Here is a 42036-nt window from a genome sequence, read left to right on the forward strand (position 1 = left end):
CGCCTGTCGCAGATTGGCTTGAAGGAAGAATACCCAGGGACGACTAACCCGTTCCCATGGATGAGCGAGATCATGGACTTGAAGAAAGAGAAGAACTTCTTTGAGACCCGTGTGATCGAGTACCAGACTGGCGGCGCGCTGAGCTGGGATTAAACATGTGGGAGCGGGCTTGCCCGCGATGGCGGTGGGTCAGCATCAAGATGCGGTGACTGACAGACTGCTATCGCGGGCAAGCCCGCTCCCACATTGGTTTTTCCTGCATCTGGTGCTGTGGTGTGTTCAGACCCTGCGCGCAAACGTATCGCTATGGCTGCCCGACACCTTGCGGCAATGCACCAGCGCATCGCGGATCATGAAGTTGACCAGGGTCGGCGACACGCCCAATTCCTTGGCGATGTCCTTTTGCGGCACGCCGTGCAGGCGGTACATCTCGAACGCATAGCGCGTGCGCTGGGGCAGCTCCGTCAGGGCGTCGGCGATGTTTTCCAGGGTGCTGAAGTTGATGTGCGAGGTTTCCGGTGAAGCGCCGTGAATAACCACATTCAAGCCTTCCTCTTCCGTGCCGGAGTATTTGAGCTCCAGGGCCTGCTTGCGATAGTGATCGATCGCCAGGTTGCGCACGATCTGGAACAGATAGCTCAATTGGGCCTTGAACGATGAGGTGATCGTCGGCGCCGATTGCAGCCGGAAGTAGGCGTCCTGCACTACGTCTTCGGCGCGGGAGCGGCACCCGGTAATACGTGCCGCGATCTTCACCAGGATCAGTCGATTATCGACAAAAGCCTGCAGAAGAGGTGAGTCGCACCTGCCTGTGGATACTTGTTCCGTCATGGAAAATCACCTTGTCGCAAAGAGGTTGGGGGAGGGCGTCCTTGCTGAGGCCTCCTACACATCGGGCAACAAATTATGCTTAATGATAATGATTGTCAAATGAGAAGGCGAACTAATCTTATGCTTTCTTGTGCGCTGTGAACCACGTCTCGCGCAAAGCCTGGGACTAATTATTTGCCCGCTCCGTCCGTTCTCTTGGGTGACAGGTCTGTTCGTGAAACGGCCAAGGAACAGCACCCGCAGGAGGGCGACATGGGTTTCTATCGTGCATACAGCGTGTTTCAGTTTGGAGTACTCGCCCGATGAGTACGCCGACGTGCCTGCGCCTGTTTTACCTGCCCTATTCGGGCGCCAGCGCCATGGTGTATGCCCGCTGGCGCCGGGCGATGCCGGCGTGGTTGCAGGTGTGCCCGCTGGAATTGCCCGGGCGCGGCATGCGCATGGACGAGCCGTTGCAGCGCGATATCAAGGCCCTGGCGGCGCAACTCGCCGACGAGATCGGCCGCGACCTCAACGGCCCTTACGCCTTGTTTGGCCACAGCCTCGGCGGCCTGCTGGCGTTCGAACTGGCCCACGCCCTGCGCGCACGCAACCTGCCGGCGCCCCTCGCGTTGTTTGCCTCTGGCACGGCGGGCCCGGCGCGGCGTGATGTCAGCGAATACGCCAGCGAAAAGACCGACGCCCAACTGCTCGCCCGCCTGCGCGAACTGCAAGGCACCGCTGAAGAAGCCCTGGCCAACCCCGAACTGATGGCGCTGATGCTGCCGATCCTGCGCGCCGACTTTTTGCTCTGCGGCAGCTTCACCTACGGCGAGCGCGCACCGTTGCGCTTGCCGATCCATGTGTTCGGCGGCAAGCAAGACAGCGTGCGCGCCGACCAGTTGCTCGACTGGCAGGACGACGCCGCCAGCGGCTTCTCCCTGGACATGTTCGACGGCCACCACTTCTTCCTCGTGCAGCACGAAAGCGCGGTGCTGCGCTGCATCCGCCGCTATGCCGACGAGCACCTGGCCCGCTGGCGCAACGACACGGCGCGGCAATTGATCGCCGGCTGAACGCACCCGACTTCCCGAATTTCCCGCAAGCCGATTTCAGGCAGGAACCCCATGATGGACGCCTTCGAACTTCCCCGCACCCTGGTCCAGTCCCTTCAACGTCGCGCCGCGCAGACCCCGGACCAGGTGGCCCTGCGCTTCCTCGCCGAATCCGCCGAGCACAGCGTCGTGCTCAGTTACCGTGACCTCGACCAACGCGCCCGCACCATCGCCGCTGCCTTGCAGGCCAACGCCGCGTTGGGCGACCGCGCGGTGCTGCTGTTCCCCAGCGGCCCGGACTATGTCGCGGCGTTTTTTGGTTGCCTGTACGCCGGGGTGATCGCGGTGCCGGCCTATCCGCCGGAGTCCACCCGTCGCCATCATCAGGAGCGCCTGCTGTCGATCATCAGCGATGCCGAGCCGCGCCTGTTGCTGACCATCGCCAGCCTCGCCGAAGGCTTGTCGCAGATCGAAAACGCACCACCGGTATTAAGCGTCGACAGCCTCGAAAATGCGGGCGACTGGATCGCCCCCGACCTGCAACCCGACGACATCGCCTTCCTGCAATACACCTCCGGTTCCACCGCCTTGCCCAAGGGCGTGCAAGTCAGCCACGGCAACCTGGTGGCCAACGAAGTGCTGATCCGCCGTGGCTTTGGCATCGACCTCAACCCCGACGACGTGATCGTCAGCTGGCTGCCGCTGTACCACGACATGGGCCTGATCGGCGGCCTGCTGCAACCGATTTTCAGCGGCGTGCCGTGCGTGCTGATGTCGCCGGCGTACTTCCTTGGCCGGCCGCTGCGCTGGCTGGAAGCGATCAGCGAGTACGGCGGCACCATCAGCGGCGGCCCGGATTTCGCCTACCGCCTGTGCAGCGAGCGGGTCAGCGAATCGGCCCTCGAACGCCTGGACTTGAGCAAATGGCGCGTGGCCTATTCCGGCTCCGAACCGATCCGCCTCGACACCCTGGAGCGCTTCGCCGAGAAGTTCGCCGTGTGTGGTTTTACCGCGGACAACTTCTTCGCCTCCTACGGGCTGGCCGAGGCGACCTTGTTTGTCGCCGGTGGCAAACGTGGCCACGGCATACCGGCGCTGCGCGTCGATGAGCAAGCGCTGGCCGCCAACCGCGCCGAGCCGGGGCAGGGCAGCGCGATCATGAGTTGCGGCACCAGCCAGCCGGAGCACGCGGTGCTGATTGCCGATCCGCACACCCTCACAGAGCTGCCGGACAGCTGCGTCGGTGAACTCTGGGCCAGCGGCCCCAGCATCGCCCACGGCTACTGGCGCAACCCCGAGGCCACGGCCAAAACCTTCGTGCAACACGCCGGCCGCACCTGGCTGCGCACTGGCGACCTGGGCTTTATCCGCTTTGGCGAGGTGTACATCACCGGGCGCCTGAAAGACCTGTTGATCGTCCGCGGGCACAACCTGTACCCCCAGGACATCGAACAAACCATCGAGCGCGAAGTGGAGGTGGTGCGCAAAGGCCGGGTCGCAGCGTTCGCGGTGAATGACGGCGGTCTGGAAGGCATCGGCATCGCCGCCGAAATCAGCCGCAGCGTGCAGAAAATCCTCACGCCCGAAGCACTGATCAAGGCGATCCGCCAAGCCGTCGCCGAGGCTTATCAAGAAGCGCCTTGCGTGGTGGTGTTGCTCAATCCCGGCGCGCTGCCGAAGACCTCCAGCGGCAAGGTACAGCGCGCAGCGTGCGGCCTGCGCCATGCCGATGGCAGCCTCGACAGCTACGCGCAATTCCCCGACCTGCAAGCGCCCGTCAATGACGCGGCGCTGGAATCCACGCTGCAAAACCAGATCGCCGCGATCTGGTGCGAACAGCTGAACCTGGCAACCGTGGCCGCCGACGATCACTTCTTCCTGCTCGGCGGCAACTCCATCACCGCCACCCAGGTGATTGCCCGTCTGCGTGAAACCCTGGGCCTGGAGCTGAACCTGCGCCTGCTGTTCGAAGCGCCGACGCTCGCGAGCTTTGCCGCCAGCGTCGCGCACTTGCAGCACGACGGCGGCGTTGCCCAAGGCGCCATCCAGCGCCTGTCGCGCCAGGAAGAGCTGCCGCAATCCCTGGCGCAAAACCGCCTGTGGATCACCTGGCAACTGGACCCCCACAGCAGCGCCTACACCATCCCCGGCGCGCTGCGCCTGCGTGGTGAGCTGGACGAAGACGCGGTGCGCCACAGCTTCCAGCAGCTGATCCAGCGCCACGAAGCCCTGCGCACGCGCTTCTACGAACGCGACGGCCAGGCCTTCCAACGGGTCGATCACACCACCGATTTCGACCTGCAAATCATCGACCTCAGCGACCTGCCCGCCGCCGAGCGCGAAGCCCGTGCGCAACAGATCCGCGAGGACGAAGCACGCACCCAGTTCGACCTGGAGCAAGGCCCGCTGCTGTGGGTGACCCTGGTACGCCTCGACGATGAAGATCATCAGTTACTGGTGACGTTGCACCACATCATTGCCGATGGCTGGTCGCTGAATATCCTCATCGATGAGTTCTCCCGCCTCTACGCCGCCGCGTGCCAAGGCGAGGCTTTGGAGCTGCCGCCACTGGCGCTGCACTACGCCGACTACGGCAGCTGGCAGCGTCAGTGGCTGGCCGAAGGTGAAGGCCAGCGCCAACTGGCGTACTGGAAAAACCAGTTGGGTGAAGAGCACCCAACGCTCAGTCTGGCGACCGACCACCCGCGCACGTCGCAGCAGATTCACAGCGCCTCGCGCCACAGCGTGCGGCTGGACGCGCGCCTCGGCGCCGCGATCCGTCAGACCGCCCAGGCCAACGAAGCCACGCCGTTCATGCTGTTGCTCGCGGCGTTCCAGACCTTGCTCTACCGCTACAGCGGCCAGCGCGATATCCGCATCGGCGTGCCCAACGCCAACCGCCCGCGCCAGGAAACCCAGGGCCTGATCGGCTTCTTCATCAACACCCAGGTCTTGCGTGCCGAGCTGGATGGACGGCTGCCGTTCAACCAATTACTGGCGGCCACCCGGGAGCGCACATTGGGCGCCCAGGCCCATCAGGACCTGCCCTTCGAACAACTGCTGGAAGCCTTCCCCCAGGCCCGCGAACAAGGCCTGTTCCAGGTCATGTTCAACCACCAGCAACGCGACCTCAGCGCCTTGCGCCGCCTGCCGGGGATGCTCGCCGACGAACTGGCGTGGCACAGCCGCGAAGCCAAGTTCGACCTGCAATTGCACAGCGAAGAAGACCGCAACGGGCGCCTGAGTTTGTCGTTCGACTACGCCGACGAACTGTTTGATACCACGACCATCGGGCGTCTGGCCGAACACTTCGTCAACCTGCTGCAAGCCGTGTGCGAGCAACCGCAGCAGGCTATCGGCGACCTGCAACTGATGCACAACGCATCGCAGCCGTGGGCCGCAGCACCGTGCACGCCAGCCCAGCAATGGCTGCCCGATTTGCTCAACGCCCAAACCTCGGACAGCACCGCGCTGGTCTGGCAGGACGGCAGCCTGAGCTTCGCCCAACTGCACACCCAGGCCAATCGCCTGGCCCACTACCTGCGCGACAAAGGTGTCGGCCCGGACGTGTGCGTGGCCATCGCCGCCGAGCGCTCGCCGCAACTGCTGATCGGCCTGCTCGCCATCATCAAGGCCGGCGGCGCCTATGTGCCGCTGGACCCGGATTACCCCGCCGAACGCCTGGCCTACATGCTCACCGACAGCGGCGTCGAACTGCTGCTGACCCAGACCTCGCTGCTGGAGCAATTGCCCGCCGCTGAAGGCGTGTGTGTGATCGCCATGGACAGCCTGCACCTCGACAGCTGGCCGACCCAGCCACCGGGCCTGCACCTGCACGGTGACAACCTCGCCTACGTGATCTACACCTCCGGCTCCACCGGCCAGCCCAAAGGCGTGGGCAATACGCATGCGGCCCTGGCTGAACGCTTGCAGTGGATGCAGGCCACTTATCAACTCAACGAAACCGACGTGCTGATGCAAAAGGCGCCGATCAGTTTCGACGTGTCGGTGTGGGAATGCTTCTGGCCGCTGATCACCGGCTGCCGCCTGGTGCTGGCCGGCCCCGGCGAGCATCGCGACCCGCACCGTATCGCGCAGTTGGTGCAGCAGCACGGCGTGACCACGCTGCACTTCGTGCCGCCGCTGTTGCAGCTGTTTATCGACGAACCGCTGGCGGCCGAATGCACCAGCCTGCGTCGCCTGTTCTCCGGTGGCGAAGCCTTGCCCGCCGAGTTGCGCAACCGTGTGTTGGCGCAGTTGCCGGCGGTGCAGTTGCACAACCGCTACGGGCCGACGGAAACCGCGATCAACGTCACCCACTGGCATTGCCACGCTGAAGACGGCGAGCGTTCGCCGATTGGCCGGCCGCTGGGCAATGTGATCTGCCGCGTACTGGATGACCACCTCAACCTGCTGCCCCTCGGCGTGCCGGGTGAACTGTGCATCGGTGGCATCGGCCTGGCGCGGGGTTATCTCGGCCGCGCCGGCTTGACCGCCGAACGTTTTATCGCGGACCCGCTGGGTGAGGCGGGCGCACGCCTGTATCGCACCGGCGACCGTGTGCGCTGGAGCGCCGACGGCGTGCTCGAATACCTCGGCCGCCTCGATCAACAGGTCAAGCTGCGCGGCTTTCGCGTGGAGCCGGAAGAAATCGAAGCGCGCCTGCTGGCCCTCGATGGCATCGCCCAAGCCGTGGTGCTGGTGCGGGATGCGCAGTTGATCGGCTACTACACCGCCCACAGCGATTTGAACGAAGAGGAGGTGAAAACCGCCCTGGCCGCCGAGCTGCCGGAGTACATGGTGCCCGCGCTGCTGATGTGCCTGGACGCGATGCCCCTGAGCCCCAGCGGCAAACTCGACCGCCGTGCCTTGCCGGAGCCCGTGTGGCAAACCCGTGAACACATCGAACCCGAAACCGCGCTGCAACAGCAGATCGCCGCGATCTGGCGCGAAGTCCTCGGCCTGCCACGTATCGGCCTGCGCGATGACTTCTTCGCCCTCGGCGGGCACTCGCTGCTGGCCACGCAAATCATCTCGCGCACCCGCCAGGCCTGCGACGTCGAGCTGCCACTGCGCACCTTGTTCGAAGCCAGCGAGCTGGGCGCGTTTGCCGAACAGGTCGGGCTGATCCAGGCCTCGGGCCAGCGCAACCAACAGACCGCCATCGCCAGGGTCGACCGCAGCCAACCGGTGCCGCTGTCCTATTCCCAGCAGCGCATGTGGTTCCTCTGGCAGATGGAGCCGGACAGCCCGGCGTACAACGTCGGCGGCATGACGCGCCTGCGTGGCGTGCTGGATGTGGGGCGCTTCGAGGCGGCGTTGCAGGCCTTGGTCATGCGTCACGAAACCCTGCGCACCACCTTCCCCAGTGTCGATGGCGTGGCCTATCAAAAGGTCGCGGCGCAAACCGGCCTGCGCATGGACTGGCAGGACTTCTCGGCGCTGGACGAAGCCACGCGCCAACAACGCCTGCAACAGCTGGCCGACCATGAGGCCCACACCCCGTTCAACCTGGAAACCGGCCCGTTGCTGCGCGCCTGCGTGGTCAAGGCCGGCGAACGCGAGCACTACCTGGTGCTGACCCTGCACCACATCGTCACCGAAGGCTGGGCCATGGACATCTTTGCCCGTGAACTCAGCGCGCTCTATGAAGCCTTCATCGACGAGCGCGCCTCGCCACTGGCGCCGCTGGCGGTGCAATACCTCGACTACAGCGTGTGGCAGCGCCAGTGGCTGGAATCCGGCGAACGCCAGCGCCAACTGGACTACTGGACCGCGCAACTGGGCCACGAACATCCGTTGCTGGAGCTGCCCGGCGACCGTCCACGCCCGCCGGTGCAAAGCCACCGGGGCGAGTTGTACCGCTTCGACTTGAGCGATGACCTGGCCGCCCGCGTGCGTGCCTTCAACGCCGAGCGCGGCCTGACCCTGTTCATGACCATGACCGCCACCCTGGCCGTATTGCTCTACCGCTACAGCGGCCAGACCGACCTGCGCATCGGCGCGCCGGTGGCCAACCGCATTCGCCCGGAAAGCGAAGGGCTGATCGGCGCGTTCCTCAACACGCAAGTGCTGCGCTGCCAGCTCAACGGGCAGATGAATGTCGGCGAATTGTTCGAGCAAGTACGCCACACCGTGATCGAAGGCCAGTCCCACCAGGACCTGCCGTTCGACCACTTGGTCGAAGCCCTGCAACCGCCGCGCAGCGCGGCGTACAACCCGCTGTTCCAGGTGATGTGCAACGTGCAGCGCTGGGAATTCCAGCAAAGCCGCGAACTGGCCGGCATGACCGTCGAGTACCTGGCCAACGATGCCCGCGCGACCAAGTTCGACCTCAACCTGGAGGTCACCGACCTTGACCATCGCCTGGGTTGCTGCCTGACCTACAGCACCGACTTGTTCGACGAGCCGCGCATTGCGCGCATGGCCGAGCATTGGCGCAACTTGCTGGAAGCGTTGATCGCCGATCCGCAACAACGTCTCAGCGAACTGCCATTGCTCAGCGCCGCCGAGCAACGCGCGTTGCAGGACAGCCTGGGCGTCGTGAGGGGCGAGCACCGCCTCGACCACTGCATCCATCAGTTGTTCAGCCAACAGGCGCTGGCCCGTGGCGATGCCCCGGCGCTGACCTTTGCCGGCGTGACCCTCAGCTATCGCGAACTGAACGAGCGCGCCAACCGCCTGGGCTGGATGCTGCGCGAGCGCGGCGTCGGCCCGCAGGTGCGCGTCGGCCTGGCGCTGCCGCGCTCCCTGGAGATGGTCATCGGCTTGCTGGCGATCCTCAAGGCCGGCGGCGCCTATGTGCCGCTGGACCCGGAATACCCGCTCGACCGCCTGCACTACATGATCGAAGACAGCGACATCGGCCTGCTGCTCAGTGATGCTTTGATGTTCGAAGCCCTCGGCGAGTTGCCGGCGACCGTGGCGTGCTGGTGCCTGGAAGATGACCTGCCGGTGCTCGCCAATTACCCGGCGGATGAGTTGCCGTTTATCAATCTGCCGCAGCATCAGGCGTACCTGATCTACACCTCGGGCTCCACCGGCAAGCCGAAAGGCGTGGTGGTGGCCCACGGTGAAATCGCCATGCATTGCCAGGCTGTGATCGAACGTTTCGGCATGCGCGCGGACGATTGCGAGCTGCACTTCTATTCGATCAACTTCGACGCCGCCACCGAGCGTCTGCTGGTGCCGCTGCTCAGCGGCGCGCAGGTGGTCTTGCGTGCCCAGGGGCAATGGGACGCGGAAGAAATCTGCGCGCTGATCCGCAACCACCGTATCAATATCCTCGGCTTCACGCCGAGCTACGGCAGCCAATTGGCGCAGTGGCTGGCGACCCAGCAGCAGACCCTGCCGGTGCGCATGTGCATCACCGGCGGCGAGGCGCTGACCGGTGAGCATTTGCAGCGTATCCGCGCGGCGTTCCAGCCCGAGGTGTTCTTCAACGCCTATGGCCCGACCGAAACCGTGGTGATGCCGCTGGCCAGCCTTGCGCCCGAGCAACTGGAAGAAGGCGCTGGCAGCGTGCCGATCGGCAGCATCATTGGTGACCGCGTAGCGTACATTCTCGACGCCGACCTGGCCTTGGTGCCGCAAGGCGCGACCGGCGAGTTGTACGTCGGCGGCGCCGGTCTGGCGCAGGGGTATCACCAGCGTCCGGGGATGACGGCGGAGCGGTTTGTCGCCGACCCGTTTGCCGGCAATGGCGGGCGCCTGTATCGCACCGGTGACCTGGTGCGCCAACGCGCCGATGGTTTGGTGGAGTACTTGGGGCGGATTGACCATCAGGTGAAGATCCGTGGTTTCCGCATCGAACTGGGCGAGATCGAAACCCGCCTGCTGGAGCACGAAGCGGTGCGCGAAGCTGTGGTGCTGGCGTTGGATTCGCCAAGCGGCAAACAGTTGGTGGCGTATCTGGTCAGCGATGCCGATCACGCTACACTGCGTGATGCGCTGAAAGCTCACCTCAAGGCGCAACTGCCGGACTACATGGTGCCTGCGCACCTGACAGTGCTGGACAGCATGCCGCTGACCGCCAACGGCAAGCTCGACCGCCGCGCCCTGCCGCAGCCGGACCCCGACGCCAATCGCCAACACTACGTAGCGCCACGCAATGAACTGGAAAGCACCTTGGCGGCGATCTGGTGCGCGGTGTTGAACGTGCAGCAAGTCGGCCTCGACGATAACTTCTTTGAACTGGGCGGCGACTCGATCCTGTCGATCCAGGTGGTCAGCCGTGCGCGCCAGGCCGGGATTCATTTCAGCCCGCGCGACCTGTTCCAGCACCAGACCGTGCAAACCCTGGCGGCCGTGGCCACGCGCTCCGAGCAGGTCACGGCGGAGCAGGGCGTGTTGAGCGGCAGCTCGGGCCTGACGCCGATCCAGCATTGGTTCTTCGACACCGAGATTGCCCAGCGTCAGCACTGGAATCAGGCGCTGCTGCTCAAGCCGCTGCAACTGCTGGATCCGCACCGCCTGGAGCAAGCGCTGCTGGCGGTGCTGGAACACCACGACGCCCTGCGCCTGAGCTTCACCCAGCGCGATGCGCAGTGGCACGCCGAGCACCTGGCCGTGCCCCAAGGCGGCGTGCTGATGCAGGCGCAAGTGCGCGACATGCAAGATTGCACCGCGCTGTTCACCGATACCCAGCGCAGCCTCGACCTGCAACACGGCCCGCTGCTGCGCGCCTTGCTGGTGGACGGCCCCGAGGGCCAGCAACGCCTGCTGATCGCGATCCATCACCTGGTGGTGGATGGCGTGTCGTGGCGCGTATTGCTGGAAGACCTGCAAAACGTCTACCGCCAGTTGAGCGACGGCCAGTCCGTCAGCCTGCCGGCCAAGACCAGCGCGCTGCGTGACTGGGCCGCGCGTTTGCAGGCGTATGCCGGCAGCGAATCCCTGCGTGAAGAACTCGGCGTGTGGCAAGAACAGTTGGCCGGGCCTGCGCTCGCGTTGCCGGCGGACCGCCCCCACGGCAGCCTGCGCAACCGCGATGCCGACACCGTCAGCGTGCGCCTGGATGCCGAGCACACGCGCCAGTTGCTGCAACAGGCGCCGAGTGCCTATCGCACCCAGGTCAACGACCTGCTGCTGACCGCCCTGGCCCGTGTGTTGTGCCGCTGGAGCGGACAGCCTTCGGCGCTGATCCAGCTGGAAGGCCATGGCCGCGAAACCCTGTTCGACGATATCGACCTGACCCGCAGCGTCGGCTGGTTCACCAGCGCTTACCCGCTGCGCCTGACGCCGCAGTTGGAGCAGGGCGCTTCGATCAAGGCGATCAAGGAGCAACTGCGCGGCGTGCCGCACAAAGGCCTGGGTTATGGCGTGTTGCGCTATCTTGCGGACGACCTGACCCAGCACACCCTGGCCGCACTGCCGAGCGCCGAGATCACCTTCAACTACCTCGGCCAGTTCGACCAGAGCTTCGGCAGCGCGGCGCTGTTCCACCCGCTGGACGAATCCGCCGGCCTCGCCCATGACCCCGACGCGCCGCTGCCCAACGCCTTGAGCGTCGACAGCCAGGTGTACGGCGGTGAACTGGTGCTGCGCTGGACCTTCAGCCGCGAACGCCACGATCAGCAGACCATTCGCGCGTTGGCCGACGCCTACCTCGCCGAACTGCACAGCCTGATCGCCCATTGCCTGCGGGACGATGCCGGTGGCCTCACGCCGTCGGACTTCCCACTGGCGCACCTGAGCCAAGCGCAGCTGGATGCGTTGCCGGTGCCGGCCAGCGCCATCGAAGACGTGTACCCGCTGACCCCGATGCAGGAAGGCCTGCTGCTGCACACCCTGCTGGAACCGGGCACCGGCCTCTACTACATGCAGGACCGCTACCGTATCAACAGCGCGCTGGACCCCGAGCGTTTCGCCCAGGCCTGGCAGGCGGTGATCGCCCGTCACGAAGCCTTGCGTGCGTCGTTCTGCTGGAACGTCGGCGCCGACATGCTGCAAGTGATCCACAAGCCGGGCAGCACACCGATCGAGTACCTGGACTGGAGCAATGATCCCGAAACCGAGCAGGAACCGCGCCTGCAAGCCTTGCTCAAGCAAGAGCGCGAAGCCGGTTTCGATCTGCTCAACCAGGCGCCGTTCCACCTGCGTTTGATTCGCGTCGGTGCCGAGCGCTACTGGTTCATGATGAGCAACCACCACATCCTGATCGATGCGTGGTGCCGTTCGCTGCTGATGAATGACTTCTTCGACATTTACATGGCCCTCGGCGAAGGCCGCGACGCGCAACTGGCCACGCCGCCGCGCTACCGCGACTACATTGCCTGGCTGCAACGCCAGGACCTGGACGAGGCGCGCCAGTGGTGGCAGCAGAACCTGCAAGGCTTTGAGCGCACCACGCCGATCCCCAGCGACCGACCCTTCATGCGCGACCACGCGGGCCACGGCGGCATGGTGGTGGGCGACTGCTACACCCGCCTCGATGCCCGCGACGGTGCGCAACTGCGTGAACTGGCCCAGGCTCACCAGCTGACCGTCAACACCTTCGCCCAAGCGGCGTGGGCCTTGGTACTGCGGCGTTTGAGCGGCGACCGCGACGTGCTGTTTGGCGTCACCGTGGCCGGTCGCCCGGTGGAAATGCCCGAGATGCAACGCACCGTCGGCCTGTTTATCAACAGCATCGCGCTGCGGGTGAAACTGCCCGAGGACGATCAAGCGTGCAGCGTGCGCCAATGGCTGAGCGGCCTGCTCGACAGCAATATGCAGCTGCGCGAGTACGAATACCTGCCGCTGGTGACAATCCAGGAGCACAGCGAACTGCCCAAGGGCCAGCCGCTGTTCGACAGCCTGTTCGTGTTCGAAAACGCGCCGGTGGAAGTCTCGGTGCTGGACCGTGCGCAAAGCCTGAATGCCACTTCGGATTCCGGGCGGACCCACACCAACTTCCCGTTGACGGCGGTGTGTTATCCGGGCGATGACCTGGGTTTGCACCTGTCCTATGACCAACGTTATTTCGACGAAAGCACCGTGCAAGGCATGCTTGGCGAGTTCAAGCGCCTGCTGCTGGCGCTGGTGCAGGGCTTCCATGGCAACATGGCCGAGCTGCCGCTGATTGGCGAGCAGGAGCGTGAATTCCTCGTAGAGGGCTGCAATCAGAGCGAGCATGACTATCCGCTGGAAAGCAGCTATGTCGCGCTGTTCGAAAGCCAGGTCGCCGCGCATCCGCAACGTATCGCCGCGAGTTGCCTGGACCAGCACTGGACCTACGATGAGCTGAACCGCCGCAGCAACGGCCTGGGCCATGCGTTGATCGAAGCGGGCGTGGGTCTGGATCAGCCGGTGGCGTTGCTGGGCGAGCGCAACCTCGACCTGCTGGGCATGATCATCGGCAGCTTCAAGGCCGGTGCCGGTTATCTGCCGCTGGACCCTGGGCTGCCGAGCCAGCGGTTGCGCAGCATCATCGACCTGAGCCGCACACCGTTGCTGGTGTGTACCGAAGCGTGCCGCGAGCAGGCCATCGAGTTGCTCGAAGGCTTCGACTGCCAGTTGCTGGTGTGGGAAGAAGTGCCGGCCCGTGGGGCGAATCCCGAGGTCTACAGCGGCCCGGACAACCTCGCCTACGTGATCTACACCTCGGGTTCCACCGGCTTGCCCAAAGGCGTGATGGTCGAACAGCGCGGCATGCTCAACAATCAGCTGAGCAAGGTGCCGTACCTGGACCTGAGCGACGCGGATGTGATCGCGCAGACCGCCTCGCAGAGCTTTGATATTTCCGTGTGGCAGTTCCTCGCCGCGCCGCTGTTTGGTGCGCGGGTGGATATCGTGCCGAACGCGCTGGCCCATGATCCGCAAGGGTTGCTTGAGCATGTCCAGGCGCAAGGCATCACGGTGCTGGAGAGCGTACCGTCACTGATCCAGGGCATGCTGGCCCAGGACCGTATCGGCCTCGATGGCCTGCGCTGGATGCTGCCGACGGGCGAAGCCATGCCGCCGGAGCTGGCGCACCAGTGGTTGCAGCGTTATCCCGGGATTGGCCTGGTGAACGCCTATGGCCCGGCGGAATGCTCCGATGACGTGGCGTTCTTCCGCGTCGATGCCGCATCGACCCGTGGCACTTACCTGCCGATTGGTACGCCGACCGACAACAACCGCTTGTACCTGCTGGACGGCGCACTGGAGCTGGTGCCGCAAGGCGCGGTCGGTGAGTTGTGCGTGGCCGGTACGGGCGTCGGCCGTGGTTACGTCAGCGACCCACTGCGCACTGCGCCGGTGTTTGTGCCGAACCCGTTTGGCGCAGCGGGCGAGCGTCTGTATCGCACCGGCGACCTTGCACGGCGGCGCAGTGATGGGGTGTTGGAGTATGTCGGGCGGATCGACCATCAGGTGAAGATTCGCGGCTACCGCATCGAACTGGGGGAAATCGAAGCGCGTCTGCATGAGCAACCGGAAGTGCGCGATGCGGCCGTCGGCGTGCAGGAAGGCGTCAACGGCAAGCACCTGGTCGGCTACCTGGTAGCGGCGGATGAAGCGCTGAACCCGAGCGAACGCCTGGACCGCATCAAGCAACGCCTGCGCGCCGAACTGCCGGAATACATGGTGCCGCTGCACTGGCTGTGGCTCGAGCGCCTGCCGCTGAATGCCAACGGCAAGCTCGACCGCAAGGCGTTGCCTACGCTCGAGATCGGCCAGCTGCAGAGCCAGGATTACCTGGCGCCGCGCAATGAACTGGAAGTCACCCTGGCCGCGATCTGGGCCGAGGTGCTGAAAGTGGAAAGGGTGGGCGTACAGGACAACTTCTTTGAACTGGGCGGGCACTCGTTGCTGGCCACGCAGATTGCCTCGCGGGTGCAGAAGACCTTGCAGCGCGATGTGCCGCTAAGGGCGATGTTCGAGTGCAGCACGGTGGCGGAGTTGGCCGGGTATATCGAGGGGTTGGCGGCGAATGAGATCAGCGCGGAGAAGGTGGATCGGTTGAGTGATTTGATGGCGGAGTTGGAAGGGATGTGAGCGGGCCTTTGGTCAGAACTGTCAGATCTGACAGTAGGCAAAGCTTCTGATCCAAGCGTTAGATAGCCGAAGTCTCTGGCCTGCAAGGCCAGCCTCGACAGTTATCTAACGCTGGACAGGAGTCTTATCGTGGCTAAAAAACCGATCCCAAAAAAAACGTTATCTCCTCAACCTGACAAAACTGCACCTCGGCCACCGAAAAAGCCCAAGGCGCAATTCCCTGTTCCTATCGTCAAGTTCGCAGCCAATAACAGCGTGCTCTACCCCATGGATGCGATCGATGGGACTGAGGCCAAGCTGACGCTACCTACGGGGGCGACGGACTGCACATTTTTCATCGCTATCAAGGATCAGGCCGAGCCTGCATTCGACCCCATCTTTGTGGATGACGGCGATGATGTCGTCCCGATTTCTCCGCAGTTACTCAGCCTGATGATCGGGCACACGGTGCTGATGCGGTACAGGGCTATTGTGGGGGGCAAAGAGGAAGAGTCCCTGGTGCTGGAGCTGGAAGTTCAGTTATTGAGGGAGGGGGATCTGGTTGGATCGAGGCCGGTGTATGAGCACTCCAAGAATGAGTGGAACACTTGGTGGCTGAGGATGCATAGCTTCACGGGTGATGAAACCGTCAAAATCGAGGCATGGCCCTTAATCTATCCGGGGCAACGGTTGTTTGCCACGGTCGCCGGTAACCAGCACATTGCGCCGTATCGCTTCATCTGGATTGCGCTGGATCATGTGGTACAGCCCCATGAGGCTCATGCGGGTTATGTCTTCAGGTTTCCTCTTTCACGCTCATGGATGTCCAGGCTGGATGACTACTCGGCGCTGACGGCCCACTTGGGGGTCATTTGGGATGGAACCAGGCCTGTATTTCCTGATCCAGGCGACCCTCTTCTTGAAAACCCGCTGCCTATCAACGCCCAGGATTTCCACTTGCGTACCACCACGCTGCTGCAGGTGGACCCGTACCAGGACTTGCCTCCTCCGCATCTGCGCCAGTCTGTGGACTACAACGGTGGGTGGCACCTTAATCCCGAGCTCACTAAAGAGGGGGGCGATGTCGACATTCCCGGCCTGGATACCTATGCGGGCGATCGCGTCTGTTTTTTTGTGGGCGGGCCGGGATTCGCGACGAAACCGCTAGGTTGCGTGGTCATTGAACACGATGGGGATCCGGCGTCGGTCAAACTATCGGCCTGTATCGTTGCCTGTTTATTCAATGAGTCGATGACGCTGACCTACACCCTTGCATTCAACGAAAGTGAACAGTCATCACCTGCACGGGACGTCAGCGTATCGGTACCCCGGTTCGTTCATCCAACTATTGAAGAAGCAACTAACGGCACAGTGGATCTCAGCACATTCCCAATGGACGCGACTGGTTTTATGCCTGTCTGGGCCTATGCCGAGTGTTCGAAATGTTGCTGGATGTGGATCACTGGTAAAGATGACGACGGTACTGCTTACCGATTCGATGTTTTGATGGATGCACCTGTTACAGACGAGTGGAAGGCGAACGGGGTTGATGCGCCCATCCTAAGAGCCGACCTGAAAAAGTTGGCCGATTGCAGCGAGTTTGAACTGCACTTTTCGGCGAGTTTTTGTGAGGCGTGTGATCTGGCGAGTGCTCATGCATTTCCTGTGCAGACGTTCAAAATCGAGCAGGAGCCTCTGACCCTGACCGCGCCCAAGGTGACGGAGGCCGTGGGCACCAACTTGACGGCTTACAATGGGCGCAACGGCGTGCATGTCGAGGTGGATTACGTGGGTAACCACGCCAAGCACACCATCAGTGTCTGCTGGAAAAAATCGAATGGCACTTGCTGGCCGTTGGCGTCGAAACCGGGCAGTTCCACAGGGGCTATCATTTTCGCCCTGCCGCCGGATGCAATGATCGAGAGCATCGGTAAAACCGTAGAAATCACTTTTACCGTGACCACCGCGTGCAAGGTACAGACTTCACCGCCTTTGAACTTGAATATCAGTATCCCTGTGCGTTTGCCAACGCCTGCGGTGACAGAGGCTACGCCACACGCCACTCAAGGCGGGACCTTGGACCTGCGTACCTTTGTCGGTGATGCTCATATCACAGTGGAAAAATGGTGGTTCATGCTGTTGGGGCAGATCGGTTGGCTCAAATGCACAGGCACCGCCGACGCGAGTGGATCCCCTTACACCATCAATGTGGCGATTGCCGAACCGATCACCACAAGTGATCTTTCCAATGGCCTGAAAAAACTACTCCCGCGTGCAGAGTTGGAGAAGCTGCGCAACAGAACCCCTCTGGTCGTCGAACACCAAGCGACGCCGGATGTTGGCGGTGTTCAGAGCAATGCGATTGCGTTCCCTGTGTTGAATCTGGAGTTCCGTAAGGCGTTCTACCACCACACAGACTTCGACCCAGCAGGCAAAGGTTGGAACGGCTGGCAAAGAGGGCCGGGTGCTTCGGACCTCAGGGATCTGATTGAAAAAACAGGTGCAGTGCCTGGGAAACCTAGCGGGTATTTCTTGTTTGACTGGGGTTACACCAACACAACCGATCCAGCCACGCAAAGTGTGAAACTGTTTCAGACATTCACTGGGCTGGAGGTGGGGCGTCAGCACAAGTTCAGTGCTTGGGTTCGTGATAACAGTGGGGTAGGCAATAAACCACGGTTGGTGCTTACGGCCGATGGGGTGGATGTTTCGCCAGTAACGTTGCCGTCTAGGACTTGGGAACTTATCCAAGGCGTCTTCACTGCGGCGTCAAGTTCGGCGTCGCTCACGTTTGAAAACCGTCAGATGGGGATAGCGCCAGGTAATGACTTTGATGTGACTCAGATGACGGTGGAGGAAATTTGATCAGCAATGGCCACTTGTAGCCAGTGCAGGGCCTCCGAGAGTTGGAGGCCTTGTATTTCGCCTGTGGGAAAACTTATTTCGGCCCCATGATCTTGCCTAGTTTCTCCGACGACGGCGCCCCTTGCTGTTGCTGCAACCCACCCTTGTCATCCAGATAGAAAATCGCCGGCGTCGCCGACAGTTCCAGCTCATCCATCGGCTTCATATTCCCATCGAGCTTGGCCTCGATATTCGCCGGGATCTTCGCCAGCGCCTGCAACTTGCTGCCCTTGACCCGCGGGCGCGCCTGCTGAACATGTTGCTGTAAGGGCAGTTGGGGTCGCTGGTTGCCTGGACCGGCAGTGGACTTATGACGAGCTGAACCGCCGCAGTAACAGCCTGGGTCACGCGTTGATCGAAGCCGGCGTGGGGCTGGATCAAGCGGTGGCGTTGCTGCGCTACCCGCAGATTGGCTTGGTCAACGCCTATGGCCCGGCGGAATGCTCCGATGACGTGGCGTTCTTCCGCGTCGATTGGTACACCGACCGACAACAATCGCTTGTACCTGCTCGATGGCGCACTGGAGTTGGTGCCGCAAGGCGCGGTCGGTGAATTGTGCGTGGCCGTTACGGGCGTCGGGCGAGCGTCTCCATCGCACCGGCAACCTCGTGCGTCGGCGCAGTGATGGTGTGCAGGAATACGTCGGGCGAATCGACCATCAGGTGAAGATACGCGGCTACCGCATCGAACTGGGGGAAATCGAAGCGCGTCTGCATGAACAGGCTGAAGTGCGCGATGTGCCGCTGCGGGCGATGTTTGAATGCAGCACGGTGGCGGAGCTGGCCGGGTATATCGAGGGGTTGGCGGCGAATGAGATCAGCGCGGAGAAGGTGGATCGGTTGAGTGATTTGATGGCGGAGTTGGAGGGCTTTTAATCTTCATGGTCTGGGCAGGCCTCATCGCGGGCAAGCCCGCTCCCACAGGTTGACCGCATTCCAATGTGGGAGCGGGCTTGCCCGCGATGGCGTCAGTCCAGGCGCCGCCATTTCCGTTGGTCAGGTATCGCCCGGGTCTGCGTCGGAACTGTCAATTCTGACAGTAGGCAGCCACACCCCAGAAGGATTAGATAATCCTGTTTATCGGCCCACAAGTGCGGGCCAGCGGGTTATCTATTCTTGAAAGGGAGCATCATCATGGCTAAACCGAAAACACCCAAAAAGCCCGCTGGGGCTGCTTCGGCACCTGCCTTGCCGCCTGTGTCCAAGGGCGCGGCGCCGGTCAAGGTCCCCGTGGTGCGTGCTCAACTCCCGCTGCCGCAGGTCCGAAACGCGACGGCCAACAGCACGTTGCCGCCGATGAGTTCCACGGCGGGTACGGATGTGATCATCACTGCCGCCATCGCCGCAGGTGCGCACATCCAGGTGTCCTGGGCGATCAAGGGCCAGGAGGCCAATCCGGTATTCACCGCGCCCGCGCAAGGCACTGGCAGCGCCGGTGTCCAGGTGCCGGTGCCGGCCTGGGTGATTGGTTTGTGCATCGGCCATACGGTGACTATTTGGTATGAAAGTGGCAATGATCAGTCGCTGAAGTTGGAGTTGACGGTCGAAGTGATCGATCCCGACAACATGCCGGCGCCCACATTCCTGGACCTGGCGTTCTTCCAGGGTTCCTGGTGGCTGGACATGGCCAAGTTTCCTGGCAATGCCCACGTGCAATTGTGCGGTTAGCCGTTCATTGCCGCCGGGCAGCGGTTGTGGGTCGAGGCCGTTGGCAACGAGCACCTGACGCCTCGGCGTTTTCATTGGGTTCTTGAAGACCATGTGGTGACCTCCGAAGAGGCACAGCAAGGCTTCTGCTTCCTGTTGGAGATTCTGCGCGAGTGGTTGGCTGCAAACGAAGATTGGTCGTCGGTAACGCTGCATTCTGGCGTCATATTCGATGGTGCGCATGGCACCGCGCCGGAAGACCCCAGCATTTCCCACATCCCGGCCAATGCCCATGAAATCCCGCGCGCTACCGCGAACCTGCGGCTGGGCGAGCCGGAACTGAAACTGTTGCAGCCCACGCTGCGTGAAGCGGCGTATGTCGAGGGGAAGGGCTGGTTAGTCAACCCGACGAATACCGTTGACGGGGCGCATATCGATGTGACGTATGACGGTATGCAACGCGGAGATCATGTGTGCGTGAAATTCAAAGGGACACCGGGCCTGGGGACGCCGGCGCCGGTCTGTCAGGACGTGAAGGATGGTGAGACCAAACTTGTATTCTCTGTGCCGGCGTCGGCGATCAGTGCCAACTTCGGCCTCCCGGTTGAAATCTCGTATACCGTCTTGCGCGGCCGGTTGTGGCCGTCGCCGACGTTGATGGTTCAAGTCCTTGAACCTGCCGGCTTGAGTGGTATCGACGTCGAGGAAAAAACCGGCGGCAAGTTGTGCCTCAACAACTTCTCGGGGCACGCCACTGCGACGGTCGCCATCTGGGATTACATTGCGCCGGGACAGACCTGCTGGATGTGGATCGTTGGCCAACGTGAGGACGGCAGCCTGGTTCACTGGGATATCCTGGTCGCCGAGCCCATCAAGCCCGAGTGGGTGAGCGGCGGGGTCAACGCGCTACTGGCGCGCGAAGAACTGGAACAGCTGGCCGACTGCGTGGTTTTCGAACTTCATTTCGCTGTGAACTTCCAAGGTTTGGCAGAACTGGCTGGTGCCATTGCGTTCCGGCCGTTGCAACTGCAAATGGTCCAGGCCGACCTGGTGCTTTTGGCTCCCCAAGTGCTTCAGGCGGTGGGGAACCACCTGACGGTATGGAACGGTCGAGAGGGCGTGACCGTACGGGTGGGATATAACGGTATGAGCCCTCATCACCGCATCGAGTTGTGTTGGGAGCAGGCGGGCGAGTGCCTGGTGCTGGAGCCAAAACCGGGGAATATCACGCCGGGGTACGTGGACTTCCGGATCCCGCGCGAGGCGGTGATTCACGGCATCGGCAAGACTGTGCCGATCCGCTACAGCGTTACCAGCCGGTGCAAGCAGCAGACTTCGGCTGATTTGGAGTTGGGGATTAGTAAGCCAGTGCGCTTGCCAACACCAGTGGTGCCTCAAGCGACACCGCCAGCGACTCAAGGTGGATTCCTGGATTTGACGACCTTTCCGGGGGACGCCACTATCACCGTCCTGTCTTGGTGGTTTGCTTTGGCAGGGCAGCGATATTGGCTGAAGTGCACGGGCACCAGGAAGGATGGAAGTGCCCACACGTTCTATGCCGCGCAAAGCCGGTCGCTCACATCTGATGAAGTCGACAACGGGTTGGCAGTGACGTTGAGCCGCGACGTGCTTGAGATGTTGAGGCATGGCTCGAGTCTGGCGGTAACCTGTATCGTGACGGCAGACGGTAGTGGGCAGGAAAGTGCAGGGATCGAATTCCCTGCGCTGAACCTGATCATCAAGCGCCCTCTGATCTGCGAGATAGAACGTTTCGAGTCACTGCCGCTGGGTACTTTTAGTGCAGGCGGCAGTTTCCAGACGTCATTGATGAAGGTCAGCTTTCAATCGGGGTCGGGGATAGCGGGTATTGTCAGGTATGCCAATAATGATTTTGTGTCAGGCAATCATTTTGGAGTATGCATCAATAATGCAGCTCAGAACCCGCCCCAACTGTTCCGGGTTGATTTCAACCATTTACTGGAGTCTTTCAAGTTCGGTTGGGGCTGGATGCATGAGCCCGCAACGGTGACCGTCTACGGCGAAGACGGTAGTGTTATTAGCGTGCTCGACTATCCTCAAGGTTTGGCAGGGGGGTTCTGGGTTGATTATCAGGCAGCGTCGGGACCGGTGATTGCCTGGATAACAATTCTTACCCAGGACTACTCATTTATCGATAACTTCAAAATATGTCATCGCGATTGAATGGTTGGTGTTGATTTAGCTTCAGTGACTGGCGATTCGTTGGTGGCCTTTAAAGAATGCCCGCTTTTGCGGGCATTCTTTTGGCAGATACGGGCACTATTTCGGTCCGAGTATCTTCACCAACTTCTCCGGCGACGGCGCCCCTTGCTGTTGCTGCAACCCACCCTTGTCATCCAGATAGAAAATCGCCGGCGTCGCCGACAACTCCAGTTCATCCATCAACTTCATATTCCCATCCAGCTTGGCCTCGATATTCGCCGGGATCTTTGCCAGCGCCTGCAACTTGCTGCCCTTGCCGGCGGCTTCGTGTTCTTCCAGGGCCTTTTGCGGGTCTTTGGCGGCGAACAGCGCGGCGGATTTGGCCGCGCTGTCTTCGCGGATGATGCCGACCATGATGTGGCGCAACTGCACCTTGCCGGCCTTGACCCATGGCCGCGCCTGTTCCCAAAACATGTTGCAGTACGGGCAGTTGGGGTCGCTGAACAGATAGACGATGCGCGGCGCGTTGACGTCGCCGTCCTGGATCCAGCTGCTTTTTTCCATCTTGGCCCAGACTTCCTTGGCCATGGGCGCGTACACCAGTTTTTCCAGGGGCGCGCTGCTCAGGTCGTTGCCTTGGGCGTCGTACAGGTTGCCGGCGAGCACGTTTTTGCCGTCGGCGGTCAGGTACAGGGCCATGCCGCGGTTCTGGTATTGCGCGGCGTAGCCGGTGAGGCCGCTGGGGGCGTCGAACTTGCCGAGGATCTTGGCGCCCTTGGCTTCGATCTGTTTGATCGGCGCCGGCCAGTCTTCGGCCTGGGCCAGGGTGGCCGCGAGCGTCAGCGGCAGCAGGGTCAGCAGGTGGCGGAGGCTTGGCATGTGGGTTTCCTTTGTGGGGCGGTGTCGAAGGGTTCCATGGCACGGGCCAGGCTGGCTTGGGACAGTTCACCGAGGTGGCTGTTGAGCAGGCGTCCGTCGGCGCTGTAGAACAGCGTAGTCGGCAAGGCCATCGAGCCCACGGCCTGGCCGAGGCGGCCGCTGGCGTCGAAGAGCACGTTGTCGAGGGTCAGGCCCTGGGTGGCGAGGTAGGTGCTGACGCTTTGCATGCTTTCGGCCTGGTTGACGAACAGGAAGGTCACGTCGGGGCGTTGGCGCTGCGCGCGTTCCAGCACCGGCATTTCCCGGCGGCACGGCGGGCACCAGGTGGCCCACAGGTTGATCACCAGCGGGCCGCCCTTGTAATCGGCCAGTTGCACCGTTTCGCCGCTGGCGTTGCGCAGGGTGATGTCCGGCAGTTGTGCGCCCTTGTCGTACAGGCTCAGGGACAAACTGGTCAGCCCCCAGAACACCAGGCCACTGATCACACCGGCGCCCAGCGGCGTGCGCAGGGCCGGACGGTGCCAGCCGTACGCCAGCGCGCCGAGGACCAGGGCGATAATGCCGGGCCAGGCGAGGAATCCACCGTCACGCAGATCCACCATCAGCAGCGGGTCGTGGCTGTAGTCGTTCCAGTACATCAGCACAAAACTGAGCCGCGCCACCAGCATGCCCAGCAGGAACAGGCTGAACAGCACCGATTCCGGGTTCTCACCGCCACGCTTGGCCACGCGCCAACCCACCAGGGTGGCGAGAATCAGCGCGCTGATCAGCAGGAGGTGATTCAGGGCGATGGCGAAGGTGCCGATGGTCAGGGTCAACATCAGAGGGCGTCTCGGGTTTGCGTCCAGCGTTGCAGGAAGGCGGCGGCATCCACTTCGCCGGTGATGCGTTGGGCGCGGCGTTCTTCACCGTCCGGGCCGATCCACACGAAGCTCGGCGGGCCGGGCACTTTGTAGCGGCCGAGCAGTTCGCGGCTGGCGGCGTTGTCGGCGGTGACGTCCAGGCGCAGCAGGCGCACGTCTTTCAGCGCGGCCATTACTTCGGGTTTGCCGAATACCTGTTTTTCCATGATCTTGCAGGACACGCACCAGTCGGCGTAGTAGTCCACCAGCACCCACTGGCCCTGGGCCTTGGCGCTGTCGAGTTGGCTTTGCAGCACGGCCGGGTCGCTGATGGTCATGAACGCGTCGTGGGCGCTGGGTGCAGCCGCCACCGGCGAGCCGCCATAGACCTTCAGCGGTTGCCACAGGTCATCGCTGCCACCGGCGGCGCCCACCACCAGCACTGTGCCCCACAGGCCCAGGACCAGGGAGCCGGCGCCGAACACCTTGGCGGCCAGGCCGTATTCGCGGGCCAGGGTCCAGCCGCAGTAGGCCATGACCAGCGCCAATGCGCCCCACAGGCCGAGCCACAGGCTGGCATCGATCACCGGGCGGATCATCAGCACGGCGCTGCCGAGGAACAGGAAGCCGAAGATGCCCTTGACCAGGTTCATCCAGCTGCCGGACTTGGGCAGCACACCGTTGCCCAGGGTGACGAGCAACAGCAGCGGTACACCAATGCCGATGCCGAGGGTGAACAGCGCGAGGCCACCGAACACCACGTCGCCGGTCTGGCCGATATACAGCAGCAGGCCCGCCAGGGGCGCCGTCATGCAGGGACCCACCACCAGGGCGGAGAGGGCGCCGAGGATGCCGGCCCCGACCATGCTGCCGCCGCTTTGCTGGCGGCTGAGGTTGTCCAGGCGATCCCGCAGGAAGGCCGGCAGTTGCAGCTCGAAGAAGCCGAACATGGGCAGCGCCAGCAATACAAACAGCGTCGCGATGGAACCAAGCACCCAGGGTTGCTGCAGCCACGCCTGCAAGTTGGCGCCGAGCAGGGCCGCCACCACGCCCAGTGCGGCATACACCAGGGCCATGCACACCACGTAGCTGCCGGCGAGGGCAAAGCCGCGTCGCGGGCTGGCACCACTGCCTACCACCAGGCCGGCAAGAATCGGCAACATGGGCAACGAGCAGGGCATGAACGCCAGGCCCAGGCCGAGCGCGAAAATAGCCAGCAAGCTCCAGAACAGGTTCCGTTCACTGAGGAATCGGGCGATTTTCTGGTCGTCGGCCGTACCGCTACTCACCGCTGGCGTGGCCGGCCCACCCAGGTCCACCGTTATCGATTGCGGCGGGTAGCACAGGCCCGCATCGGCGCAGCCTTGCCAGCCCAGCTTGACCTTGCCGGTGACACCGGCGGGAATTTTCACTTCCAGGCCCTGGCGATACACTTGCTGTTCGCCGAAGAACTCATCGCTATGGGCTTCACCTTGCGGCAGCACAGGCTTCTCGGCCAGGCCGTCGAACTTCATGCGCTGCTGGTACAGGTAGTAACCGTCGGCAATCTGCCAATACAGCTGGGTCTCACCGCTTTCCAGGCGCTCGGAGGTAAAGGTGAAGGCCTTGGCCACCGGGAGGAAGTCGGGTTTTGTCTCAAACGGATTGCCCGGCGCGGCCTGGGCGAACCCCGCGAACAACACCAGCAGAAAGATAAACAGATGCCGCATGGTCAAGCCTTAGTTCGATGCAAGTGAGGCACACAATGTGTGGCGTTGATTAACCGATGATTAACCGGCGCTATTCTAGAGTGTAGGGAATCGCTGAGCATGGATCTTTTAGCGGCATAATCTGCACTTAATCGGCTGCACGTTTAATCACGCCATCTTTCATGAAGGGTTCAGCATGCACGTACTGGTCTGCGAAGACGACGATCTGATCGCCAGCGGCATCGTGGCCGGCCTCACCGCCCAGGGTTTTACCGTGGAGCGCGTGGGCACGGCGGCGGCTGCACGGGCCATGCTCAAGGCGGCGACGTTCGACATCATGGTGCTCGACCTCGGCTTGCCGGACGAAGATGGCCTCAAGTTGTTGCAGCAACTGCGCAGCCAGGGCCTGGAGATTCCGGTGCTGATCCTTACCGCACGGGATTCCGTGACCAACCGCGTCGACGGCCTGCAAGCCGGTGCCGACGACTACCTGCTCAAGCCCTTCGACCTGCGCGAACTGGCCGCGCGCCTGCAAACATTGTTACGGCGCATGGCCGGGCGCAGCGTCAACCTGATCGAGCATGGCCGCCTGGCCTACGACCCGAGCAGCCGCGAGACCTTTCTGGGCGGCGAGCCGGTGGACCTGTCCCGCCGCGAGCAGGCGTTGCTGCAAGCCCTGCTGCACAACAAGGGCCGCGTGCTGTCCAGCGAGCAGCTCAAGGACAGCGTCTACGGCTTCAATGACGAACTGGAAAGCAACGCGTTGAACGTGCATATCCACCACCTGCGCCGCAAGTTGGGCAACGGCATCGTCGAGACCGTGCGCGGCCTCGGCTACCGCCTGGGCCCGGCGGATGGCGGAGAGGATGCGTCGTGAAAAGCCTGCGCCTGCGCCTGACGTTCAAGCTGGGCGCCGCCTTTGTGTTGATCTGGGCCCTGGCGGCGGCCTGGATGCTCAACGACCTGCGCAACCAGATGATGTTCTCCCTCGACCAGCGTCTGGTGGCCTCGGCGCGCATGGTCGCCGGGTTGATGGAAGAGATGCCGGGCTTGGCCAGTTCCAGTGTGGGCAAGCATTTTGGCGCCAAGCCGCTGAATGTGCCGGGCGGCATGGCCTGCCAGGTCAGTTCGTTGCGCGGCGAAGTCCTGGCCCGCAGCCACACGACCCCGGACGAGGGCCTGGAGTCCATGCGCAGCGGCTTTCGTGACCAGGTCATTGACGGTGCGGCGTGGCGCAGTTTCACCTTGTCCCGTGGCGATCTGTTGATCACCACCGCTGACCGCCAGGTGGAGCGCGAGGCGTTGAACCTGTCGATCCTGCTCGCCGCTTCGGTGCCGGTGGGCGTGGCGATGCTCGGTTGCCTGTGCCTGTTGTGGCTGGGCATCGGCCAGAGCCTGGTGCCGCTCAACCGCATGCGTGATGCGCTGATGCGGCGCAGTGCCGACTCCCTGGAACCGTTGCAGATCCACCCGCTGCCCAGCGAACTCAAGCCATTGCTCGATACCCAGAACCAACTGTTCCAGCGTATCGCCAAGGCCATCGAACGCGAGCGCCGCCTCACCGGCGACGCGGCCCACGAACTGCGCAGCCCGCTCACGGCCATCAAGACCCACCTGCAAGTGGCCCGCATGACCGACGGCGCGGCCCGCGACCAATCCCTGGCCCATGCCGAGGAGGGCGCCGATCGCCTGCACCGTACCTTGGAGCAACTGTTGTTGCTGGCACGGGTGGAAGGCAGCCTGTCGTTTGACGACGGTTTGCAATCCAGCGCCGAGCAAGTCGCGCGACTGGCCATCCAGGACGCCAACGCCGGCGACAACGGGCGCATCGACCTGACCCTGACGGACAACCTCGTCGACACCCCGGTGGAAATGCCGGTGGGCCTGGCGGTCGCGGCCCTGCGCAACTTGCTGGATAACGCCTTGCGCCACACACCCGCCGATACACGCGTAGAGCTGAACGTATTCACCGATGCCGAGCAGGTGGTGTTCCGCGTGCGTGACCACGGCAAGCAGATCTCCAGCGAGGACCTGCAATACCTGACCCAGCGTTTCTGGCGCAATGGCAACAGCGAAGGCTGCGGCCTGGGCCTGGCGATCGTGCAGGCGATCGTGCAGCGCTGCTCTTGCTCGTTGAAGTTCGACAGCCGGGCCGATGGCTTGCGTGTCGAATTGGGCATGCCGCTGAGGCGCTGAGCTTTTCTTTCAAGTCCCAAATAATTACCGCCCGCCTGGCATTCAACCCTTCAGGATGGCGGTAATTTTTTTGCGCTTGAACGGGCTGAATGATTCGGCCTGGACTGAAAAGGACAGCTTTCATGTTGGTGATCGATACCAGTTTTCCCTCCAAGGATTTCAATCAACGCAACGGCGAGACCGTGCGCCAACTGATCCTGCATTACACCGCCGCGCCCTTTGGCTCATCCCTGCGCACCCTGACGCGCGATGGCGTGAGCGCGCACTATCTGGTGCCCGACCCGGATGAGCCCAGCTACCGCGCCGCCGGTTATGAGGAGTTGCGCGCATTCCGCCTGGTGGACGAAGGCCAGCGCGCCTGGCATGCCGGGGTCAGCCAGTGGGGCGGTCGGGACAACCTCAACAGCCGCGCGATTGGCATCGAAATCGTCAACCTGGCGCGGGATGACGGTGGCGTGTTCACTTTTCCTGCGTACGCTGAGGAACAGATCGATGTATTGATCGCGCTGGTGCGCGACATTCTTGGCCGTTATCCGCAGATCGGCCCGAGCGACATCCTCGGGCATTCGGACGTGGCGTACTGGCGCAAAAGTGATCCCGGCCCGCGCCTGCCGTGGCAGCGCCTGCATGAGGCGGGGATCGGCGCCTGGTTCGATGAGTCGACGCGGGCAATGTACCAGCGCCGGTTTTGCCTCGGCTTGCCGCCGGAGGTCGAGGTGGAGCGGGCGTTTCAGCGTTACGGCTATAAGCCTGCGCAGAACCGGCGGGCGTTTGAACAGCGCACGCGGGCGTTCCAGATGCACTTTCGGCCGCGGGATTATGGCGGGTTCCTGGATGCGCAGACCTGCGCGATCTTGTATGCCCTGAACGAAAAGTACCGCAGCCTCTGACCGCATACACGTCGCTTGTGCCGAACCCGGTCCAAATGTGGGAGCAGGCAAGCCAGCTCCCACAGTTTGGATTTGTGTCTGCCTGGGGGATGTCATTGCCCACTCTGGCTTTTTAGCGACCACAGGCCTAAATCCTCCCCCCGCTGGTGCGTTTCCAGAACAGGAATCAGATGAGGGATCGAGTAATGTCCGTCGCTATCAGCCATATCGAAGACACCCCGCTTCACGAAACGCTCTACCAGTTCGACGATTCTCCGTTGCTGGCCCGCCAGCGCCAGCAGGAATCCAACGCCCGCAGTTACCCGCGGCGCATTCCCCTGGCGCTCAAGCGGGCCAAGGGCATCTACGTTGAAGACGTGGAAGGCCGCAGTTTCATCGACTGCCTGGCCGGCGCCGGCACCCTGGCGCTGGGGCATAACCACCCGGTGGTGATTGCGGCGATCCAGCAAGTGTTGAGCGACGAGTTGCCGTTGCACACCCTGGACCTGACCACGCCGGTCAAGGACCAGTTTGTGCAGGACCTGTTCGGCCTGCTGCCGCCAGAGCTGGCGCAGCAAGCGAAAATCCAGTTCTGCGGGCCCACCGGTACGGATGCGGTGGAAGCCGCGTTGAAGCTGGTGCGCACGGCCACCGGACGCAGCACGGTGCTGTCGTTCCAGGGCGGCTACCACGGCATGAGCCAGGGCGCCTTGAGCCTGATGGGCAGCCTGGGGCCGAAAAAGCCCTTGGGTGCGTTGCTCAGCAATGGCGTGCAATTCCTGCCATACCCTTACGACTACCGTTGTCCGTTCGGCCTGGGTGGCGCGGAGGGGGTGCGGGTCAACCTGCATTACCTGGAAAACCTGCTGAACGACCCGGAAGCCGGGGTATTGCTGCCAGCGGCGGTGATTGTCGAAGTGGTGCAGGGCGAGGGCGGCGTGATCCCGGCCGATCTCGACTGGCTGCGCGGCCTGCGCCGCATCACCGAGAGCGCCGGCGTGGCGTTGATCGTCGATGAAATCCAGAGTGGTTTTGGTCGCACCGGCAAAATGTTCGCCTTTGAACACGCCGGCATCATCCCGGATGTGGTGGTGATGTCCAAGGCCATCGGCGGCAGCCTGCCGCTGGCGGTGGTGGTGTACCGCGACTGGCTCGACACCTGGCTGCCGGGCGCGCATGCCGGGACGTTCCGGGGTAATCAGATGGCCATGGCGGCAGGTTCGGCGGTGATGCGCTACCTCAAGGAGCACGACCTGGCCGGCCATGCCGCCGCCATGGGTGAGCGCCTGGGTGAACACCTGCGCATCCTGCAACGCGACTTTCCGCAGTTGGGGGATATTCGCGGGCGTGGGCTGATGCTGGGTGTGGAGTTGGTCGACCCGCAAGGCGCCGTCGATAGCCAGGGCCACCCGCCGGTGCATCGCCAACTGGCACCGCTGGTGCAACGCGAATGCCTCAAGCGCGGCCTGATCCTGGAGCTGGGCGGGCGCCATGGCAGTGTGGTGCGCTTCCTGCCGCCACTGGTGATCACCGCTGTTGAAGTGGACCGGGTGGCCGAAATCTTCGGCCGCGCCTTGGGCGCAGCGGTCACCAGCCTCTAATTTTTCTGCGGCTCTGTACGTTTCTACAGATATCAGCGCTGCGCGTGGTGCGCAGCCAGCCTTTTAGCGATGGAGAACAGCAATGACCTCAGTATTTGACCGCGACGACATCCTGTTTCAGGTAGTGGTCAACCATGAAGAGCAGTATTCCATCTGGCCCGATTACAAAGCCGTGCCGGAAGGCTGGCGCACCGTGGGCAAGAGCGGCTTGAAGAAAGAGTGCCTGGCCTATATCGAAGAGACTTGGACCGATATGCGCCCGTTGAGCCTGCGCCAGAAAATGGATGGTGCTGCGATCGCAGGCTGAGTGACGCCGCAGATCAAATGTGGGAGCTGGCTTGCCTGCGATAGCGGTGGGCCAGCCCCACATTTCTTACTGATAGACCGCTATCGCAGGCAAGCCAGCTCCCACATTAAGATTGCGTTGCCTGTTAGGTATTTTTCTCTTTCTCCAGCCCGCCCGACGCCCCCGTCACCACCTGCACACTCAAGCGCGGCGTAGCCAGATCCAACCCCGCTTCATCCAGATGCCGCTTCAGCGACAGGTTGAACGCCCGCGACACTTCCCACTGCTTGATCGGCGCCGTCTTGAACCGTGCGCGCAGGATCGCGCTGCCCGACTCAAAACTCTCCACCCCCTGAATCTCCAATGGCGACCAGATATTGCGGCGTTGCAGCGGGTCGTTGCGCATCTTCTGGCCGACATCGCGCATCAGCTTGATCGCGTCGTCGATTTCCATGTTGTACGGGATCGCCACCCGGAAGATCGCGTAGCCGAACTCCCGCGAGTAGTTCTTGATGCTCTTGATTTCGCTGAACGGAATGGTGTGCACGATGCCGTCGATATCGCGCAGGCGCACGGTGCGGATGGTCAGGCCCTCGACGGTGCCGAGGTGGCCGCCGACGTCCACGTAGTCGTCGATGGCCAGGGAGTCTTCGATGATGATGAACAGGCCGGTGATCAAGTCCGCCACCAGCGACTGGGCGCCAAAGCCGATGGCCAGGCCGATCACACCGGCACCGGCCAGCAGCGGCGTGACGTTCATGCCCATGTTCGCCAGGGCGACGATGGCGGCGATGATGAAGATGGTCACGAACAGCACGTTGCGGATCAGCGGCATCATGGTCTGCGCGCGCGCATTCGCCAGGCCTTTGCGCGAGCGGGTGAGGGCGTGGTGGATCGCGGTGTCGCTGAGGATCCAGATCAGCCACGCAAACAGCAACGTGCCGGCCAGGCCGAACAGCTTGACGCTGATTTCATGGCCGTCGCCTTCGGTAAAGCGAATCAGCGACAGGCCCCACACCCGCAGGCCCAGTTCGATAAACACCAGCCACACCACCAAGTGGGCCAGGGTGTAGACAAAGCTTTTCAGGCGTTCGGAATACAGCGCATGACGCTTGTGCCCGCGTTGAGGCTTGAGCGCGTGACGCCGGACCAGCCCGTTGATCACCATGCACAACACCAGCAACACCGTGCACAACAGCGATTGGCGCAACGCGGTGCTGGTGTCGCCGGCGGAGACAAAGGTGGCGAACAGCGAGATGCCCACCAGCAGCAAGGCCGGGATGTACCAGAAGGAACCGATGATCTCGATGGTGTCGCTCAGGGCGCGGCGCGTAAGGCGGCGCGACAGCGGCTGGTTGCGGATCAGGTGGGCAATCGGCCGGCGGAAACGCAGGATAAACACGCCGGTGGACAACGCCGCCATCACATTGGCAACGGTGGCCGCCGTGTGGGACAGGTGCTGGCCCAGGGCCTGGACCAGCCGTGGGTCGCTCAAGGCTTCGCCGAAGGCGGCAAAGCTGCCGATCCACCACAACGGGCGGAAGGCCTGGTGGCGCAGGATATACAGGGCACGATGGCGGTGCGGGCCGTCGAGTACCGAAAACGCAATCACGCAGATCGCCGAGAAACAGGTGCCGACCACCAGCGCATAGGCCAGCACCATCGCCAGGGATTTGCCCAGGGACGACGGCAGCACGTAGCTCAGGTACACCGTGATCACCAACGCGATCAGCCATGGCCCCAGTTTGCGCAGGGCGAAGCGCACCATGTCCCAGGTGCGTGGGTGTTGCGGCAGCTCTTCGGGCAGGCCGAAACGCTCGCGCACGCGGTGGCTGAGCCAGATCAGCGCATAGGCCAGCAGGCTCCACACCGCCAGGATCAAGGCAAAGCCGAAAATGATCGGCAGCCATTCGTTGGCCGGCAGCAGCAGGGCGCTGAATTCATCCTTGGCTTGCTCGAATTCATCGGACCAGCGCCCCAGCGGGCTGTCGGCCCCGGAAAACTGCGCTTCCAGATTGGCCAGCGTGCCGCCGATCAACCCCAGCACGCCTTCTTCGGCGGCGGGCTGGGCTTTTTGCGTGGCGGCGCGCAGTTTTTTCAGATCGCTCAGCAGCTGGGTGCGCTGCTGGTCGTTTTCCAGGGTCTTGATCACCTCGTCCAGCGACTGGCCGAGCGGCACTTCGGCCTGGGGCTGGGCTTTGTTGCCGCTGCCGAGCAAGCCGGGGAGGCCCACGGCGTGGGCAGGCGCGAGCGGCAGCAAGGTGAGCAGGGCGATGAGCAGGTAGCAGGGCAGGGCAAGCAGGCGGGAGAACACTAGGCGGTCAACCTTGAACACGACGGGTTGACCGAGTGTACGAGGGCAGGGGTCATTCGGCCAGTTTGGCGAGGATTTTGTACACCACGGTGCCGAGGATCAGCAGCATGCCGATCCACATGCCGAACACGCCAAGGGGCTTGTCGCGAAAGTTGAAGCCCACGGCCAGCATGATCATGCCGATCAGGATCGGGATAAGCATGGCGTGGAAGGAGGACATGGAGATCATGGTGCGACGGCCTTGTCGGAGTGGGAATACTGACAAGTCTAGGTCGGATTGCGGGAAATGGTGTTGATGTGTGTCAGATAGCCTTGGGGTGTTCGGGAGATCGCCATCGCAGGCAAGCCAGCTCCCACATTTGAATGTGTAAACAAATCAAATGTGGGAGCTGGCTTGCCTGCGATGGCCGCGCCGCGGTCTCAGGGCAAATCGCGACTGGCGTAGAACGCCCCCAGCACCTTCACCAGATGCGCCAGGTCATGGCTGCCGCACAGCTCGCGAATGGAGTGCATGGCAAACGTCGGCAAGCCGATATCCACGGTGCGCACGCCCAGGTGGCTGGCGGTGATCGGGCCGATGGTCGAGCCGCAGCCCATGTCGCTGCGCACCACGAAGCTCTGCACCGGCACTTCCTCAGCCATGCACAGGTGGCGGAAGAACCCGGCGGTTTCGCTGTTGGTGGCGTAGCGCTGGTTGCTGTTGACCTTGATCACAGGGCCGGCGTTGAGCTTGGGGCCGTGGTTGGCGTCGTGCTTCTCGGCGTAGTTCGGGTGCACGCCGTGGGCGTTGTCCGCAGAGACCAACAGGGATTTCTGAATGGTGCGTACGAATTCATCCCCTTCCGGCAGCAGGCGGCGCAGGGTCTGTTCCAGCATCGGACCATCGGCGCCACAGGCCGAGCAGGAGCCGACCTCTTCGTGGTCGTTGCACACCAGCACGCAGGTTTCATCGGTTTCGCTGGTGAGCAAGGCTTGCAGGCCGGCGTAGCACGACAACAGGTTGTCGAGGCGCGCGCCGGCGATGAAGTCGCCATTGAGGCCGATCACCGCCGCGCTTTGCGTGTCGTAGAAGCTCAGCTCGTAGTCGAGCACCACGTCGGCGTTCAGCCCGTGTTCCCGCGCCAACTGCTCGGTGAGCACGGCGCGGAAGTCCACGCGCTCGTCGCCGGCAAATTGCGCGAGGATCGGTGGCAGCTCGGTCTGGGCGTTGATCGCCCAACCCTGGTTGGCTTCACGGTTCAGGTGGATGGCCAGGTTGGGGATGATGGCGATGGGCAGTTTGAAGTCGATCAGCTGGCTTTCGACCTTGCCGTCGCGGCGGAAGGTCACGCGGCCGGCCAGGGACAGGTCGCGGTCAAACCACGGTGCCAGCAACGCGCCGCCGTAGACTTCGACACCCAGCTGCCAGAAACCCTGGCGTTGCAGCTCGGGCTGGGGCTTGACCCGCAGGCACGGGCTGTCGGTGTGGGCGCCGACCAGGCGGATACCGCCCTGCAACGGCGAGTGACGGCCGAGCTTGAAGGCGATGATCGAGGAGTCGTTGCGGGTCACGTAATAGCGCCCGTTGGCCTCGGTGGCCCAGGTTTCGCGCTCGTCGAGACGCTGGTAACCCGCGGCTTCCAGGCGCTGGGCCAGGGCAGCAGTGGCATGAAAAGGAGTAGGGGAGGCCTTGAGGAAGTCGATCAGGCCTTGATTCAACGCTTCGCGCATAAATAGCTCCAGACAGCAATGCGCGGAGTTTACCGTATTGGCTCGGAATTTGGCGCGAAGCTGCCTTCTCGAACACAACACAAAAACCATGGTGGGAGCTGGCTTGTGTGGGAGCTGGCTTGCCTGCGATGCAAGCGACTCGGTTTTCAGTTAGATCGAGGTGATGCTATCGCAGGCAAGCCAGCTCCCACAGTTGACCGGATTTCACTTCAAAAAGGCGCAGGGCACTCGAAGCGCAAACGCTCGCCGCTTTGCGGGTGGGTGAAGCTGAGCATGCTCGCGTGCAGGCACAGGCGCGGCCAGGCGGCCAGGGCTTGTTCGTGGGCGTACAGGCCGTCGCCCAACAGCGGGTGGCCGATGGAAAGCATGTGCACGCGCAATTGGTGCGAGCGCCCGGTAATCGGTGTCAGCTCCACGCGGCACCAGTCGCCGCAACGCTCCAGCACTTTCCAGAAGGTCAGCGCGTGTTTGCCGAATTCGTGGTCCACCACATGGCGCGGCTTGGTGGGCGGGTCGTAGCGCAGGGGCAGGTCGATGCTGCCGCTGTCCAGTTCCGGTTGGCCCCAGGCCAGGGCGGTGTAGGCTTTTTCGGTTTCACGGTCGTGAAACTGGCGGGACAGTTCGCGGTGCGTGTCGGCATCGCGGGCCAGCAGGATGATCCCTGAGGTTTCCCAGTCCAGGCGATGGACGATGCGGGCTTCGGGGTAGCCGTTTTCCTGCAGGCGGGTGATCAGGCAGTCCTTGTTGTCGTCGGCGCGGCCAGGCACCGAGAGCAGCAGGGTCGGCTTGTTCACCACCAGGACAGCGTCGTCCTGATGAATGATGTGGATATTGGACAGCGGCATTAAACAGCCTCGTAACAAACGCCAACGGCGGCTCGCCCATCCGTCGCCCAAACAGGGATCAGGATGAACGAGCCGCCGTGGCGGCCGCCTGTTCGATCAACGATCAGGCAGGGTGATATTGAGTTCCAGAATCGAGCAGCTGCCGTCGTTTTCCAGGGCGACATGCACGTCATCGTTGCCGATATTGACGTACTTGCGGATCACCTCGACCAGTTCCTTCTGCAAGGCTGGCAGGTAGTCCGGCGTACTGCGTTGGCCGCGTTCGTGCGCCACGATGATCTGTAGACGCTCTTTCGCTACCGACGCGGTACTTGGCTTTTTGTTGGCGCGAAAGAAGTCGAGAAATTTCATTGTTTAGTTGCCTCCAAAGATACGCTCGAAGAATCCCTTCTTCTTTACATCGAGGAAGCGATGTTCCACGGTCTTGCCGAGCAAGCGATCAACCGCATCGCTGTACGCCTGGCCGGCGTCGCTCTGGTCATCGAGAATCACCGGCACGCCCTGGTTGGATGCCTTCAGCACGGCCTGGGATTCCGGGATCACGCCCAGCAGGGTCACTGCGAGGATGTCCTTCACGTCTTCAACACCGAGCATTTCGCCGTTGCTGACGCGCTCAGGGTTGTAACGGGTCAGGAGCAGGTGTTCCTTGATCGGGTCTTCACCCTTTTCGGCGCGCTGGGACTTGCTGGCCAGCAGGCCGAGCATGCGGTCCGAGTCACGTACCGAGGACACTTCCGGGTTGGTCACGACGATGGCTTCATCGGCGAAGTACATCGCCAGGTGAGCACCGGTCTCGATGCCGGCCGGGGAGTCGCACACCACGTATTCGAAGGTTTCCTTCAGTTCAGCGAGGACTTTGCCTACGCCTTCCTTGGTCAACGCATCTTTGTCGCGGGTCTGGCTGGCAGCCAATACGTACAGGTTCTCAAGGCGCTTGTCCTTGATCAGGGCCTGTTGCAGGTTGGCTTCGCCGTTGACCACGTTGACGAAGTCGTACACCACGCGGCGTTCGCAGCCCATGATCAGGTCGAGGTTACGCAAACCGACGTCGAAGTCGACGATGACTGTCTTGTGGCCGCGCAGAGCGAGGCCGGTACCGATAGCGGCGCTGGTGGTGGTCTTACCCACACCACCCTTGCCGGATGTAACCACGAGAATCTTGGCCAAGGTGTTTCACCCCTAAGGAAAAAGGACTTTTCAGTCCCTGAAAAACATCTCTTGGAACTCGCCGCAGGCGGACAGCCTTTGTAGGGAAAAGACGGGTTTGCGCAGAAAAAACGCCAACCTTCAGATGTTCCTACACAAGTAATGCCAGTTTCGCTGTGCTATCAGAGTCTAGAGATGCTTGGAAAATGCGGCAGTATCCGTTAAAGACGGATGATGTTCAACACATCGCCCGACAGGCTGACTTGTACCCCGGCCCCCCACAGCGGATCACGGCGCAAATCTTCGGAAACCTTGTAACGGCCTGCGATGGACACTAGCTCAGCGGTCAATTGCTGGCAAAAAATCCGCGCCTTGGTATCACCCTTGATGCCGGCCAGGGCACGGCCACGCATCGGGCCGTATACATGGATGTTGCCATCGGCGAGAAGTTCCGCCCCTGGGCTGACCGAGGAGATCACTACAAGGTCGCTACCCTCGGCGTAAATTTGCTGCCCGCCGCGTACGGGCGAGGTGATGATCTTTGTAGGCTTGATCGTCGGTGCCGGCGGTTTTTCCGGTTTTTTCTTCTCTTCAGCGACCAATGGTTCGATTGGTCGCTCCCGCGCGCCGGACGGCGGCAGTACTGGCAGTTCAATGGCGATGGCCGCGGCAATGTCTTCGATACGGCTGGCACGAATCGCCAGGGTGCGCAGGCCATGGGAGCGGCACACGCGCATCAGGCCGGGCAGGTCGATCAGGCCCTGGCCAGCCGGGAGTTTGTCCAGGGCCAGTACCAGCGGGGCATTGTTGAAAAAGTTCGGCGCCAGGGCGACCTTGGCGGCGAGCTGGCGGTCCAGGGCGTCGAGGTCGTTGCGGGCCAGTTCCAGCACGGTGATGGCGAGCATGCTGCCTTTCAGCTGGAACACGGGATCTTGGTCTAGCGGTTCGGTTTGGCTCATGGTCGGCATAAAGCGGCTTGTCACGAAAAGTGTCGAGACTTATAACGAGAACATCCACTGGCCGCAAGCCGAGTCGAACCGTTGTAGAATGCGCGGCCCTGTCTTTACCGGAATCTGTAATGGATCGCCCGCGTTTTCGAGCTGTATTTTTTCACCCGCGTTTCTGGCTGTTATGGCTGGGGCTCGGCCTGCTGTGGCTGGTCACCCAGTTGCCCTACCGTGCGCTGTTGACCATTGGTCGCCTGCTGGGTGCGGGGATGTACCGTGTGGCCGGCGAACGCCGCCGCATCGCCGCGCGAAACCTGGAACTGTGCTTCCCGGAAAAATCCGCGAAAGAGCGTAAACATTTGCTTAAAGAAAACTTTGCCTCCACCGGCATCGCGTTCTTTGAGATGGCCATGAGCTGGTGGTGGTCGCGCCAGCGCCTGGCGCGCCTGGCCCATGTCGAAGGGCTGGAACACCTCAAGCAGGCCCAACTGGATGGCAAGGGCGTGATCCTCATGGCCCTGCACTTCACCACCCTGGAAATCGGAGCGGCGTTGCTGGGGCAGAAGCACACCATCGATGGCATGTACCGCGAACACGGCAACCCGTTGTTCGACTATATCCAGCGCCGTGGCCGCGAGCGCCACAACCTCGACTCCCTGGCCATCGAGCGCGAAGACGTGCGCGGCATGCTCAAGCTGCTACGCGCCGGCCGTGCGATCTGGTATGCGCCGGACCAGGACTACGGCGCCAAGCAGAGCATCTTCGTGCCGCTGTTCGGCATCCAGGCCGCCACGGTGCCGGCCACCAGCAAATTCGCCAAGTTGGGCAAGGCACTGGTGGTGCCGTTCACCCAGGAGCGCCTGGCGGACGGCAATGGTTACCGGCTGGTGATCCATCCGCCGTTGACCGACTTCCCGGGCGAAAGTGATGAGGCCGACTGCCTGCGCATCAACCAGTGGGTCGAAGCCTCGGTACGCCAATGCCCCGAGCAGTACCTGTGGACCCACCGCCGCTTCAAGAGCCGGCCACCGGGTGAGCCCAAGCTGTACGAAAAACGCCGCCGATAAAACAGACGAACACTTGTGGCGAGGGAGTTTGCTCCCGCTGGAGTGCGAAGCGCTCCCCAGATTTTGGGGCCGCTACGCAGCCCAGCGGGAGCAAGCTCCCTCGCCCAAAAGACCGACCTTTCCCCCACATGGAGTGACGCGATGCGCCCAGCTGAACCGGTTACAGGCTTGATTCTTTCCGGCGGTGGGGCGCGAGCGGCGTATCAAGTGGGGGTGTTGGCGGCGATTGCCGAGCTATTGCCGCCAGGGGCGCCGAACCCGTTTCCGGTGATCGTCGGCACCTCGGCCGGCGCGATCAATGCCGTCAGCCTGGCCAGCGGTGCCACGGATTTCACTGCGGCGATCCAGCGCCTTACGGCCTTCTGGCAGGGCTTTCGCAGTCATCTGGTGCTACGCAGTGATTGGCCGGGGGTGATTCGCCAGGCGAGTCGCTTCTTTATTCACAGTTTGCTCGGGCTGGGCTCGCAAATGCCGGTGGCGCTGCTCAACAGCACACCGCTGAAGGCGTTGCTCAAGGACAAGCTGCACCTGGACGGCATCGACGAGGCCATCCGTAACAAGCACCTGCATGCGGTCGCGGTGACGGCCTTTGGCTATGAGTCCGGACAGGCGGTGACCTTCTACCAGGGCGGCGGCACCATCGACGCCTGGTTGCGCCATCGGCGTATCGGCGTACCGACGCAACTCTCCGTTGAGCACCTGCTGGCCAGCTCGGCGATCCCGTTGCTGTTCGCCCCGGTGAAACTCGACCACGAATACTTCGGTGATGGCGCCGTGCGGCAATCCGCGCCCATCAGCCCGGCCCTGCACCTGGGTGCCAGTCGGGTGCTGGTGGTGGGCGTCAGCGGCAACCCCCGTGGCAATGAGCCGGCTGTGCAGCGCACGTTCACCGGCCAGGAGCCGACCCTGGCGCAGATCGGCGGGCATATGCTCAACAGCACGTTCATTGACAGCCTGGAAAGTGATATCGAGTTGCTGGAACGCCTCAACCAGTTCAGCCATTTCCAGCCGGCCGACAGCGCGGCCCGTGGCCTGGCGCCGGTGGAAGTGCTGGTGATTGCGCCGAGCCAGCCCATCGACGAGATCGCGGCACGGCATCGCCAGGAATTGCCGGCGGCGTTGCGCCTGTTCTTGCGTGGGCCAGGGGCAACCAAGACGAGCGGGGCGGGGGTGTTGAGTTACTTGCTGTTCGAGGCGGGGTATTGCAGCGAGTTGATCGAGTTGGGGCGGCGGGATGCGTTGGCCAAGCGCGACGAAATCACCCGATTTCTCGGCCTTGAATAGATCTGAATGTGGGAGCTGGCTTGCCTGCGATAGCGGTGTGCCAGCCAACACATTTGGCACAGACAGATGGCTATCGCAGGCAAGCCAGCTCCCACAGGAGACTAGCAGCGCTCGTTAGAAGTGGTACTTGACCAGGAAGCTCGCCGTGTCCTGGTTGGTCTTGAATGCACCGGAATCTTCGATCCCGTACTTGTTCTTCCAGTAGTCGTATTCAAAACCGACATACAACTGCTTCGCGCCCCAGTTCATCGCCTTGCCCAGGTCATATTTGACCTGCGGGTTGAAGTGCAGGTTGGCGTGGTAAGTGCCACGGGCGTTCTTGTCGTTGTCCACCACCCAATCCATAAAGCCATCGATCAGGATGTCGGAGTTGCCCACTGGCAGGGTGTAGGCCCATACCGGGGTGATCTGCCAGACGCCATCGCCCGGGCGGTTGCCTTCGGTCTGGCGCTGGTAGAAGTTCAACTGGAAGTAGTCGAAGCCCGGCACGTTCAAGTCAAAGCCAGGGCCGAACAGGTACGACTCGTTGTCGCCTTCGCCGAACTCGTAAGTAAAGGCCAGCAGCACGTCCTTGATCGGGCCAAAGGACAGGTCTTGATTAAAGATCTTGCCGAACGACAGGCGTGGGCTGATTTCGCCGTAGTAAGTACTCGGGCCGACGTTGCCGTCTTCCTTGCCGTTGTAAAAGATGCGGTCGACAAACAGGAAGTTGTCGCCGTACTTCCAGGCATCGGCATGTTCGAACGTGACGGTTTGCTGGATCTGCGGGTTGACGGTGAAGTTCTTGCCCCACAAGTAGGTCAGGCTGTTGTTTTGCCATTGCAGCAGGTCACCGGCCACGGCTTGGCCACCGGTCAGCAGGGATCCCGCCAGCATCAGGCCTTTGAACATAGGTTTCATTCGGTTGCTCCCGAGTTAAAGTTTTGTGGTTTTTCTTCTACGCAGGCGCTCTGGTGTGGCGCCTTTTGGTTCGCTGCAAAAATCGTCTGTTCGGTCAGCTTTAATGCTTTTAGCAAGAGCTGCGCCAAGGTGTTTAAAAAGCCAAAAAATCCCCGTCGGCTGCATGAGATGCAGTCGAATTCAGAGGACGTTTGCGCACTTTGGCAGCAGACATTAGGCCGGGATAAGTTGGCCTTGCAGTCAGCTTTTACATTCGCTGTTTTTTTTTGAGTCGATTCGAGCGGGCGCGGAGAATACTGGCTCCAAAGCCTTGGCTCAAGTGCGCTGTTAAAGAGCGCGTGGGGCGAGAATGGGGCACGGCTTGTGGCCGGCCCCGGGTGAATGGCGTGCATGTCGGTGTTCCCTGTCTGTTTTTGTTTTTGTAATGAACGAAGGAATCAATGCGAGTGGGCGACTTCCGGGCGTTCCGCGCCGCCGAGGATGTTGAACAGCACATTCAGCGACAACGCGCTGAGGGTGGCCATGGCGATGCCACTGTGGGTAATCGGGCTCATCCACAGCGGCAGTTGCGCGAAGAACTCCGGGCGTACTACCGGGATCAGGCCCATGCCGATACTTACCGCCACCAGCAACTGGTTGCGGCGGTCGGCGATGTCGGCTTCCTGGAGGATCTTGATTCCGGTCGCGGCCACCATGCCGAACATGGCAATCGCCGCACCGCCGAGCACTGCCGGCGGAATCGACGCCACCAGGTACGCGGCTTTCGGCAGCAGGCTGAGCACGATCAGGAACGCGCCAGCCATGATCGTCACCGAACGGCAACGCACGCCGGTCATCTGCACCAGGCCGATATTTTGCGCAAAGGACGAGTGGGTAAAGGTGTTGAAGAACCCGGCCACAAACGAGGCGCCGGCATCACACAACAGGCCACGGCGGAGCATTTTCGGGGTGACGTCCTGGCCGGTGATCTTGCCCAGGGCGAGAAACATCCCGGTGGACTCGACAAAGATGATCACCACCACCAGGCACATCGACAGGATGGGCGCCAACTCGAATTTGGGCATGCCGAAGTGCAACGGTGTCACCACCTGCACCCACGGCGCCTGGGCCAGGCCGCTGAGGTCGACCATGCCGAGCAGGCCGCACAGCACGTAGCCCAGGCCCATGCCGATCAGCACCGAGATGTTCACCCAGAAACCGCGCATGAAACGGTTGATCAGCAGGATGGTGCCCAGTACCAGCGCGGCAATCGCCAGGTAGATCGGCGAGCCGAAGGTGGCCGCTGCGCTGCCGCCGCCGGCCCAGTTTACGGCCACTGGAAACAGCGACAGGCCGATGGCCGTAATCACGGTGCCGGTGACCAGGGGCGGGAAGAAGCGCACCACCTTGGACATGAACGGCGCGATGATCATGCCGAAGAACCCGGCGGCGATGGTCGCGCCGAAGATCCCCTGCAAGCCGATACCGGGCATGCCGGCCATGGCCACCATGCTGCCGACGGCGGCGAAACTGGCGCCCATCATCACTGGCATGCGAATGCCCACCGGGCCGATGCCGAATGACTGCACCATGGTGGCGATACCGGCCACCAGCAGGTCGGCGTTGATCAGAAAAGCGATTTCTTCACGGCTCAGGCCGGCGGCCTGGCCAATGATCAGGGGCACGGCGACGGCGCCGCCGTACATCAGCAAGACGTGTTGCAGGCCTACCAGAATCAGTTGCAAGAGGGGCAGCCGCACCATGGCGGGTGCGGCAGGAATCTGCGGTTCGGCTAACTCGGTCATGCAACACCTCGGATCTTTTTTATTGTTGTGTTGTTTGGCATTCAATTGCCGGGTGGAACTCAATCTACAAACTTGCACGGTGCCAACTGTGGGAGTTGGCTTATGTGGGAGCTGGCTTGCCTGCGATGCAGGCACCTCGGTCTTTC

General features: G+C 62.5%; 26 protein-coding genes and 3 pseudogenes. 14 read left to right on the top strand and 15 right to left on the bottom strand.

All coding sequences use genetic code 11. The features are described 5' to 3' along the window. Positions 1-153: pseudogene (locus B348_RS1000000131105) on the top strand (ribonucleotide-diphosphate reductase subunit beta); the annotation flags it as partial. A 126-nt stretch (positions 154-279) separates the two neighbouring features. Here the strand turns inward: B348_RS1000000131105 and B348_RS0118265 are convergent. Then, complete coding sequence (locus tag B348_RS0118265) at positions 280-831, bottom strand: RNA polymerase factor sigma-70 (protein WP_026136875.1); 552 nt, start codon at positions 829-831, stop codon at positions 280-282. A gap of 302 nt (positions 832-1133) precedes the next feature. Here B348_RS0118265 and B348_RS0118270 point away from each other — a divergent pair, with 302 nt between their 5' ends. The 3 genes from B348_RS0118270 to B348_RS0118280 all read left to right on the top strand — a co-directional run bounded on the left by B348_RS0118270 (position 1134) and on the right by B348_RS0118280 (position 17666). Further along, positions 1134-1886, top strand: coding sequence for a thioesterase II family protein (locus tag B348_RS0118270; RefSeq protein WP_017737517.1), 753 nt, complete (start codon positions 1134-1136; stop codon positions 1884-1886). A 51-nt stretch (positions 1887-1937) separates the two neighbouring features. Further along, entirely contained in the window at positions 1938-14822 is a 12885-nt protein-coding gene (locus B348_RS0118275; RefSeq protein ID WP_026136876.1) for a non-ribosomal peptide synthetase, read from the top strand. A 129-nt stretch (positions 14823-14951) separates the two neighbouring features. After that, positions 14952-17666: a hypothetical protein gene (locus B348_RS0118280; protein WP_017737519.1), complete on the top strand. Its 2715-nt coding sequence runs from the start codon at positions 14952-14954 to the stop codon at positions 17664-17666. Between the two features lie 73 nt (positions 17667-17739). On the opposite strand, the pseudogene B348_RS0118285 reads toward B348_RS0118280, so the two are convergent. Continuing rightward, positions 17740-18015, bottom strand: a pseudogene (locus B348_RS0118285) (thiol:disulfide interchange protein DsbG); the annotation flags it as partial. A gap of 80 nt (positions 18016-18095) precedes the next feature. Here B348_RS0118285 and B348_RS0118290 point away from each other — a divergent pair. The 3 genes and pseudogenes from B348_RS0118290 to B348_RS01000000130110 all read left to right on the top strand — a co-directional run. Beyond that, positions 18096-18580, top strand: a pseudogene (locus B348_RS0118290) (hypothetical protein); the annotation flags it as partial. Between the two features lie 258 nt (positions 18581-18838). Further along, the gene (locus B348_RS0118295; RefSeq protein ID WP_157356522.1) at positions 18839-19372 is read left to right on the top strand and encodes a hypothetical protein; all 534 of its coding nucleotides are present in this window, start codon (positions 18839-18841) and stop codon (positions 19370-19372) included. A 96-nt stretch (positions 19373-19468) separates the two neighbouring features. Beyond that, positions 19469-21553, top strand: a complete 2085-nt coding sequence (locus B348_RS01000000130110; protein ID WP_157356523.1) for a hypothetical protein — start codon at positions 19469-19471, stop codon at positions 21551-21553. A 96-nt stretch (positions 21554-21649) separates the two neighbouring features. Here the strand turns inward: B348_RS01000000130110 and dsbG are convergent, their stop codons facing one another. The 3 genes from dsbG to dsbD are packed head-to-tail and all read right to left on the bottom strand — an operon-like array spanning position 21650 to position 24962. Then, positions 21650-22411 (bottom strand): thiol:disulfide interchange protein DsbG, encoded by a 762-nt coding sequence (gene dsbG, locus B348_RS0118305; protein ID WP_017737524.1) that lies wholly within the window; start codon positions 22409-22411, stop codon positions 21650-21652. Continuing rightward, on the bottom strand, positions 22387-23232 hold the full coding sequence (locus B348_RS0118310) for a TlpA disulfide reductase family protein (RefSeq protein ID WP_017737525.1): 846 nt from the start codon (positions 23230-23232) through the stop codon (positions 22387-22389). The genes dsbG and B348_RS0118310 overlap by 25 nt, the downstream gene beginning before the upstream one ends. After that, the gene (dsbD, locus tag B348_RS0118315) at positions 23232-24962 is read right to left on the bottom strand and encodes a protein-disulfide reductase DsbD (protein ID WP_017737526.1); all 1731 of its coding nucleotides are present in this window, start codon (positions 24960-24962) and stop codon (positions 23232-23234) included. The genes B348_RS0118310 and dsbD overlap by 1 nt, the downstream gene beginning before the upstream one ends. Positions 24963-25137: 175 nt before the next feature. Between dsbD and B348_RS0118320 the strand changes: the two genes are divergently transcribed. The 5 genes from B348_RS0118320 to B348_RS0118340 all read left to right on the top strand — a co-directional run bounded on the left by B348_RS0118320 (position 25138) and on the right by B348_RS0118340 (position 29914). Beyond that, positions 25138-25818 (top strand): response regulator, encoded by a 681-nt coding sequence (locus B348_RS0118320; protein ID WP_017737527.1) that lies wholly within the window; start codon positions 25138-25140, stop codon positions 25816-25818. Next, complete coding sequence (locus tag B348_RS0118325; RefSeq protein ID WP_017737528.1) at positions 25815-27137, top strand: ATP-binding protein; 1323 nt, start codon at positions 25815-25817, stop codon at positions 27135-27137. The genes B348_RS0118320 and B348_RS0118325 overlap by 4 nt, the downstream gene beginning before the upstream one ends. Positions 27138-27259: 122 nt before the next feature. Beyond that, entirely contained in the window at positions 27260-28027 is a 768-nt protein-coding gene (locus tag B348_RS0118330; RefSeq protein ID WP_017737529.1) for an N-acetylmuramoyl-L-alanine amidase, read from the top strand. A 185-nt stretch (positions 28028-28212) separates the two neighbouring features. Beyond that, positions 28213-29607 (top strand): aspartate aminotransferase family protein, encoded by a 1395-nt coding sequence (locus B348_RS0118335; RefSeq protein WP_017737530.1) that lies wholly within the window; start codon positions 28213-28215, stop codon positions 29605-29607. Between the two features lie 82 nt (positions 29608-29689). Further along, positions 29690-29914, top strand: a complete 225-nt coding sequence (locus tag B348_RS0118340; RefSeq protein ID WP_017737531.1) for an MbtH family protein — start codon at positions 29690-29692, stop codon at positions 29912-29914. Positions 29915-30038: 124 nt separating this feature from the next. On the opposite strand, the gene B348_RS0118345 is transcribed toward B348_RS0118340, so the two are convergent. The 7 genes from B348_RS0118345 to minC form a co-directional block, all read right to left on the bottom strand. Then, the gene (locus tag B348_RS0118345; RefSeq protein WP_026136877.1) at positions 30039-32207 is read right to left on the bottom strand and encodes a mechanosensitive ion channel family protein; all 2169 of its coding nucleotides are present in this window, start codon (positions 32205-32207) and stop codon (positions 30039-30041) included. Positions 32208-32259: 52 nt separating this feature from the next. Continuing rightward, positions 32260-32436 (bottom strand): hypothetical protein, encoded by a 177-nt coding sequence (locus tag B348_RS1000000131785; RefSeq protein ID WP_010208820.1) that lies wholly within the window; start codon positions 32434-32436, stop codon positions 32260-32262. A gap of 191 nt (positions 32437-32627) precedes the next feature. Beyond that, positions 32628-33917, bottom strand: a complete 1290-nt coding sequence (locus B348_RS0118355) for a M18 family aminopeptidase (protein ID WP_017737533.1) — start codon at positions 33915-33917, stop codon at positions 32628-32630. Positions 33918-34126: 209 nt separating this feature from the next. After that, positions 34127-34762, bottom strand: a complete 636-nt coding sequence (locus B348_RS0118360; protein ID WP_017737534.1) for an RluA family pseudouridine synthase — start codon at positions 34760-34762, stop codon at positions 34127-34129. Positions 34763-34858: 96 nt separating this feature from the next. Continuing rightward, positions 34859-35113 (bottom strand): cell division topological specificity factor MinE, encoded by a 255-nt coding sequence (gene minE, locus B348_RS0118365; RefSeq protein WP_003175252.1) that lies wholly within the window; start codon positions 35111-35113, stop codon positions 34859-34861. 3 nt (positions 35114-35116) lie between these two features. Beyond that, on the bottom strand, positions 35117-35929 hold the full coding sequence (gene minD / locus B348_RS0118370) for a septum site-determining protein MinD (protein WP_017737535.1): 813 nt from the start codon (positions 35927-35929) through the stop codon (positions 35117-35119). Positions 35930-36129: 200 nt separating this feature from the next. Then, entirely contained in the window at positions 36130-36867 is a 738-nt protein-coding gene (gene minC, locus B348_RS0118375) for a septum site-determining protein MinC (RefSeq protein WP_026136878.1), read from the bottom strand. 119 nt (positions 36868-36986) lie between these two features. On the opposite strand from minC, the gene B348_RS0118380 reads away from it, so the two are divergent. Both B348_RS0118380 and B348_RS0118385 read left to right on the top strand, forming a co-directional pair. After that, positions 36987-37922, top strand: a complete 936-nt coding sequence (locus B348_RS0118380) for a lipid A biosynthesis lauroyl acyltransferase (protein ID WP_017737537.1) — start codon at positions 36987-36989, stop codon at positions 37920-37922. Between the two features lie 141 nt (positions 37923-38063). Continuing rightward, on the top strand, positions 38064-39206 hold the full coding sequence (locus B348_RS0118385; RefSeq protein WP_017737538.1) for a patatin-like phospholipase family protein: 1143 nt from the start codon (positions 38064-38066) through the stop codon (positions 39204-39206). A 114-nt stretch (positions 39207-39320) separates the two neighbouring features. On the opposite strand, the gene B348_RS0118390 is transcribed toward B348_RS0118385, so the two are convergent. From B348_RS0118390 to B348_RS0118395, 3 genes are read right to left on the bottom strand one after another with little or no spacing between them, the layout of a single operon-like run. Continuing rightward, the gene (locus tag B348_RS0118390; RefSeq protein WP_026136879.1) at positions 39321-40106 is read right to left on the bottom strand and encodes an outer membrane protein OmpK; all 786 of its coding nucleotides are present in this window, start codon (positions 40104-40106) and stop codon (positions 39321-39323) included. Then, positions 40103-40498, bottom strand: a complete 396-nt coding sequence (locus B348_RS1000000131590) for a hypothetical protein (RefSeq protein WP_157356524.1) — start codon at positions 40496-40498, stop codon at positions 40103-40105. The genes B348_RS0118390 and B348_RS1000000131590 overlap by 4 nt, the downstream gene beginning before the upstream one ends. A 45-nt stretch (positions 40499-40543) precedes the next feature. After that, complete coding sequence (locus B348_RS0118395; protein ID WP_017737540.1) at positions 40544-41890, bottom strand: nucleobase:cation symporter-2 family protein; 1347 nt, start codon at positions 41888-41890, stop codon at positions 40544-40546. Between the last annotated feature and the right edge of the window lie 146 nt (positions 41891-42036).

The sequence above is a fragment of the Pseudomonas sp. CBZ-4 genome, from assembly GCF_000346755.1.
GTDB lineage: Bacteria > Pseudomonadota > Gammaproteobacteria > Pseudomonadales > Pseudomonadaceae > Aquipseudomonas.

What these genes read in the sequence shown, in the direction of transcription:
- B348_RS0118265 (WP_026136875.1), bottom strand. Translation starts at nt 831, where the DNA reads ATGACGGAACAAGTATCCACAGGCAGGTGCGACTCACCTCTTCTGCAG.
- B348_RS0118270 (WP_017737517.1), top strand. Translation starts at nt 1,134, where the DNA reads ATGAGTACGCCGACGTGCCTGCGCCTGTTTTACCTGCCCTATTCGGGC.
- B348_RS0118275 (WP_026136876.1), top strand. Translation starts at nt 1,938, where the DNA reads ATGATGGACGCCTTCGAACTTCCCCGCACCCTGGTCCAGTCCCTTCAA.
- B348_RS0118295 (WP_157356522.1), top strand. Translation starts at nt 18,839, where the DNA reads ATGGCTAAACCGAAAACACCCAAAAAGCCCGCTGGGGCTGCTTCGGCA.
- dsbG (WP_017737524.1), bottom strand. Translation starts at nt 22,411, where the DNA reads ATGCCAAGCCTCCGCCACCTGCTGACCCTGCTGCCGCTGACGCTCGCG.
- B348_RS0118310 (WP_017737525.1), bottom strand. Translation starts at nt 23,232, where the DNA reads ATGTTGACCCTGACCATCGGCACCTTCGCCATCGCCCTGAATCACCTC.
- dsbD (WP_017737526.1), bottom strand. Translation starts at nt 24,962, where the DNA reads ATGCGGCATCTGTTTATCTTTCTGCTGGTGTTGTTCGCGGGGTTCGCC.
- B348_RS0118320 (WP_017737527.1), top strand. Translation starts at nt 25,138, where the DNA reads ATGCACGTACTGGTCTGCGAAGACGACGATCTGATCGCCAGCGGCATC.
- B348_RS0118330 (WP_017737529.1), top strand. Translation starts at nt 27,260, where the DNA reads ATGTTGGTGATCGATACCAGTTTTCCCTCCAAGGATTTCAATCAACGC.
- B348_RS0118335 (WP_017737530.1), top strand. Translation starts at nt 28,213, where the DNA reads ATGTCCGTCGCTATCAGCCATATCGAAGACACCCCGCTTCACGAAACG.
- B348_RS0118340 (WP_017737531.1), top strand. Translation starts at nt 29,690, where the DNA reads ATGACCTCAGTATTTGACCGCGACGACATCCTGTTTCAGGTAGTGGTC.
- B348_RS1000000131785 (WP_010208820.1), bottom strand. Translation starts at nt 32,436, where the DNA reads ATGATCTCCATGTCCTCCTTCCACGCCATGCTTATCCCGATCCTGATC.
- B348_RS0118355 (WP_017737533.1), bottom strand. Translation starts at nt 33,917, where the DNA reads ATGCGCGAAGCGTTGAATCAAGGCCTGATCGACTTCCTCAAGGCCTCC.
- B348_RS0118360 (WP_017737534.1), bottom strand. Translation starts at nt 34,762, where the DNA reads ATGCCGCTGTCCAATATCCACATCATTCATCAGGACGACGCTGTCCTG.
- minE (WP_003175252.1), bottom strand. Translation starts at nt 35,113, where the DNA reads ATGAAATTTCTCGACTTCTTTCGCGCCAACAAAAAGCCAAGTACCGCG.
- minC (WP_026136878.1), bottom strand. Translation starts at nt 36,867, where the DNA reads ATGAGCCAAACCGAACCGCTAGACCAAGATCCCGTGTTCCAGCTGAAA.
- B348_RS0118380 (WP_017737537.1), top strand. Translation starts at nt 36,987, where the DNA reads ATGGATCGCCCGCGTTTTCGAGCTGTATTTTTTCACCCGCGTTTCTGG.
- B348_RS0118385 (WP_017737538.1), top strand. Translation starts at nt 38,064, where the DNA reads ATGCGCCCAGCTGAACCGGTTACAGGCTTGATTCTTTCCGGCGGTGGG.
- B348_RS0118390 (WP_026136879.1), bottom strand. Translation starts at nt 40,106, where the DNA reads ATGAAACCTATGTTCAAAGGCCTGATGCTGGCGGGATCCCTGCTGACC.
- B348_RS1000000131590 (WP_157356524.1), bottom strand. Translation starts at nt 40,498, where the DNA reads ATGCACGCCATTCACCCGGGGCCGGCCACAAGCCGTGCCCCATTCTCG.
- B348_RS0118395 (WP_017737540.1), bottom strand. Translation starts at nt 41,890, where the DNA reads ATGACCGAGTTAGCCGAACCGCAGATTCCTGCCGCACCCGCCATGGTG.